This is a genomic window from Frankia sp. AiPa1 (assembly GCF_023243075.1).
Lineage (GTDB): Bacteria > Actinomycetota > Actinomycetes > Frankiales > Frankiaceae > Frankia.
In genome coordinates this window covers 1-57671 of sequence record NZ_JALKFZ020000003.1, presented here as the reverse complement: position 1 = coordinate 57671, position 57671 = coordinate 1, and the positions used below count along the sequence as shown (strand labels likewise).

General features: G+C 68.5%; 41 protein-coding genes and 1 pseudogene (1 of these 42 running past the window's edge). 17 read left to right on the top strand and 25 right to left on the bottom strand.

What is annotated here, in order from left to right:
* Positions 1 to 76, top strand: the end of a protein-coding gene (locus MXD95_RS02520) for a hypothetical protein (protein WP_250638864.1). The gene continues 698 nt to the left of window position 1, outside the view; only the last 76 of its 774 coding nucleotides appear in the window; the start codon falls outside the window, past its left edge; it ends in the stop codon at positions 74 to 76.
* Positions 77 to 117: 41 nt separating this feature from the next.
* Here the strand turns inward: MXD95_RS02520 and MXD95_RS02515 are convergent, their stop codons facing one another.
* Entirely contained in the window at positions 118 to 1224 is a 1107-nt protein-coding gene (locus MXD95_RS02515) for a nitrilase-related carbon-nitrogen hydrolase (RefSeq protein ID WP_250638863.1), read from the bottom strand.
* 82 nt (positions 1225 to 1306) lie between these two features.
* On the opposite strand from MXD95_RS02515, the gene MXD95_RS02510 reads away from it, so the two are divergent.
* The 6 genes from MXD95_RS02510 (at position 1307) to lysS (ending at position 9304) form a co-directional block, all read left to right on the top strand.
* A complete protein-coding gene (locus MXD95_RS02510) occupies positions 1307 to 2401 on the top strand; it encodes an agmatine deiminase family protein (protein ID WP_250638862.1) in 1095 nt (364 codons plus the stop codon).
* 282 nt (positions 2402 to 2683) lie between these two features.
* Positions 2684 to 3601 carry a metal ABC transporter solute-binding protein, Zn/Mn family gene (locus MXD95_RS02505; protein ID WP_250638861.1) on the top strand — a complete coding sequence of 306 codons (918 nt, stop codon included), beginning with the start codon at positions 2684 to 2686 and terminating at the stop codon, positions 3599 to 3601.
* 129 nt (positions 3602 to 3730) lie between these two features.
* Entirely contained in the window at positions 3731 to 5248 is a 1518-nt protein-coding gene (locus MXD95_RS02500) for an MATE family efflux transporter (protein WP_250638860.1), read from the top strand.
* Between the two features lie 260 nt (positions 5249 to 5508).
* Positions 5509 to 6054, top strand: coding sequence for an EF-hand domain-containing protein (locus MXD95_RS02495; RefSeq protein ID WP_250638859.1), 546 nt, complete (start codon positions 5509 to 5511; stop codon positions 6052 to 6054).
* Between the two features lie 395 nt (positions 6055 to 6449).
* Complete coding sequence (locus MXD95_RS02490; protein ID WP_250638858.1) at positions 6450 to 7145, top strand: NADPH-dependent F420 reductase; 696 nt, start codon at positions 6450 to 6452, stop codon at positions 7143 to 7145.
* A 266-nt stretch (positions 7146 to 7411) separates the two neighbouring features.
* Positions 7412 to 9304, top strand: a complete 1893-nt coding sequence (lysS, locus tag MXD95_RS02485) for a lysine--tRNA ligase (protein WP_250638857.1) — start codon at positions 7412 to 7414, stop codon at positions 9302 to 9304.
* 138 nt (positions 9305 to 9442) lie between these two features.
* On the opposite strand, the gene MXD95_RS02480 is transcribed toward lysS, so the two are convergent.
* Positions 9443 to 10054, bottom strand: coding sequence for an ISAs1 family transposase (locus tag MXD95_RS02480; protein WP_250638975.1), 612 nt, complete (start codon positions 10052 to 10054; stop codon positions 9443 to 9445).
* A 308-nt stretch (positions 10055 to 10362) separates the two neighbouring features.
* Complete coding sequence (locus MXD95_RS02475; protein ID WP_250638856.1) at positions 10363 to 10512, bottom strand: hypothetical protein; 150 nt, start codon at positions 10510 to 10512, stop codon at positions 10363 to 10365.
* 213 nt (positions 10513 to 10725) lie between these two features.
* Between MXD95_RS02475 and MXD95_RS02470 the strand changes: the two genes are divergently transcribed.
* Both MXD95_RS02470 and MXD95_RS02465 read left to right on the top strand, forming a co-directional pair.
* Complete coding sequence (locus MXD95_RS02470; RefSeq protein ID WP_250638855.1) at positions 10726 to 10968, top strand: hypothetical protein; 243 nt, start codon at positions 10726 to 10728, stop codon at positions 10966 to 10968.
* Positions 10965 to 11336 carry a hypothetical protein gene (locus MXD95_RS02465; RefSeq protein ID WP_250638854.1) on the top strand — a complete coding sequence of 124 codons (372 nt, stop codon included), beginning with the start codon at positions 10965 to 10967 and terminating at the stop codon, positions 11334 to 11336. The genes MXD95_RS02470 and MXD95_RS02465 overlap by 4 nt, the downstream gene beginning before the upstream one ends.
* Positions 11337 to 11394: 58 nt before the next feature.
* On the opposite strand, the gene MXD95_RS02460 is transcribed toward MXD95_RS02465, so the two are convergent.
* Entirely contained in the window at positions 11395 to 13662 is a 2268-nt protein-coding gene (locus MXD95_RS02460; protein ID WP_250638853.1) for a DUF6421 family protein, read from the bottom strand.
* Here MXD95_RS02460 and MXD95_RS02455 point away from each other — a divergent pair.
* Positions 13630 to 14808 (top strand): annotated as a pseudogene (locus MXD95_RS02455) (ISAzo13 family transposase). The gene MXD95_RS02460 and the pseudogene MXD95_RS02455 sit on opposite strands and share 33 nt — an antisense overlap.
* 363 nt (positions 14809 to 15171) lie before the next feature.
* On the opposite strand, the gene MXD95_RS02450 reads toward MXD95_RS02455, so the two are convergent.
* The 16 genes from MXD95_RS02450 to MXD95_RS02375 all read right to left on the bottom strand — a co-directional run bounded on the left by MXD95_RS02450 (position 15172) and on the right by MXD95_RS02375 (position 43957).
* Positions 15172 to 17046, bottom strand: a complete 1875-nt coding sequence (locus MXD95_RS02450) for an AfsR/SARP family transcriptional regulator (RefSeq protein ID WP_250638852.1) — start codon at positions 17044 to 17046, stop codon at positions 15172 to 15174.
* 447 nt (positions 17047 to 17493) lie between these two features.
* Positions 17494 to 20016 carry an FtsX-like permease family protein gene (locus MXD95_RS02445; RefSeq protein ID WP_250638851.1) on the bottom strand — a complete coding sequence of 841 codons (2523 nt, stop codon included), beginning with the start codon at positions 20014 to 20016 and terminating at the stop codon, positions 17494 to 17496.
* Complete coding sequence (locus MXD95_RS02440; RefSeq protein ID WP_250638850.1) at positions 20013 to 20747, bottom strand: ABC transporter ATP-binding protein; 735 nt, start codon at positions 20745 to 20747, stop codon at positions 20013 to 20015. Before MXD95_RS02440 ends, MXD95_RS02445 begins: the two co-directional genes overlap by 4 nt.
* A gap of 13 nt (positions 20748 to 20760) precedes the next feature.
* Complete coding sequence (locus MXD95_RS02435) at positions 20761 to 21864, bottom strand: isocitrate/isopropylmalate dehydrogenase family protein (protein WP_250638849.1); 1104 nt, start codon at positions 21862 to 21864, stop codon at positions 20761 to 20763.
* A gap of 82 nt (positions 21865 to 21946) precedes the next feature.
* Positions 21947 to 23110 carry a pyridoxal phosphate-dependent aminotransferase gene (locus MXD95_RS02430; RefSeq protein WP_250638848.1) on the bottom strand — a complete coding sequence of 388 codons (1164 nt, stop codon included), beginning with the start codon at positions 23108 to 23110 and terminating at the stop codon, positions 21947 to 21949.
* Between the two features lie 5 nt (positions 23111 to 23115).
* Positions 23116 to 23742 (bottom strand): 3-isopropylmalate dehydratase small subunit, encoded by a 627-nt coding sequence (leuD, locus tag MXD95_RS02425; RefSeq protein WP_250638847.1) that lies wholly within the window; start codon positions 23740 to 23742, stop codon positions 23116 to 23118.
* A gap of 9 nt (positions 23743 to 23751) precedes the next feature.
* Entirely contained in the window at positions 23752 to 25155 is a 1404-nt protein-coding gene (gene leuC, locus MXD95_RS02420) for a 3-isopropylmalate dehydratase large subunit (RefSeq protein ID WP_250638846.1), read from the bottom strand.
* Positions 25152 to 26351, bottom strand: a complete 1200-nt coding sequence (locus tag MXD95_RS02415) for a LeuA family protein (RefSeq protein ID WP_250638845.1) — start codon at positions 26349 to 26351, stop codon at positions 25152 to 25154. Before MXD95_RS02415 ends, leuC begins: the two co-directional genes overlap by 4 nt.
* Positions 26352 to 26363: 12 nt before the next feature.
* Complete coding sequence (locus MXD95_RS02410; RefSeq protein WP_250638844.1) at positions 26364 to 27623, bottom strand: MFS transporter; 1260 nt, start codon at positions 27621 to 27623, stop codon at positions 26364 to 26366.
* Between the two features lie 2 nt (positions 27624 to 27625).
* Entirely contained in the window at positions 27626 to 28579 is a 954-nt protein-coding gene (locus MXD95_RS02405; RefSeq protein ID WP_250638843.1) for an ornithine carbamoyltransferase, read from the bottom strand.
* Complete coding sequence (locus MXD95_RS02400) at positions 28576 to 35853, bottom strand: non-ribosomal peptide synthetase (RefSeq protein ID WP_250638842.1); 7278 nt, start codon at positions 35851 to 35853, stop codon at positions 28576 to 28578. The genes MXD95_RS02405 and MXD95_RS02400 overlap by 4 nt, the downstream gene beginning before the upstream one ends.
* A complete protein-coding gene (locus MXD95_RS02395; RefSeq protein ID WP_250638841.1) occupies positions 35850 to 40994 on the bottom strand; it encodes a non-ribosomal peptide synthetase in 5145 nt (1714 codons plus the stop codon). The genes MXD95_RS02400 and MXD95_RS02395 overlap by 4 nt, the downstream gene beginning before the upstream one ends.
* Positions 40991 to 41224 carry an MbtH family protein gene (locus MXD95_RS02390; RefSeq protein WP_250638840.1) on the bottom strand — a complete coding sequence of 78 codons (234 nt, stop codon included), beginning with the start codon at positions 41222 to 41224 and terminating at the stop codon, positions 40991 to 40993. Before MXD95_RS02390 ends, MXD95_RS02395 begins: the two co-directional genes overlap by 4 nt.
* Positions 41225 to 41251: 27 nt before the next feature.
* Complete coding sequence (gene sbnB / locus MXD95_RS02385) at positions 41252 to 42280, bottom strand: 2,3-diaminopropionate biosynthesis protein SbnB (protein WP_250638839.1); 1029 nt, start codon at positions 42278 to 42280, stop codon at positions 41252 to 41254.
* A complete protein-coding gene (gene sbnA, locus MXD95_RS02380) occupies positions 42210 to 43211 on the bottom strand; it encodes a 2,3-diaminopropionate biosynthesis protein SbnA (protein ID WP_250638838.1) in 1002 nt (333 codons plus the stop codon). Before sbnA ends, sbnB begins: the two co-directional genes overlap by 71 nt.
* 380 nt (positions 43212 to 43591) lie before the next feature.
* Positions 43592 to 43957 carry a transposase gene (locus tag MXD95_RS02375; RefSeq protein ID WP_250638837.1) on the bottom strand — a complete coding sequence of 122 codons (366 nt, stop codon included), beginning with the start codon at positions 43955 to 43957 and terminating at the stop codon, positions 43592 to 43594.
* Between MXD95_RS02375 and MXD95_RS02370 the strand changes: the two genes are divergently transcribed.
* Positions 43900 to 44298 carry a hypothetical protein gene (locus tag MXD95_RS02370; RefSeq protein ID WP_250638980.1) on the top strand — a complete coding sequence of 133 codons (399 nt, stop codon included), beginning with the start codon at positions 43900 to 43902 and terminating at the stop codon, positions 44296 to 44298. The two genes, MXD95_RS02375 and MXD95_RS02370, sit on opposite strands and share 58 nt — an antisense overlap.
* Before the next feature lie 72 nt (positions 44299 to 44370).
* On the opposite strand, the gene MXD95_RS02365 is transcribed toward MXD95_RS02370, so the two are convergent.
* The gene (locus MXD95_RS02365; RefSeq protein ID WP_250638836.1) at positions 44371 to 45393 is read right to left on the bottom strand and encodes a hypothetical protein; all 1023 of its coding nucleotides are present in this window, start codon (positions 45391 to 45393) and stop codon (positions 44371 to 44373) included.
* Positions 45394 to 45585: 192 nt separating this feature from the next.
* Between MXD95_RS02365 and MXD95_RS02360 the strand changes: the two genes are divergently transcribed.
* Positions 45586 to 46602: an acyl-CoA thioesterase domain-containing protein gene (locus MXD95_RS02360; RefSeq protein ID WP_250638835.1), complete on the top strand. Its 1017-nt coding sequence runs from the start codon at positions 45586 to 45588 to the stop codon at positions 46600 to 46602.
* A gap of 119 nt (positions 46603 to 46721) precedes the next feature.
* Here the strand turns inward: MXD95_RS02360 and MXD95_RS02355 are convergent, their stop codons facing one another.
* From MXD95_RS02355 to MXD95_RS02340, 4 genes are read right to left on the bottom strand one after another with little or no spacing between them, the layout of a single operon-like run.
* Positions 46722 to 47576: an SDR family oxidoreductase gene (locus MXD95_RS02355; protein ID WP_250638834.1), complete on the bottom strand. Its 855-nt coding sequence runs from the start codon at positions 47574 to 47576 to the stop codon at positions 46722 to 46724.
* Positions 47573 to 48730 (bottom strand): phosphotransferase family protein, encoded by a 1158-nt coding sequence (locus MXD95_RS02350; protein ID WP_250638833.1) that lies wholly within the window; start codon positions 48728 to 48730, stop codon positions 47573 to 47575. The genes MXD95_RS02355 and MXD95_RS02350 overlap by 4 nt, the downstream gene beginning before the upstream one ends.
* 40 nt (positions 48731 to 48770) lie before the next feature.
* Positions 48771 to 49997: a cytochrome P450 gene (locus MXD95_RS02345; protein ID WP_250638832.1), complete on the bottom strand. Its 1227-nt coding sequence runs from the start codon at positions 49995 to 49997 to the stop codon at positions 48771 to 48773.
* Positions 49997 to 51181, bottom strand: a complete 1185-nt coding sequence (locus MXD95_RS02340; RefSeq protein WP_250638831.1) for an Rv3169 family protein — start codon at positions 51179 to 51181, stop codon at positions 49997 to 49999. The genes MXD95_RS02345 and MXD95_RS02340 overlap by 1 nt, the downstream gene beginning before the upstream one ends.
* A gap of 239 nt (positions 51182 to 51420) precedes the next feature.
* Between MXD95_RS02340 and MXD95_RS02335 the strand changes: the two genes are divergently transcribed.
* From MXD95_RS02335 to groL, 5 genes are all read left to right on the top strand, one after another.
* Positions 51421 to 51975 carry a hypothetical protein gene (locus tag MXD95_RS02335; RefSeq protein ID WP_250638830.1) on the top strand — a complete coding sequence of 185 codons (555 nt, stop codon included), beginning with the start codon at positions 51421 to 51423 and terminating at the stop codon, positions 51973 to 51975.
* 156 nt (positions 51976 to 52131) lie between these two features.
* Positions 52132 to 52902: an SDR family NAD(P)-dependent oxidoreductase gene (locus MXD95_RS02330; RefSeq protein ID WP_250638829.1), complete on the top strand. Its 771-nt coding sequence runs from the start codon at positions 52132 to 52134 to the stop codon at positions 52900 to 52902.
* Positions 52903 to 53049: 147 nt separating this feature from the next.
* A complete protein-coding gene (locus tag MXD95_RS02325; RefSeq protein ID WP_250638828.1) occupies positions 53050 to 54636 on the top strand; it encodes an AMP-binding protein in 1587 nt (528 codons plus the stop codon).
* Positions 54637 to 54881: 245 nt separating this feature from the next.
* Positions 54882 to 56075, top strand: coding sequence for a cytochrome P450 (locus tag MXD95_RS02320; RefSeq protein WP_250638827.1), 1194 nt, complete (start codon positions 54882 to 54884; stop codon positions 56073 to 56075).
* A 421-nt stretch (positions 56076 to 56496) separates the two neighbouring features.
* A partial coding sequence (gene groL / locus MXD95_RS02315) for a chaperonin GroEL (RefSeq protein WP_250638826.1) occupies positions 56497 to 57671 on the top strand: 1175 nt, incomplete at its 3' end.

The following is a 57671-nucleotide window of genomic DNA, read 5'->3' as shown; positions in this document are numbered from 1 at the left end:
CCATCCCGCGCCGTACTGCGCCGCGCGCTACGCCAAGGCCCTCGCCGACCTCGCCCACCACCCCGACGACAGGTGATCGGGCAGAGGCGTGGATGGTCCGCGCAACCCTTCCGGGTGCTATCCGGCGGATTCGGTCAGGGGCGCGTAGGCGTCGGGGCGACGGGTGGCGAGGAAGGGGAACAGGGCGAGCCAGTCTCGGCGCTGGTCCAGGTCAAGGTCGGCGACCAGGACGGCGGGCGTGTCCCGCGGGGCGCGCACGAGAATGCGGCCGTACGGGTCGCTGATGAACGAGCTGCCGTAGAACGTCAGGGTGCCCTCGCAGCCGATCCGGTTGACGGCGACCATGAACGTCCCATTGGCGATGCCGTTGCCGACGATGACGGTGCGCCACAGCGGCTCGGTGTCGAAGTCCGGATGGTCCGGCTCCGACCCGATCGCGGTCGGGTAGACGAGGACCTCCGCGCCGGCCAGGCCGTAGGCGCGGGCAAGCTCGGGGAACCACTGGTCCCAGCAGGTGGGGAAGCCCAACCGGGCCACGTCCCGGGCCGCTGTGTCCCGGGGGGCCGCTGTGTCCCGGGCCGTTGTGCTCCGCGCCGCGTCCCGGCCCTGGTCCATCGTGGTGACGGGAAACGTGATCACGGGGAAGCTGCCGGCATCGGCAACCGGACCGGGGCGAAAGTAGCGGTCCTCGTGGTAGCCGGCAGTCACGGGGATGTGCATCTTGCGGGTGCGGGCGAGCAGCGACCCGTCCGGCCCGACGACGATGGCGGTGTTGAATCCCAGCCCGTCACCCTGACCACTGGGTGCATGAGCACCGCCGGGTGCGTGAACACCCCCGGATGCATGGCCGTCAGGTGCGTCGCCGTCGGCCCGTTCGTACAGCGACATGTGCACCGCGATGCCCAGCTCCGTGGCGAGCCGGGTGGCGAAGGTGCGGGTGGGACCGTCATCGATGCTTTCCGCGAGCACCGCGGGGCCGCTGTCGCCCGGTCCGCGTGGTGGCGGTGAGTCGGCGAAGTAGCGGGACAGCGTCAGCTCCTGGAAGCAGACGAGCCGGGCGCCGAGTCCGGCGGCGATGACGGCACCGGCTCGCAGCGCCGCGGCGTGCTCGGCCGGGTCCGGATGCCAGCGGTGCTGCACGGCCGCGATCCGCAGCGGCTCCCGCCGCGATGGTGTCACCCGAGCGGGCGAGTCGGGCACGCCGATGCTGGTGATCGTCAGCATCGGCGTATCGTCCCACGCCCGGTGATCGATCCGGTGCCATCGGCCCCTGCCGGGATGGCGCGGCCCTGCGAGGATACGGAGCGTGACCGCGATTCCCGGCTCCGCCGACGGTGGCACGGGGGCCAGCCGAGCTGCCTCGCCGGTATCCCGCCGGATGCCGGCGGAGTGGGAGCCGCATCGGCGGACCTGGATGGCGTTTCCGCCGCCGAACGCCACATTCGGCCCGCCGGACTCCCCCGGCCTGAGCGCGGCCCGAGCGGTCTGGGCCCAGGTGGCGACGATCATCAGCCACCACGAGCCGGTCACCCTCGTCGCCGCGCCGGGCGGGGACGCGGACGAGGCGCGACGGCTGGTGCCCAGCGGGGTGACGGTGGTCGAACGTCCGCTCGACGACGCCTGGATCCGCGACACCGGCCCCACGTTCACCGTCGATGCCGAGGCGCAGAACGGCCACCGGCTCGGCGCGGTCGACTGGACGTTCAACGGCTGGGGCGCGCAGCAATGGGCCTGCTGGGACGCGGATCGCCAGCTCGCCAGCATGATCGCCGAGCTTGCCGGCGCGGCGGCGCGCCCCTCGCCGCTGACCAACGAGGGCGGGGGCATCGCCGTGGACGGTGCGGGCACCGTGCTGCTCACCGAGACGGTGCAGCGCGACCCGCAGCGCAATCCCGGCTGGCAGCGGGCCCAGGTGGAGGCGGAGCTACACGCCCAGCTCGGCACATCCCACGCGATCTGGCTGCCCCGCGGCCTCGCCCGCGACTACGACCGGCTCGGCACCCGAGGGCATGTGGACATGATGGCCGCCTTCGTCCGCCCGGGGCTCGTCGCCGTGCACCACCAGCCGGACCCCGCGCATCCGGACCATGCGACCAGCCGGGAACTCGCCACGCTGCTACGCGCCAGCCGGGACGCCCGCGGCCGCTCCCTCGACGTCGTCGAGATCACGGCCCCGGACGTGCTGGAGGTCGACGGCGGGCCAGCCGGCTACTCGTACCTGAACTACTACGTCGCCAACGGGGTGGTGGTGGCCGGCGTCTTCGCCGACCCTCGAGACGCGGCGGCCCTCGACCTGCTCGCTCGGCTCTACCCGTCCCGGCGCGTCGAACCGGTGGACGCCCGGGTGATCTTCGCGAACGGCGGCGGGGTGCACTGCATCACCCAGCAGCAGCCCTCCTGATCATCCGGCGGCGGGCCCGATCACCCGCCCATCCTGTTGACACCCGTATCGGAAATCGTTTTCATTAGTATCGCCCGATACGGCCGATACGGCCGCCGCGACCGATCGACCTGCACTGACGAGGATGCCGTGCCCGACTCCCCTGACCATGCGATCACTCATCATCGCCCGCCGGCAGCCAGAGCCGGCATGACACCCGAAACCGGCAGGACGCGTGGAACCGGCAGCGCGCGTGAAAGGGGCGCGGCGTCCGGCCGGGGCATGGCAGTCCGAGCAGGCACGATGCTGGTCGCGCTGGTGCCGTTGGCCGCCGCGCTGGCCAGCTGCGGTTCGTCCGGCGCCGACGGGGGTGCGTCCGCACACGCCGACGGACGGGTGCCGGTGGTCGCGACGACGAGCCAGGTCGCAGATTTCACCCGAGTGGTCGGCGGCGACCGCGTCACGGTCACCCAGATCCTGCGACCGGGAGTCGATCCGCATGACTACGAACCGACCCCGGCCGACATCGCCGCGATCGCGGACGCCAAGGTCCTCGTCGAGAACGGAGTAGGGCTGGAGAGCTGGCTGGACGACACGATCGACGCGTCGGGATTCGACGGCGTAAAGGTCGACACGAGCAAAGGCGTGACGATCCGCGCCGGCCAGGGGGACGAGGAGAAGGACGGCGACCCGCACATCTGGCACGACCCGCTCAACGCCAAGATCATGGTGGCGGACATCGAGCGTGGACTCGCCCAGGCGGAGCCATCCGCGGCCGCACAGTTCCATGCGAACCGGGTCGCCTACGACACCAAGCTGGATGCCCTGGACGCCGACACCCGCCGCCAGATCGCCACAATCCCCGCACCCGACCGCAAGCTGGTCACCAACCACGACGCTTTCGGCTATTACATCGCCCGCTACGGGCTGACCTTCGTCGGCTCGATCATCCCGAGCTTTGACACCTCCGCGGAACTGTCCGGCAGCAACATCCGAAAACTGGTCGCGGCGATCCGGCAGACCGGGACGAAGGCGGTCTTCTCCGAGTCATCGCTGCCGCCGCGCACCGCGCGGACGATCGCGGCCGAGGCCGGGGTGCGGGTGGAGGCCGGCGAGGACTCGCTGTACGGCGACTCCCTGGGCCCGGCCGGCTCCGAAGGTGACACCTACCTGCACATGGAGGAGCACAACACGCGCACGATAGTCAAGGCACTACGCTGAGCGACGACACACCCGGAGCGGATCCGAATTGACCCTTACGTCACTGTAGTGTTGGGGGCGGAATGGGCGGGGGCGCGCAGGACCGCGACACCCGCCGAGCAGGCCCGACACCGGCTCGAGGTAGTTGACGTGGATGACGACGCGAGGCCCGATGCGCGGCTCGACACCAACTCGGCGTGGCGCGAACCCAGCACCACGCCCCTTTCGATCCTTCCCCGGGAACTACCGCATTTGCGGCCGCCGCCCACCGGACCGGACGACGGCCGATCCTCCACCGCGAAGCCGGCGGGCAGCGCACCGCGTCCTCGCGACAGCCCCGCGGACACGCTGGCGGACGCGCGTGCGGACGTCCTGGTGGACGTGCGGGAGGTGCCGACCGAACCAGTCGTTCAGGCGGAACCATCCCGGGGACGGAGCGCAGGCCGCGCGGGCGCGCTGTGGACCGTGTTCGACCAGGTGGTGTCCAGCGGGACCAATGCGGCGATCAACTTCGTCATCGCCCGACGGGTGGACTCGACCGAGTTCGGCGCGTTCGCGATCGCCTACACGATCTTCGCCATGGTGGTCGGCCTCTCCCGGGCCGCGGCGACGGCGCCGCTGGGGATCAGCTACGCGGACGTCCCGTTGCGGGCGTTCCGCTCGGCGGTGCGGCAGGCAGCGGGCACGGCGGTCACCCTCGGGACTGTCGTCGGGGTGATCCTGGTGCTGGTCGGCGCGGGCATGGCCGACACGATCGGGCTGAACCTCGCCGCCATGGGACTGATCATGCCGGCGTTGCTGCTGCAGGACGCGTGGCGCTACGCCTCCTTCGCCCAGGGACGTCCGCTGCTCGCGGTGGCGAACGACCTGGTCTGGGCGGGAGTGCTCGGCGTCGGCCTGTGGATGCTGGCGACATTCGCGTCGGGAGGCTCCGGCGGCGCGGCGGCGATGGTGCTGATCTGGGGCCTGGCCGCGACGGTCGCGGCGCTCGTCGGCGTCGTCCAGCACCGGGCGTGGCCGCAGCCGCGTCGTGCCCGCGCCTGGTTCACCGGCAACCGGGAGACAACCGGGTTCATGACCGCCGAGTTCCTCTCCCTGCAGGGCGCGCAGCAGACGTCCACCCTGGTCATCGGCGCTGTGGGTTCGACCGCCCTGGTCGGTGCCCTGCGCGGGCTGCAGACGTTGCTTGCCCCCACCACGAACCTGGCCGTGGCCCTGCTGAGCTTCGCGATCCCCGAGTTCTCCCGGCGCAGGCACATGCCCGCCCGCTCTGTGCTGCGCGGCGCCTACCTGGTCAGCGGGTTGGTGGTCGTCTCGAGCACGCTGTGGGGCCTCGCCTTCCTCGTCCTTCCGTCCGACTTCGGCTCCGCCCTGCTCGGTGACACCTGGGAGCAGACCCACGATCTGCTGTTGCTCGCCGTCATCGCCCAGGCCGGGCCGGGGCTCGCGGTGGGTCCCGCGGCCGTGCTGTACGCGTTCGGCCGGACTCGGCTCACCTTCTGGATCAACGTGGTCTTCGTGCCGTTCCTGCTCGCCTGCCCGGTCACCGGGCTGCTCGTCGGCGGTGCACGGGGCGTGGTCATCGGCAACATCATCGTGTACTGGGCGACGATCCCGCCGTGGCTGTACCACCTGCACCGCCAGGCCCGCCGCTCCAGCCGACAGTGACCTCGCAGTGGCCCCCAGACCTCGCAGTGGCCCCCGGCAGCGGACATGCCCGCCGCGGGCAGGCGACATATCCGGTCGTGTTCTCACCCGCCGCGGAGGTTTAACACCGAATACTCGACGGGCGGCCTGATGACCGTAACCGTCGACTTGCGACGGCCATGGGTGTGGCTAGACTGCTATTACGGAGCCGCCGGAGGACCGTTCACAAGACGTGATCCGCGGTTTCGAGAAGCCCATTTTCCATGCGAAAGGGGTATCCCATGGCTAGCACCCAGACCAAGCCACAGGACGTCCGACTCGAGAAGCTTTTCCAGGCGGTCGACGCCAACAACGACGGGGTCATCGACTGGAGCGACTACGAACGCATCCTCGACCGGTACTTTTCCGGCTTCGAGCTCGACAAGAACTCCTATGAGGCCCGAGCCCTGTGGGCAGCCCACCAGCACTACTGGTACGAGCTCCTCCGGCACTCGGACAGCCGCGATCGGCTGAACAAGGACGACTTCATTCAGGCCATCCGGCTCCTGACCCTGGACACCAGCCGCTTCAACCTGGTCGAGGGACTGCCGCACGCCGTCTTCGACATCATCGACCGCAACGGCGACGGCGCCATCAGCAAGGATGAGTTCGGCCGCTATCTCGAGGTCTGGGAGATCGATCCGAAGAACGGCCTCGAGGTCTTCGACCGGATCGACAGCGACGGCGACGGCACCATCAGCCGGCACGAGTTCCTGCGCTCCTGGCGCGAGTTCTACTACACCCCTGACTGGGAGGCGCCGGGCGCCCGCTACTTCGGCGTGGAGTAATACCGGCAAATCCAGTAAGACTGGTAAGTCCGGTACATCCGTCAGGCCGGCAAGGCCGGTTCCGCCCACCGTAAGAACCCCGCCGGCGCCGGGAGGCCCTGCCGCCATCGGGGAGCTTCCCCCCGCAGGGCGGTACGGCCCGGCCTGACTCCGGCCGCTTCGGTGCTGGTCAGCCTGCTGGTCGGCCTCGGCCGGGCCGTGAGTGGGGTGTGCCCGCCCTGCACCCGCGGGCCACGCACACCCACTGCCCTGGCCCCACTGCCCTGGCCCCACTGCCCTGGCCCCACTGCCCTGGCCCCACTGCCGCAGGCGCATCGCTCACAGCGTAACGACGTGGTCGGCGAAACCGGACCGGCAATGGAATGTCAAACGGCGCACGGAAGGCTGTCGCGAGCATGACGACACTCGGTCTCATCGGTAGTGGAAACATCGGCGGAACCCTGGCGCGACTCGCCGTACAAGCCGGTTACGACGTGGTTCTTTCCAACTCGCGTGGGCCGGAGACCCTCGCGGGCCTGGTCGCGGAGCTCGGCCCACACGCCCGCGCCGCCACGTCCGCCGAGGCCGCCGAGGCCGGTGATCTCGTGGTCGTGACCGTGCCCCTGCACGCATACCAGGCCGTCCCGGTGGAACCGCTCGCCGGCAAGGTGGTCATCGACACCAACAACTACTACCCGGACCGCGACGGGAAGATCGCCGAGCTCGAGGACGAGTCGACGACGACCAGCGAACTGCTCGCCGCGCACCTGCCCACCTCGCATGTGGTCAAGGCGTTCAACAACATCTACTTCACGCACCTGCTGAAGCTCGCTCGCCCCACCGGCGCACCGGACCGCACCACCCTGCTGATCGCCGGCGACGACCCGGGTGCCAAGGCCACCGTCACCGCGTTCCTCGACGCCATCGGCTACGACACCCTCGACGCCGGCCCGCTGGCCGAAGGTTGGCGCTTCCAGCGCGACACCGCCGCCTACACGGGCCTCTACATCGGCCCGGACGGTCTCGCGGGCCCGCCGCGCACCGGCGTCGGCCCGGACGAGATCCGCCCACAGCTCGCCGCCGCCCGCCGCTACGCCGACACCAGGCCATAGCTCACGGACCTCAGATGAGCGGTGTGTTCTGGGCCAGCCACGGCGCGCGTGGCCCCTGTCCATCTGCCCAAGCGACGCCCGCCCCTTTCCTCAAGCCGAGCGCCGACACGCCGCCAGGCCGCTGACGGCGCCTGCCCACGGCGGGCACCCGGTGGGCGCCGGATTCGATCAAGTTCGCGGTTGCCCCTGAGCTATCATCAGGACGCCGGGGCCGGTGTCGCTCGGGCCACAGGACTTACCGGGAAACTGAAGGAGCGCTGGGCTACATGCTGTGGAATGACCGGCTGGTTCAGGACCTGACGGGTCGCCAGGTGGTCAATGACTCCAAGACCCCATCCGGTCCTGTTCACGTCGGTGCCCTGCGCGGTGCATTGATCCATGACGCGGTGTACCGCAGCCTCACCCAACGCGGTCTCCCGGCTCGCTACCTCTTCGGCGTCGACGACTATGATCCTCTGGATGAGCTCCCGGCCGCCGGTGGAGAGCATTTTCGTCAGTATCTCGGAATGCCGTTGTGCAATGTTCCCGCTCCGCCGGGATCCGATGCGGACAGCATCGCCGCCTACTACATCCGTGATTTCTTTGAGGTCTTCCGCCAGCTGCACATCGATGCGGAAACCTACCGCATGCGCGACATCTATCGCTCCGGCGAGTTCGACAGCGAGATCGACATCATACTACGGCACGCCGACACCGTCCGCCGCGTGGACCGCGAAGTGGCTCATGCTCGCCGTCCCGATGACTGGTACCCGTTCCAGGTCATCTGCGAAGCTTGTGGGAAGATCGGGACCACTCGCGTCAGCCACTACGACGGACAGCTGGTCACCTACAGCTGCGAGCCGTCACTGGTGAAGTGGGCAGAAGGCTGCGGAAACAGAAATCAAATCTCTCCCTTCGGCGGAAACGGAAAGCTGTCCTGGAAGCTTGAATGGGTGGCCAAATGGCACCATTTCCCAGTGACCATAGAAGGGGCAGGGAAGGACCACAACGCCCCAGGCGGTTCGAGAAACGTCGCCGTGCGCTGCCTCCAGGAGATCTTCGGCGACACGCCGCCTCGCAATATTCCCTATGAATTCTTCCTTGTGGGTGGAGCCAAGATGAGCTCCTCCCGGGGAGTCGGCGTCACGGTGCGAGACATGGCTCGTCTCCTACCACCGGAGATGCTGCGTTTCCTGATGCTGAGAACCCAGCCGAACAAGACAGTTGACTTCCAGCCCGACGTGGCTCGTCTCACCCGGCTCTACAGCGACTTCGACCGCGTCAGGGCGCAGACCGCGACCGGAGCGATGGGCGGCGGGCTGTACCAGCTCGCAGCCCTCGATGACGAGCCTGCCTACTATGCACCGCCCTTCGACCTGGTCGCCAGCCTGATCCAGCTCCCGCATCTTGACATCGAGCAGGAGATCGCCCGGCTCAAGGGCGACCCCCTGACCGCACGGGAAGCGCGGAAGACGGCGGATAGGATCGCCGGAGCTCGGTACTGGCTGAAGCGTTTCGCGACACCCGAGGAACGCCTTGAGCTCAAGAGCGAGCTTCCACTTCAAGCCGCCGGGCTCAGCACCGTCCAGATTGCATTTCTTCACCATGCCGCCAAGGCGCTTCAGGCCACGCTCTGGGAGGCGGACCTGATCCAGGCAGAACTTTTCAACGCGGCACGGCTGACTCCCCTGGCGCAACGTGACGCATTCGAAGCGATCTACGTCGTTCTCTTTGGCGCCCTGTCGGGGCCCCGCGCCGGAAATCTGTTGGCGTTCCTTGACAGACGCTTCGTGCTCGGCAGGCTCACCGAGGCACCTTTCGACGAGGACGCCTTCTGGCGTGAGGCAAGTCTTGACGATGCCTCTGCGGCCCGCTGGCTGGAGGGCCTCGCACCGCAGGCTCGCGACGTTTCGGCAAATCTTGTCTTTCTTACTTCGGACAGTCATGCACCCGTATCCAGTTCGCCAGGTTCACCCGTTGCCGGAGGCGTGGAGCTCACCGTCGTCCACGAGGACGGCAAGGCCTACCGCCAGCGCGTGGATTTCGCCGCAATCGAGGTATCACAGGCGAACCCCACTGCATACGATCGTGGCCAATACGCACGGCACGCCCTCGCCTATATCGCCGCGTTGGAAGACCGCATTGGCCGTGAGATCACGAAGACCGGCGCTCCGATGTAAACATTCACCTGGTTTAACGATCTTGCTGTAGGTGACGGTTCGCGGGCATGGTTGTGGGCCGCGCCGGGCGGGGTGGTAGGGGCGGGGTGGGAGCGGCCGTCAGGTGGGGACGACACAGGGCCTCGGCAAAGTTGTCGGTCAGCAAGCAAACTTCATGATCGTCTCTAGTGGGCGTTCGGGGCGGCGGGCGTGGTGACGGATTCCCGCGGCGATGTTCGTGACACCGGCCAGGCGTAGGACCGCGATCGCGAAGTTGCGCAGGCTGGCCATGACCTGGGGCGCGTTACCGGTCCGTACCTGGCTGAGGTCCTCACCGAAAGTGGTGTCGCGGACCCAGTGCAGCCGGTTCTCGACCAGCCAGCGCTCGCGGACGAACGCGGCGAGCCGGGTCGGGCTGGCCTGATGTGTCGGCAGGCTGGTGACCAGGTTGGCGACCTCGGTCTCGGCTGGCCCGTCGGCGAGCGGCTGACGTGGGCGGGTGATCTGTACCGCCTGCACGGCGTGCGGGAAGAGCAGTCTGGCGCGGACCTCGGTGGCTTTCACGGTGCGCCGCTCGCGGCGGCCGTGGCCACGCTCGACGGTGCGCGCGGTGGTCGTCACCTGGCGCCAGGGCAGGGCTGCGAGCTGGGCATACAGGCTGGGCTGGTTCGCTTTGACCGTCAGCATGTAGTGCGCCCCGCGGCTGATCAGCCAGCGAGCGGTCTCGATCTGAGTATGCGGAGCGTCCGCCATGATGATCACGCCGGTCAGGTCGAGGTCGGCGAGCAGGACGGGTAGCGCGGGGATCTCGTTCGATTTCGCGCTACACCGCCGGCCGCGCCCGGCGCCAGTACCAGCTCGCCGAACCGGAAAACCGGCTGGTCACCCGCCAGCTGGAAACCGACTGGGAAAGGGCACTGGCCGACCTCGACCGGCTCGAAACCGACTACCAGCGGTTCATCGAGACCCGCCCGGCCGCGCTCACCACCGACGAACGGGCGGCCATCACCGCTCTCGCCCACGACCTGCCCGCACTCTGGAACGCCCCGACCACCAGCCAGACCGACCGCAAACAGCTCCTACGCACGCTGATCGACGAGATCACCATCGCGGTCGTCGACACCAGCGAGCTCGTCGACGCCACGATCACCTGGGCCGGCGGGCACCAGACCCACGGCCGCACCACCCGCCCGGTCGCCCGCCTCGACCAGCTCTCCTACTACCCCCACCTCGTCAAACGGATCACCGAACTCGCCGACGCAGGCCGCTCCAGCCGGCAGATCGCCGACCAGCTCAACGCCGAGGGACTACGCCCGCCGAAACGCACCACCCGGTTCGGCCCCGGACAGATCCTCACCCTCACCCGCCGCCTCGGCATCGGGATCCACCACCCCCGCGACACCCGCACCGCCCTGGCCAACCCCGGGCCCGGCCGATGGTCGGTGGCCGGCCTCGCCGTCGCCCTGGGCATGCCGACCGCCACCCTCTACAACTGGATCTACCGGGGATGGATCACTGCCCAGCGCCACCCGGACGGCAGATCCTGGATCATCCTCGCCGACGACGCCGAGATCAGGCGGCTCCGCGAACGCCGGGATCGCCCACCCGGCTACTACACCCGAGCCCGCTGGACCCACCCCCGCCCGGCACCGCCAGACCACAGCACGAACGGAACCCAGACATGAAAAACGATCACAGCTTCAGGAGCATCAACAGTGGCTCACTGAGGACGACTTCCAGTCGAACAAGGAACTCGCCGCCCTCGACAAACAACCAGGTCCGCCTGTGGATCTCCTGGCACCGCTGCACCCTGCTCGCGATGCTCACCTACGCGTTCCACCACCACCGCCACGGCGCACCAGACCGAACCAGCCCCCGGGCTGATCCCGCTGACCACCACCAGGTCCGCCACCTGTTCGTCGAGATCGCCCTACCGCGGCCCGCCCTGCCTGACACCTTCAAGCCGGCCTGGTCCTGGTGGCGACGGCGACGGCAGTTCCTCGCCCAAGAGTGTCACTACCACCGACAGGCCCAGAAAGCACAGATCACTTGATCGAAAAATGTCGGGTTGGAGTACTAGCCGGCAAGACTCAGGCTCCGTCCGGGGTAGTTCAGGCCCTCAGCCCCTCATCCAATGATCTCGGTCTGGATGATGTCTCCCATTCGGCGAGCCTGTGAAGCACCCTGGTGTAGAGGACGTTGAGGGGAAACTCATCGTCCAGAACTGCGCCGATCAGGGAGTCCTGACTGCCGTCGTCCAGCTCGAACCTCTCGGATGACCATTTGGATTCGAGCGCGGGAGGAACATATCTTGCGACGAACTTGTGGGCGCGATGCCAGAACTCAGGCGTATTGGCAGCGAGACCTGACCGGTACAGCTCGTCGATCTCCGCCAGAAGATTATCGAACGCCGATGCCACGGCAGGCCAGTCGATTCTCATGGCTCCGTCCTGATAAGCGAACGGCGGAGAGTCCGAGATGAGGCATCGTCCCATGAGAATCTGACCAGCGAGAGAATCATAGTTGCGTACCCGGAGGCCAACGACGGGGAACCGCAGCGTGCGATCGAAGAGAATCGCATACTGCATCATCCGAGCATACTGCAGCTGGGCGGACACGAGGAGTTTCTGGGCGAGTTGAAACGAGACCAGATCGACTCGGAGCTCTTCGATCGCACCCATCCAGAAGGGCTGGCGTACGCCCTCCGTAAATGGCACAAGGGGCATATGACCGATGAAATGGCTCTTGTCGTGTACGAGATCCCAGAGCGCGAAGATGACCGTGACGATGTCTGGTTGAAACAACATCCAGGCCAGGTCCGGAGGCACGTCCATATCGAGCAGGGCGCACGCTCTCAGCACATAGTCAACGAACCTCTTCGCCTCGCGGGAGCACAATATTATCCCGAAATGAGAGAACTCCTGGCTGTGGGCCTGAGTTGGCACGGAGGACGGAAATAGAACGGCGCATTCAGAATCATAGCCCCCGGTGTGCGAGATCAGCTCGCAGGGTACGAACGTTTCGTTCTTTACCCAGTGCGAGTTGACCTCGGCCAGCCAGTCCGGCCATATGCACCGCAGGTGGAGGGCCTCAAATCGTGTACCAGGCGAGCCGTTCGGAGTGGAGAGAGGGAGGATCGCGACGTGCTCCATGCCGTCGCTCCTCCACTTCTGCGGAGTGTAGGCCCGCAAGGCCTCGTCGAACGTCAGCCGGCCAAATCCGTCACCAGCCCACGTCTCCAGGCATCGCCGCACCGCATCGAGGTACTCGGCCTGGTACGGCATCAATGCCGCGAGCTGCTGACACTGGCCGGCGATCAGGCGAATACTGTCCCACGCGGACGCATGATGAAGTCGGCCTATGGCTCCATCCGCGTCCTGAAGCCGGCGGACCCCTTCGACTGACTCCCTGAGAGCCTCGTAGACATCAACCGCTGGTTGCGGGCGCTGCATTCTGACTGGAAGCTGCCGCGGCATCACCGCCCAAACGAGGTTCAGTGCGAGATCCGCGTAGTCAGCACGCAAACTATTCCTCTCGAATACACACGGGTCGGCCACGACCGCGACTCGGCCGGCCCCGTGGCCGGCGAGCGTGACCGGATGATGCGCCTCATGTTCGAGAGGATGGTCGACGGTGTCTCGTCGGATGGTTCCACCGATCCCCGCGGAGACTCCGGCGCACGGCGGACGGGTCAGGCAGTGAGCGAAGAGATCGAGCTGTAGCGGCATTCCGGGCTCGCCTGGTTTGTCCATGTCGCGATGGAAGAATTCAGCGGCGGGCACAGTCAGAAGATCTAGTAGTTCAGGAGGGAGGCCAAGGTGCGCAGCACCCGGCGGCGCGGTGGGGAGGAAGAGAACCAAGCCGCCGCCGTCTTCTACGTGCCGGAGCAGACATCTCGCGTGCCGGCGGTCGATGAGTGTGGCCGGACCGTTACCTGCAGGCTCGCGGTCATCGTGCTGAGATACCGAGACGATAAGTATGTCCGCAGCTCGTGGCCGGCCCGTTTCCAGCTCGGCCAGGTCGAGCGGAGAGCACTCAAACCCACCCTGTCGAAGTTTTGCAACGAGCCCGTCGTGATCTAGCCGCGAGCTCACACCGGCGACCAGGTCATCACTTTCTATGGCAGCTGAGGACGGTCGGTCAAATTGATCATGAATGAGTACGCGCCCGAATGATTTTACCGATTTGACTTGTGCCATGTCTCTTCCGTATACATTATTGCGTTCCCTTTTCGGCAGCAGAGCGGCGAGGCTGATGGCGTGGCAGACTCGAGAGGCCCCAGTCTTAAGCTCGGACCCATGCGGGTCCGGAAATCTCCTCGGCGAACGTCCGTCAACTGCGACTAGATTTACCGCGCCGAGCCGGAACAAGTCCGTCATCTACCGCCGATGGGGGCGGAGGCTGTCGCGTGGGGGCATGGTGGTATTGCGGCGGTGAAGTTGGTGACGGGTGCGGCGCGGAAGACGATCCGTCGTGGGATGGATGAACTGGACGACCCGATGGTCGTCAGGGGTGGGCGGGTGCGGGTGCCGGGGGGTGGCCGTAAGAAGGTCGAGACCGCCCAGCCGGGGGTCGTTGAGGCGCTCGACGGGCTGATCGAGCCGGAGAGTCGCGGTGACCCGGAGTCGCCGTTGGGGTGGACGACGAAATCGACGCGCGGGCTTGCCGACGAGGTGGCGTCGCTGGGTTTTTCGGTCAGCCATACGGTGGTTTCCAAGGTGCTGCGGGGGATGGGTTTCAGTCTGCGGTGCACGCGTAGGACGAGGGAGGGTGGTAGCCGTCCCCGACCGGGACGCCCAGTTCCGCCACATCCACGACCTGGCGGCGGTCTTCCTCGCGGCCGGGGACCCGGTGGTCAGCGTTGACACGAAAAAGAAGGAGCTGGTCGGGGCCTTCGAGCGGGACGGCCGCGAGTGGCACCCGAAGGGCCAGCCGGTCGAGGTGAACGCCTACGCCTTCCCGCATCTGGCCGACGGGAAGGCGATTCCTTACGGCGTCTACGATCTTGCCGGCAACTCTGCCTGGGTGTCGGTCGGGATCGATCACGACACGTCGCAGTTCGCTGTCGCATCGATCGGCCGGTGGTGGGACGAGATGGGTCGGGAGAAATATCCGAAAGCCCGCCGGCTGATGATTACCGCGGACTGCGGAGGGTCGAACGGAAACCGGCCGTGGCTGTGGAAACTCGAGTTGGCGGCGTTCGCCGTCAGGACGGGCCTGGAGATCGTTGTCTGCCACCTCCCGCCTGGTACCAGTAAATGGAACAAGATCGAGCACCGGTTGTTCTCCCAGATCAGCGTCAACTGGCGCGGCCGACCGCTGACGACCTACGCCACCATCGTCAGCCTCATCGCGAACACGACCACCACCACCGGCCTCGTCGTGCGCTGCGAACTCGATCCCGCGGACTACCCCACGAAGATCCAGTTGACCAGGGCCCAACGCGAATCAGTCCCGATAGAGCGCGAAGCGTTCCATGGCGAGTGGAACTACAGATCCTTCCGGTGAAGGAGGAGACTATTTAATTACCGCTTCTAGAGCCAGTCGTTCGCGGCACAGTTGTCGGGAGGGTATCTCATTGCATCGAGCGCGATTCATCAAAGCATACTCCTGAAGACAGTGACGGAGGGACCAAGGCTGGCGCTTTCACGACTTACGGCCCGACTGTCCGCGCAGAACAAGGAGCGCCCCGAACTGCTGGCGGTGAGGGTGAACCCAGGTGCGCCCTCAAGCTTTTCGTGGAGCAGATCCCATGCCTGCTCCACGACATCGGTGAAATCGTTCTCCGGATTCGGGACCCGGATCGATCCACATCAATAAGATGATTCGGTCTGGCCGTCACGGAATTTTGTGGGATAAATTTCTCCGGCGATCGCATCCGGCCTGAGTTAACCCGTACTTGCGGAAAGATCGATTTCGAACATCTCGACTGTGGAGATCGTGAGTAGCGAGTCGTCCGCGTGGCTTTTAGCATACACCCGCAGCAGGCTCGAGATCCGATAATATGATTCGTCATATTCTGGGCTGCTTACTGCGTACAGCAGGTGCACGTCGACCAGCTGTTCGAGGAGCTCCTCCGCAGCGAAGAGATCAAGCCCCATAAAGGCCGCCGCAGTCGCGACACTGAACTCGCCCTGGTCGAATTTCGCAACTTGCCTGAAAGCGGACGCAGCAGATCTGCTGAGTCGATTGTACGTCCCTGTAAAGCTTTCGTCCAGCTGCCGGTCGAGTTGTGAGATACCGTTGATGCGGCGCTCGTCCTCCACTCGTTTGGCGAGATGCGAAGCTGTCCAGTGTGGTCTGGCAAGGAGTTGTGCGGTGGCTGATTGTAGAGCCAACGGAAGACCCTCACACAGTGCTACAAGCCTCGAGATACCAGCCGGGTCTTCGGCGGTCCGACTTGTTCCGATGATTGTTTCCATCATGGCTGTCGACGCCTCGTTGGACAGCTCTCCCAGCCTTAGATGCAGGGTTTCGTTGCCAGTTGCTGCTTCGCAGTAACTACTGCGGCTGGTGACGAGCACGCCACAGGTTCCACTGCCGGGTAGTAACGGCGCGAGCTGCGCGCGATCTGCCACGTTGTCGAGGAGAATGAGCACCCGGCGTCCATAGAGTACGCTTCGGTAAAGTGCGGTACGCGCACTTCTACTAGGCGGAAGCTGGTCGGCGGCAAACCCCAGCGCACTCAGGAAGACCTCGAGAATCTGATCTGTTCTGTCGATGTACTCTTCCCCGTGGCAACCGGAGAGATTTGCAAAGAGAAGGCCGTCCGGAAAATGGCTCGCAACCGAATGGGCCCAATGTGTTGCGAGGGTTGTTTTCCCCGAACCTGGGCCTCCAGTGATGAGCCCGAATGCAGGAGAATTGACCTCCTTGGAGGTTTCTAACAGGGTATCCAACAGCGCCATCTCCTGTTCTCGGCCAACGAAGTATGGCGGCGCCGGAGGGATCTGTGCCGGCGTCGGCAGAGCAACTATCTGCGATGAAGGTGTGCAGTCCACAGCGGATGGAATTTCATCACGAAGTATCGCGTCGTGGATTTTCTGGAGATCGGGGCCTGGCTCAATGCCGAGCTCCTTGACTAAGTGGCTCCGTCCCTCACGGAACACTGCAAGCGCCTCCGCTCGCCGGCCCGACAGATAATGCGCCCGCATAAGATCACCGCGGGCTCGCTCGCGGAGCGGGTTCTCACGTACGAAGGGGGTTAGCTCCGCGGCTGCCGCAAGATGCCGGCCCAGCAGCAGCTGTGTCGATGACCGCGTCTCATAGGCGAGTAGACGTTGCTCTTCCAAGTCGGCGGATTCTGCCTCGACCAGTTGGCTGATTATTCCCGCGAAGGCTCTTCCTCGCCAGAGAGCGAGACCCTCATTGAGGAGATCGACGGCTTTGTGAGCATTACCGTCACGGAGCACCTGTTGCGACTCCCTGACCAGATTCGAAAACTCCGCGGAGTCGAGGCTCACGCCGTCTGCGACAAGTTGGTACCCTGGAGAGGCAGTCACGATGAGATCGGACTCCCACCCGGCCGACCTAATGATTTTCCGAAGTCCGGCGACGCCGATCGAGACCTGAGTGCGAGATGTCACCGGCGGCCTGTGGCCCCAGATCGCCTCGGCCAGGAAGTCCACGGACACAACCCTGCCCTCCGCCAGTATCAAGATTGCCAGAATAATATTCTGGCGTGGACCTCCTGGTTTGATTTTTTGTCCGTGCACTCGCATTTCGAGCGGCCCGAGGACCCGGAAGCTAAGTGTGTTCGCCACGCGCCCGATCTCCTGAGAGGATGATCTTCCCTGGCTAGTTCCACCTTCAATCACGTAAACAAGACAAACGTATAATAATTCCTGGCCTGCGTTTTGCTGTCTGGATGAGGAGCGGAGGTCCGCACTGAGATCTGGCGACCCCAACGGGCTGGCCCGGTGAATCTAACGAGTCTCGAGTTCAGTGCTGAGGATTCTCCTGGAAAGCAGGAGAAGGTGGCCCAGAATTTTCCCTGCGAGAAGGCTTTGGCCAGCAGTGGCGAGCGGCCGTGCTCAGCAGTTTCGACAGACAGTCCGCTTACGTTCGCTGACAGCGCGCTATGCCCTTTTCCTCGAAGTAGGCCAGATCCAGGAAAATTCCTCCGACCAGATTCGCCGAGTTGCCATGGATGGCCGGCGCGGAGGCGCACGACGGCGGAGGGTGGCCCCAGAAGAGCCTCCCTGTGCCGCTTACGCTCCAGCTCCAGCGGCGTTGACGACTGGGATCCGCAGCACTACGCGAGCGGGCAATATGCTGCCGGCAAGGGCGAGGAACAGACCGGATCCGAACAGGGCGAACGCCCACTGGGGCGCGATGTAGGGCGTGCCGGTCCCGCTCATGCCCTGGCTGAACGGGAACAGGGTGGCGGCGGTTATGGCTGTGCCGACGACGAGGGCTATACCGGTGATGAGGATGGCCTCCCAGCTCACCATCCGCATGACCTGCCGGCGGGTGGCGCCGGTAAGCCGCAGGGTGGCGAATTCCCGACCACGGGCCATGGTCGCCATGGCCAGCGTGTTGACGACGGCGATCGCCGCGAAGGCGATGAGCAGGCCGACCAGCAGATAGTTGGTCCAGGCGCCGAGGTCCTCCTGCTGCTGTTCGGCATTGGCGACACTGGCGCGGTCGTTGACCTTCAGCCCGGGGTGAGCGACGGCCAGGGCCTGCCATTCGATGTGGGCCCCAGGTGCCGTGTCCACGAGGATGCTATCGATCAGCGGGCTGGTGGTGTGGTCGGCGACAATCGTGGATGGCAGCAGATAGTCGCCAAAGCCGATGCTGCGCCGGTAGATGGCGACCAGCCGCAACTCCTCGCGGGTGCCATCGCCTAGCCACAGGCGGACGGTGTCACCAACATGTTTGCCGCGGGACTCGGCGGTACTCATTGCGACGGCCTCGCCGTGCAGTCCGCTTAGGGAACCGGCGGCGAGGTCGAGGTCGAGCAGGCTGGAGGTATCGCCGGGAGTGATGGCCTGGGCGGCATAGGCATCCTCTCCGCCGGTGACGACGGTGGTCGGGGTGATGCCGGCCGCCGCAGTGACACCAGGGGTGGCACGGACGGTGTCGACAAGGCTGGCAGGCAGCCCCTGGCGGGTGGTCAGTGCGAGGTCGGCCAGGATGCGGTCGCGGCCCTGGACCTCGCTGGCGTGCGAACGGCTGGTCTGGAGGAACAGCAGTGTTCCGCCCAGGGCGGTACACAGCACGAGGGGGACGAAAACCGAGGTGACTCGGCGCGTGTGAGCTCTGCTGTTGGCGACCGCCAGGAAGCCGGTGGTGTGGGACAGTCCGCGGATGAACGGGCCGAGCAGTACAAGGGCCAGCCGGGCGACCAACGGGCCGAGCAGGCCGGCGGCAAACAGGTGGAGCAGGACGGCGCCAGCGGCGATCGCGGTCAGCACTCCGCCGGTGAGGAAGCGGGTCGTGGCGACCACGACGATCCCGCCCGTGGCGCACAGCACGCCCAGCAGGAACCGGCCGAGTCCAAGACGGGGCGGCGGTGCGGAAGCCTCGTAGAGGGCCTGCGCCGGGCGCAGGCGGCCGGCGCGCAGTCCGGTCACCAGGACCGCGAGTTGCGCGGTGAGCGTGGTGGCGCCCACGCCCACCAACAGCGGGATCCATCCCACGTCCAGGTGCATCGCCTGAGGTGCGACGTGGTGGGCGACCAGAATGGCACGCACGACCCATGCCAGCATGGTGCCCAGCACGAGGCCGGGCGCATTGGCGAGCACGCAGAGCACCAGGGCCTCCCCGAGGACCAGGGCGCGGATCTGGCGCCCAGTCGCTCCGATGGCCCTGAGAAGCGCCAGCTCGCGTCGGCGTTGCTGCACCGACAGCGCGAGCGTTCCGGCGAGTACGAACAGCGCGACAGCCATGGAGATACCACCGAAGGTCGCGCTGAGGGCGACGACGTTCTCCAGGGCGTTGTTCACGTCGAGGAACTCCGCGGTACCGCGGCCGTCTCCGGTGTGCACCTTCAGCGGCAGGCCACGCACCACCTGGCGAACCGCCTTCGCCACGGCGGTGGGCTTGGCGCCGGGATCCGTGTACACGCCGAACACATCCACCTTGCCTGAGGTGAGACGGCCTGCCTCGGTGTCTGAAACGAAGACCGCGGTACCCGGATCGGCGTGGTGGGGAGCGGCGAGACCGACGACGGTGTAGGTGCCCGGCACCGGCTGGGTGGCGGACACGGTCACCCGGCTTCCGACGGCGAGGTGGGCCGAGCGAGCGAGGTGGCTGTCGACAACGACCTCCTCGGCACCGGTCGGCTGGCGTCCCGCAGTCAGCCGGTAGGGGGTCAGCCGGGCGCTGTCCCAGCCGTGCAGGACCGCGATGTCAGCGGAGGAGATCTCTCGGCCGTCCACAGCCAATCCGACGGGCAGCGAGACGTCCGCGACCACGTCGGCCACGCCGGGGACCGCACGTAGCCGGCCGGCGAGGTCGGCTGCCGGGCGAACCCGCTCTGGCAGGCCCACATGTTCGGTGTTCTTCCCGTCCCCCGAGCCATAGGTGAAGGCCATCGACTGTTTGCCGGCGACCACCACCGGGACGTCCCGGTATCGCTCGGTGGGCGGGTGAGAGGTGAGCGCGGACTGGAACAACAGTCCGCAGGCGGTAATCAGCGTGCAGGTACACACCAGAGCCACGAGTGAGCCGAGGAAGGCGGACCTGCGCATCTGCAGGGTCCGCAACGCCAATGAGAACAACGTCACCCTCCAAGCCTGAGCATGCGCTGGGACACCGCCTCCGCCGACGGCTGGACGATGGTGTCCACGACACGTCCGTCGGAGAGGAACACCACCTCGTCCGCGTATTCGGCGGCAGCGGCATCGTGGGTGACCATCACCACGCTCTGTCCGTAATGGTCGACTGCCTCCCGCAGCAGTCTCAGTACTCCCCGCCCGGACTCCTGGTCCAGCGCCCCGGTGGGCTCGTCGGCGAACACGATCGCCGGACGGGTGACCAACGCCCGGGCGATGGCCACGCGTTGTTGCTGCCCACCAGACAACGCTGCTGGGCGGTGTCGAACACGGTCCTGCAGACCGGTACGCGCTACGATCTCTCGTACCCATTGCCGGTCAGGACGTGTCCCTGACAGCCGGAACGGCAGCGTGATGTTCTCCTGCGCTGTCAGCGATTCGACCAGGTTGAATGCCTGGAACACGAAACCCATCTCCCGCCGCCGCAGCTCGGTCAGCTCCGGCTCCGGTACCCGCCCCAAATCGTGCCCCGACAGCCACACCGACCCTGAAGTGGGCCGATCCAAACCGGCGGCACAGTGCAGCAGCGTGCTCTTGCCAGATCCGGACGGGCCCATGACCGCTGTGAAGGCGCCGCGCCTGAACTCAAGGCTGACACCATCCAGGGCCTTCACCCCGGCCAGACCATCTCCGTACGACTTGACAACCTGTTCAAGCCCGACAACGTAAGTGTCACCGTGCACGAAACATGTCCTCCTATCCCCACAGCAACCGCGCTCGCACTCCCTCGGCGACCTCTCGAGTACTGCACGTACCACCGAGGTCGGGGGTGCAGATTCCGTCCCCCACCACGCTTCTTACCGCCTGGGCCAGCGCCCGAGCCGCTCCGCCACGGTGCAGCCGCTCCAACATGAGTCCGGCACTGAGTAGCGCGCCTATCGGGTTGGCCACGCCTTTGCCCGCGATGTCGGGCGCACTTCCGTGTACTGGTTCGTACAGGCTGAAACCCGTCTCGGGATTGAGGTTGGCCGACCCTGCCGCGCCCAGGCCACCGGCCAGTTGCGCAGTGAGGTCGCTCAGAATGTCGCCATACGAGTTGTTTGTGACGATCACCTCAAAATAAGTCGGATCCGCGACCAGTTTCATGGCAGCAGCGTCCACGTACTCGTGCGAGACGGTAATGTGCGGATATCGGGCCTGGGCCTCGTGCCAGAGCCGCTGCCACAGCGCCCCGCCAAAGGGCACCGCGTTGGCCTTGTCAACCAGACAGACCCGGCGCCGAGCCGACGAGAAGGCGAAGTCGAGGACACGCCGGACGCCGTATGCCGTGGTGATTTCCGTGTCCACGGCAACCTCCTGGGACGTGCGTGCCCGTAGCCCGCCGCCCACCCCCGCATAGAGGCCCTCGGTGTTCTCCCGGACCACAGCCAGGTCGATGCTCCGATGCCTCGGATCCCGTAGCGGGCTCAGCCGGTCGTGCAGCAGTCTGACCGGCCGGTAGTTGACGTACAGGTCAAATTCTGCACGCAGCCGCAGGAGCACCCCTCGGGCATAGTCGGGGTTGCGAACTACCGGATCGCCGACCGCGCCCAGCAGAACCGCGGAGCAGGCGCGGATGCGGTCGATTTCTGCGTCGGTGATGGCCTCCCCAGTGCGCAGGTACCGGTGTGCACTGACCTGGTCGAGCACATCGAAGTCCAGGCCGAGCTCCATTTCCCGCAGCGTCTCGAGGGTGTGCTCGATCACCTCGGGTCCGATGCCGTCGCCCGGAAGTACCGCCACTGCTGCCGACAGGGTTCCCTGGATGTTCTCGGAGCGTGTCGGCATGCTCCGGATGGTGGTGTGTCCGGCTCCAGTCATCGGACCCTCATTCTCACTTTGCGGACTCCGTCGATACTATAGGTGGCCAGATGCCGGGACTGCACGAACCGCATCAACTCTCTCACCATCCGGAGTGGCCCAGGGCGAGTGCGGCCGAGCGGACGACTTCCCATGATCGATTGAACGCGATCCGCACGAACGCGGCCTCCTCGCCCCGCCGCACGAAGGCGGTGCCAGGCACCACCAGGACACCGCGTTCGCGGAGCAGCCCGTACACGTAGGCGTCCACGTCCGCCCGGTCCTTCCCGGTCAGGCGAGCGGTCAGGTAACACCCCCCTTGCGGGGGTATCGGCTCAAGCCCGATTCCCCGCACAGCGTCAGCCAGCAGGTCGCAGCGGGAGCGCAGGTCGGCCGACAGCCCACCGGCCTCCGGCTGTTCCAGCCCGGCCTCGGCCGCGCCGGCCTGCAGCGGCACCGCGGCCCCGTTGGTGGTCAGTTCGTGGACCCGCCGTAACACGGCGGTGCGCGCCGGGTCGGCGCGCAGGAAGCCCAGCCGCCAGCCGCTGACGGCATGGCTCTTGGACAGGGAGCCGATGACCACGTGGCGATCCTCCAGGCCCGTGACCGCGGCCGCCGAGATATGGGGCGGCCCGTCGAAGACCATCGCGGAGTAGACCTCGTCGGAGACGGCCACGGCGTCCCAGTGCTGGCAAAGGTCGGAGATCTGGAACCACTCGGCGGCGGTGAAGACCTTGCCTGTGGGGTTCGCCGGCGAGTTGATCAGGATGGCCCGGGTACGCGGACCGAACGCCGCGCGCAGTTCGCCCGGGTCGAAGGCCCAACGAGGACCGGTGCACCGAACGAACCGGGGGGTCGCGCCGGCGAGGGCGATCGCGCCGACGAAACCCTCGTAGTAGGGCTCGAACACCACCACCTCGTCACCGGGGTCGACCGTGGCCAGCAGCGTGACGCACAGGGCCTCGGTGCCTCCGACAGTGATGGTCAACTCGGTCACCGGATCGGCGGACGGTGTCAGCAGCCGGGCGATCTGCTGGCGCAGGGGCAGGCTGCCCACTGGATCCCCGTACTGGTTGTGACCAGTATTGATCATGACGCAAGCCCCGTCGATCAGGTGCCGATCGGTCGCCGGAAATCCCGGCGTGCCGACGGCGAGGTCGATGGCGCCGGTGTCCCGGGCCAGCCGAAGCAGGTTGGAGAGGGTGCCCCCCGGCAGTCCTTCGGCCCGTTGGGAGCAGACCCGGCGGATTCCCGTCGGCCGCGCCATGCCGTTCACTCACGCCCCCCCACGGGCACGTCGGCGGAGGCGGCCGGCCGCACGGTGGGCATCCAGGGGGCGCGGCCCCGTTCGTACGCCTCGATCGCCTTCCCCCGGTCGAGCGTGTTGTCGATCTCGTCAAGGCCGGCCATGAGCAGCCGACGGGCCCGCTGGTCGATGTCGAAGGAATGCGTGAGTGATCCCGCCCGCACCTCGCGCCGCCGCAGGTCGGTCCGGATCTCCAGGGCCGCGTCCCGCTCGGCGAGATCGGACAGACGCCCGACGACGTCCTCCGGCAGGGCGACGGCCAGCAACCCGTTCTTCAGGGCGTTGCGCCGGAAGATGTCGCCGAAACTCGTCGCGAGGACCACGGCGAATCCCCAGTCCCGCAGTGCCCACACGGCGTGTTCCCGCGAGCTGCCCGTGCCGAAGTCGGGCCCGGTGATCAGAACCGTCGCGCCCGCCCTCCGCTGGTCGTTCAGCTCGAAGTCCGGATCCCTGCGCCAGGTGTGGAACAGGACGTCGTCATAACCGGTCTTGGTGAGGCGCTTGCAGAACTCGGCGGGCACGATCTGATCCGTGTCCACGCCGCTGCGCCGCAGCACGGCCGCGCGGCCGACGTGCTCGATGATGGGTTTCATCGGTGCTCCTCAGGACAGATCCGCAGGGGAGGCAAGGCGCCCCAGCACCGCGGTGGCTGCGGCCACCGCGGGCGACACCAGATGGGTTCGGGCGCGAGGGCCCTGCCTGCCCTCGTAGTTGCGGTTGGACGTGGACGCGCATCGCTCGGCGCCCTCCAGACGGTCCTCGTTCATGCCCATGCACATGGAGCATCCGGGCAGTCGCCACTGCGCACCCGCCTCCTGGAACACCCTGTCCAGACCCTCCTCCTCGGCGGCGCGCCGAATCTGGCCAGAGCCGGGGACGACGAGCATGCGCACACCGTCGGCGACCCGCCGGCCACGCAGTACCTGCGCAGCCGCACGCAGATCTGCCAGCCGACCGTTGGTGCACGAACCGATGAAGATCACGTCAATGTCGATGTCGGTCATCAAGGTTCCTGGTCGCAGGCCCATATAGGCCAGCGCCCGACGGGCGGACGCCCGTTCCACCGAGTCGGAGATCAGCTCCGGGTCAGGCACCGCACCGCTGAGCGGCACCGCCTGACCCGGGTTGGTGCCCCAGGTGACGTGGGGAGTCAGCCGGGACACGTCCAGGGTGACGGTCCGGTTGAAGACCGCCTCGTCGTCGCTGCGCAGGGTGCGCCAGTACTCCAGCGCGGTGTCCCACTGCACGTCCCCGGGGACGTGCGGTCGGCTGGCGAGGTAGTCGAAGGTGGTCTCGTCGGGAGCGATGAGCCCAGCGCGGGCACCCACCTCGACGCTCATGTTGCACAAGGTCATCCGCTCCTCCATCGACAGTGCGCCGATGGGCGAGCCTCGGTACTCGATGACATGTCCGTGCGCACCGTTCGCACCGACCTCGGCGAGGAGGGCGAGAATCATGTCCTTGGCCGTGGCGCCTTCCGGGAGGCGGCCGGTGAATTCGACCGCCATCGCCTCGGGCCGGGCCAGTGGCAGTGTCTGGGTCGCCAGAATGTGCTCGACGTCGCTGCTGCCGACCCCGAACGCCAGGGCGCCGAAGGCACCCAGGGTGGAGGTGTGGCTGTCGCCGCACACGATGGTCATGCCGGGTCGGACGTACCCCTGTTCCGGGGCGACCACATGGACGATGCCCTGTCGCGGGTCACCGAGGCGAAACAGCTCGACCTTGTGTACGGCGCAGTTGCGGCGCAGCGCCTCGACCTGCAGGCGGCTGAGCGGGTCGGCCAGCCGGAGAGACGCCGTGGGGACGTTGTGGTCTTCCACTCCCAGGGTGAGATCCGGGCGACGCAGACGCCGTCCCGATGCCGTCAGACCGTCGAAGGCCTGCGGCGAGCTGGCCTCATGGACGAGGTGCAGGTCGATGTAGAGCAGGTCGTCACCGGTGGCGGCATGCTCGACGATGTGCGCGTCCCACACCCTCTCCAGCAGAGTGCGTGCGGCGCTGGTCATGCCCGGACCTCCTTGGCCGAGGCCAGGACCCGGCCAAGGCGCGCTCGGACGACCGCACTCATCGCGGTGAGGTCCAGGCAGTCCTCGCCCCGATCTTCGATGTGGTCCGCGTAGAGACGCTCGATCTGCTGGCTGTCCGCCGGCAGGCCCAGTTCGGCGAACAGGTGACGGAGGATGTTCCGGCCCGAGTGTCGGCCCACCAGCAGCCGCCGCTCTCGCCCGAACAGGGCCGGCTCCACGTACTCGTAGGTCCTGGGGTCACGAAGGATGCCATCCTGGTGAATCCCTGCCTGCGTGGAGAACGCGTTGGATCCGAAGATCGCCTTGTTCCGGGGGGCCGGCAGCGCGATGGTAGCGCTCAGCAGTTCGAACGCCTGGTACAACAGACGGGTGTCCAGGCTGGTCCGAACGCCCAGGGCCGCTCCCTTGTAATGGAGGACCGCGGCCACCTCCTCCAGGGCCGTGTTGCCCGCCCGCTCGCCGATCCCGGCAAGGGCCACCTGTACCTCGTCCGCACCGGCCTCGATCGCCGCGAGTGTGTTGGCCACCGCCAGCCCGAGGTCGTTGTGGCAGTGTGTGGACAGCACCACGGACGGCGGAATCACCTCCCGGACGGCCCGGACAAGGGCACCGAACTCGGCGGGAGTGGCGCATCCGGTGGTGTCCGCCAGGACGATGGTGGTCGCCCCGGACTCGATGGAGGCCGCCACGAGGGAGCAAATCAAGCCGTGGTCGCCCCGGCTGGCGTCCTCGATACCGACGGCGACATCGACCACTCCAAGCGAGCGGGCATAGCGCACCGCGGAGGTGGTCTCCCGTTCGCCCTGGGCACGGGTGATCCCCCGTTTGTGTTCCAGGTGCAGGTCGCTGCCGGTGGCGAGGATCTCGACCTGGTGGCGTTCCAGCCCACCGGCCTCGACCGCCATGTCGATGTCTCGGGGTACGGCGCGGGACAGGGTCGAGAACCGTGCCGAGGTCAACTCCGCGGAGATCAGTCGGGTCGCCTGCTGGTCCGCGGCGGAGGAGCTGGGGAACCCGGTCTCGATGACGTCGATGCCGAGCTGCTCCATGCGCAGGGCGAGCGCGAGCTTCTGGTCCGGGTTCATCGTGTTGCCCGGTGCCTGCTCCCCGTCCCGCAGGGTGGTGTCGTAGAAGGTGATCCGTCTAGGCGACGAATCGGTCGGCATGTCGGACATGCTTCTTCCTTCCTAGGGGGTTTCCACGTGGCGCCGGACCGCGGGGCTGAGCGTCGCGACGAGCGCGGTGAGCGCCATGCCCGCAGCCAGAGCCAGGACGGCCTGGCGTCCGGTCAGGGCGTCGGCCAGCAGTCCGCCGCCGAGCGCACCGAGCGGGATCGTGCCGCTCTCGATAAGTGCCGCCGCCGCGCTGACCCGACCCTGTAGCTCGTCCGGCGTCAGCGCGAGCCGGTGCACGTCCACGCCGATGTTCCACAGCGGTCCGACGAACACGATCAGGGCGAGCAGAAGACCGAGGACGACGAGCTGGTCGCAGATCGCGACAAGTGGAATGAGTAGCGCCCAGGCCCAGTTGGCCGCCGGCACGAGGACGCGCAGGGGCATATGGCGTAGCAGCCGGGGCGCGGCCAGCGCGCCGAGGGTTCCCCCGACTCCCGCGGCGGCCATGACGTAGCCGATGTCGGCGGCGCTGACCTCGGCCGCGGTGAGCTTGGCGATGACGACCAGACTCAGCGCCTGGAACAGCAGGTTGCTCGCTCCTACCAGTAGCACGGCGGTCCGGATGAACGGCTGACGGTTGATCCAGCGCACGCCCTGCGCGAGATGTGCCATCGACTCCCGAACGCCTTCGGGCTGGGGGGCGGTCTCGTCCACGCGGAACGGCACTCGGATGAACAGCAGGCTGATGGCGGAGACGAGGTAGCTGGCCGCGTCGAGCAGGAACGGCATCCAGCGCGACACGGCGAACAGCGTTCCGCCCAGCGGCGCCCCGAGCATCAGCGCCGCGCGGTCGCGTGTTTCGTTCTGAGCGTATGCCGTGTGCAGATGCCGGTCGGGAACGACGTTTCGCACGGCGGCCTGGGAGCACAGCCGATGCGGTACGGACAGTGCCCCCTCGACCAGTGCGGCGGCCGCCACGTGTGCGAACCAGAAATGGCCGGACAGCACGGTCGCGGCGATACTGCCGAGCACGGCGGCCCGACCGAGGTCGCAGACGAGCATGAGCGACCGGCGGTTCAGCCGGTCCACGAGCGCCCCTGCCGGCAGCTGCAGGATGATGCTCGGCAGGGTGGCGAGGAACGCGACCAGACCGGCCCGCAGCGGCGAACCCGTCAGTGACAGCACGAGCAGCGGGTAGGCGAACGTGGAGACGCTGGTGCCCAGCGCGGACACCGCTGAACCGCTCCACAGCAGCAGGAACGGGACGTTGCGGCGCAGCGGTTCGAGGTCGGTCTTCTCGGCTGTCTCGTTCGCCGCGTTGACGGTGGCCATTGTCATCCCCGCAGGCACCATTCGAGGACGGCCATGGCGCTGTACAACTTGTTCTCCGCCTGGCGAAAGGCGAGGGAACGAGGGCCGTCCAGGACCTCCGCCGTGACCTCCTCGCCCCGGTGCGCGGGCAGGTCGTGCATGAACTCCGCCTGGGGGTTCGCCTCGAGCACGGCGCGATCCACGCGGAATGGGGCGAACACTGTGCGCCAGTCGGGATCCGGCTTGCTGGTTCCGGTGGTCTGCCAGCGCGTCGTGTACACGACGTCCATCGACTCCGGCAGGTCGTACGGATCGTGGCTCTCCTCCACGATGGAGCCGGTGGACTGAGCGTGGAGTCGAGCCTGTTTCAGCACGTCCTCGTCCAGGCCGTACCCAGGTGGGGTGCGCAGGTACAGAGTGGTGCGCGCGAACCGCGCCAGCGCCAGCGCCAGCGCCACCGCCGTGTTGTTGCCCTCACCGATGTAGAGCACCCGCAGTCCGTCAATGCCGCCGAAGTGCGCGAACATGGTGGACAGGTCGCTCAGCGCCTGGGTGGGGTGTTCCTGCGCGGACATCGCATTGATCACCGACATCCGGTTCTGGGCGGCGTAGGCGCGCAGTTCGCCGGTGTCGTCCGCGGTGCGGGCGACGAGGCCGTCCAGCATGGAGGACAGCACCCGCCCGGTGTCCTCGATGCTTTCGCCGGTCTCCAGCTGCAGGTCGTTGGGGCCGTAGGCGATGACGCGGGCGCCGAGGCGCAGAGCCGCCGTCGTGAAGGCGGTCCGGGTGCGGGTGGAGGTGCGCCGGAAGTACACGCCGAGGACGGTTCCGGCCAAGGGCTCGCCGTGGTCCGGCCACGCCGCGTACCGGACGCCACGGAGCACCAGCTGATTCAGGTCCTCCGCGTCGAGGTCGTTCAGGGAGAGGAGATGTCGGCGTACCGTGCAGCCGTCCCGGGACATGGGTGAGAAGGTCATCGTCCGATCCCGTCAGAGGTCCAGATCTCAGCCAGCCGGTCGGCGAGCTGCCCGACACGGGGTGGTGTCAGTACCCCGAAGTGATCTCCGGCGAGCCGGTGCCGTGCCAGCCGGGGTGTGAGTCGCTGCCAGCGCGCCGTGTACTCGTCGAGAGCGAGACCGTCGGTGGCCTCGTGTGCGCCGCCCACGAGCTCGTCGCTGAGCAGAAGGTGGACGTCGGTGTCCCCGGCCGGCGGATACTGGTAGGCCACGGATGCCTCGTGCAGCCTGAGCCAGGTTCGGACCCGCTCACGCCAGTGGGGTCCGACCGTCTCCGCGGTGACCTCGATGCCACCGTCATCATCGATCGCGTCCCGCAGCAGCGGGAAGGCGGCCTCGCGCAGTCGTGCGGCCTCGCGGTCGTCAGGGGCTGCCGCCAGGTCGTCCAGCAGAGTGACCAGACGGCGCAGGGGGCGCAGCGCGGCGGGTTCGCGCTCGCCGTCGGACACGGTGGCCGGATCCAGGAGCGCGAGGCGGACATGATCGCCGCGTGCCCGCAGCAGTCTGGCAAGTTCCCAGGTCACCGGGGAACCTCCGCACCAGCCGAGGAGCCGGTACGGGCCGGCCGGCCCGATCGCGTCGACGTCGCGCAGGTAGCGTGCGGCCAAGGCGCCGATGTCGAGTCCGGCCTGCTCGGGATCGGTCACTGCCGGGTGCTGCAACGCCGCGACCGGGTGGTCCGCGGGCAGCAGGTCGGCGAGGGCGCGGTACCAGTGGACGCCCCCTCCGCCAGGATGGACGAGCAGGATGGGAGACGCGGTCCCGCCGCGCCGGAACCAGACCAGGCAGGTGTCCGTGTTCTGGCCGGACCCGGTGTCGGAGCCGTCGAGCCAGGCCGCGGTGGCCGCCACGCTCGGCCGGGCCAGGACGTCTCGGACGGTGACCGGGGTGCCGGTGAGGCGCTCGAGGGCGGCAGCCGCGCGGATGGCGAGCAGGGAGTGGCCACCGAGGGCGAAGAAGTCGTCGTACGCGCCGACGCCCCGCACCCGCAGGAGCTCCTCCCAGACGCCGGCCACCAGATGCTCGGTGGCGTTGCGCGGCACGACCCGCCTGGCCGTGAGGCCGGCTGTGGCCTCCACCGGCGGCAGCGCCCGGCGGTCCACCTTGCCCGTCGCCGAGGTCGGCAGTACCGGCATCGCCACCAGCGCGGTCGGCACCATGTAGCGCGGGAGTTCACGTCCGAGAAAGCCGGCGAGAGTCTGCGGGGTCAGGTCATGGCCGGTGCGAACTGAGAAGTAGCCGGCCAGTCCGGTGTCGCCGTCCGGACCCTGGTATGGGGTCACCGCCGCCTGGGCGACGGTCGGATGACGGTGCATCGCCGCCTCGATCTCGCCCGGTTCGATCCGGTGACCTCGGATCTTGATCTGGTCGTCGACGCGGCCCAGGAAGCCGATCCGGCCATCCAGCAGGCGGTACGCCCGGTCGCCGGTCCGGTACAGGCGGGTGCCGGGAGCGGTCGAGAAGGGGTCGGGCAGAAACTGTTCGGCGGTACGCGCAGGCTGGCCGAGATAGCCGCGGGCGACACCCGGGCCGGACAGGTAGAGCTCCCCGGGGACACCGACCGGGCGCGGCTCCATGTCGGGGCCGAGCACGTGGGCCCGCGCCCCCTCGATCGGTCGGCCGATGGTCAGCTGCTCCTGGCCGTGGGACCGCTCGACGGTCGCCCAGACCGTCGTCTCGGTGGGACCGTAACCGTTGATCAGGACTCCGCCGCGGGACCACCGGGCGGCCAGCGCGGGCGGGCACTCCTCCCCGCCGACGATCACCACCCGCGGACGGCGGTCGGTGGGCATGAGCGCGAGCGCCGAAGGCACCATGACCAGGTGCGTCACCCGCTGCTCGCGAACCAGCCCGGCCAGCTCCTCCCCCGGGACGAGGCGGTCAGGCGGGGCCGTGACGAGGGTGGCTCCGTGCGCGAGGGCCAGTAGGGTCTCGAAGACCGAGATGTCGAAGATCGGGGCCGCGTTCTGCAGCACCCGGCTTCCCGGGCTGATGTCCAGATGCCTGGCCTGCGCGGCGACCAGGGTGGCCAGCCCGCGGTGTTCGACGACGACCCCCTTCGGGCGGCCGGTCGAACCGGAGGTGTAAATCACGTAGGCGCTGTCCCCCGGTAGCACCTCCGGGAGTTCGGGAGCGGGCAGGTACCGCGCGCCCCCGCCTCGCACCGGGGCCGGGCGGTAGGCGTGCGGGCTGACCGACAGGACACTGCCCGTGAATCCCGCGGTCGTCTCGGGTCCCGGCTCTCGCGTGATCAGATGGGAGGCCTGGGCGTCGGCGAGCAGGTACGCTCGGCGTTCGGCGGGCTGGTCCGGGCTGATCGGAAGGTACGCTCCCCCTGCCCGCAGCACCGCGAGCTGGGCGATGACCAGGTCGGGCCCCTGCGGGAGCAGCACGCCGGCGACGGTGCCTCTTCCCACTCCGGACGCCCGCAGCCTCCCGGCAAGCGCGTCGACCTGGCACATCAGCTCCGCGTAGGTCAGCCGCGTTTCCTCGTGACACACGGCGTCAGCGTCGGGGCTGCGGTGCGCCCAGTCGGCCACCAGCTCGTGGAACGTGCGCGGGGTGGCGGCGTCGGCGTCGCCCGCCAGCCGCACCAGGGCCTCGCGGTCCGGGGCCGGAAGGGCCGAGCCGGCGGCCGACGCCGAGGGCTCCTCGGCCATGGCGGACAGCACGGTGCCGTACAGGCGGGCCAGCATGAGCCCGTGCGGGCGGGTGATCATCTGGGCGTTGGCGACCAGGACCAGCCGGCCCCATTCGGTGGACACCGCCCAGTCGAACTCGTTGGGGCTGACGTCCACGGTCGCGGACACGTCGACCCGGTCCCGGTCGAGGATGTGGAAGTCGAGGAAGTTGAAGGCCGCCCGCGGCGCGGGGACACCGAGCTCACGGCAGAGCCTCGCCATCGGGTAGCGCCGGTGCTTCCAGATCTCCGTCTCCTGGTCGAAGACCTCCCGGACCGCGTCGCGCCAGGTTCCGGTGAACCGCGGGCAGACGACCGGCACGACGTTGAGGTGCATGCCGAGCGTGCGGTCGGCTTCCAGTTCCTCCAGCCGTCCGTTCGTGACCAGCCCGGTGTGGAACCCCTGCTGGTCGGTCAGCATGCTCAGCACTTTGAGGTGCGCGGTGAGGAGCACGCTCTTGAAGGACACGTCGGCTGCCCTTGCCAACGCCCGCAGCGCCGGCTCCAGATGGCTGAACGGCACGTGGACGTCGTAGGTCGTTCCCTCGCCGGTGCCATCACCCGCGCGGTCCTCCTCCGCTCCCGTGCCCGCCTGCCACGCAGCGGGCAGCACCAACGGCTCGACGCCGTCGAGGCGCCTCCGCCAGAACTCCAGGTGGTCGGGCGAGGACTCCGTCCGCTCCAGGGCCACGAAGTCGGCGAAGCGGACGGACGGCACGTCCAGAGCGGCCAATGAGCCGGAGCGCAGCGCGCGGTACGCCTCGATCAGTTCGGTGATCAGGCTGTGGTGGCTCCAGCCATCGAGGATGGCGTGAAACTCGACGAAGGCAAGGCGCCAGCGGTCGTCCTGCTCCTGGTAGACGGCCAACCGCCACAGGCCCGGGGTGTTCAGATCGAACAGCTCGCGGCGCTCCGCGGCCAGCAGATCGGCGATGACCTCCTCCCGCTTCGCCAGTTCGGTCGTGCGCAGGTCGACGTGGCGCAGGGTGATGTCGGCGCGGGCGTGCACCAACTGGAGCGGTTCGGCGAAGGTGGCCAGATCGATGGAGGTGCGCAGAACCTCGTGTCTCGTGGTCACCTGCCGGACCGCGGCGCGCAGCGCGTCCAGATCGAGGGCGGCGTCGTCGCGCACCAAGTAACAGGTGGCGTTGTGATAAGGATGGGTCGGGTCGGCGAACACCTCGTACACCATTCCGGCCTGTCCCTCGGTGAGGGGATAGGCGTCCTGGACCCCGTCCACGAGCGCCGCCCGCGTGGTGTCGTCGATCAGCGAGAACGGACGGGTGGCCTGGTGGTCACCAAGGGGATCCACGGTGTCGGGCAGGACCGCGGCGAGCGCACGCGGTGTCTGGAACCGCAGCAGTTCCGCGACCCCCAGCTCGTAACCACCGGCCCGGAGCCGGCCCACGACCTGGACCGCCCGGATCGAGTCACCGCCCAGGTGGAAGAAGTTGTCCTCCACGCCTGGCTCCGGAATCCCCAGCACCTCGGCCCAGGCCCGGGTGACCGCCCGTTCCCGGGGTGTGCGCGCCGGGCGGGACCCGCGGCCGGCCGCGTGCTGGTCGGGTTCGGGAGCCGGCAGGGCCGCCCTGTCGGCCTTGCCGTTTGTCGTCAGTGGCAGGGCCAGCAGTGCGACGAACGCTGACGGGAGCATGTAGGCGGGTAGCTGCCGGGCAAGGTGCGCGCGCAGGTCGTGGGGATCGACGTCGTGGCCGGGCGCGGGAACGACCCACGCGGCCAGGCGGTCGCCGTGGACCGCCACCACACACGCGGCGATCGCGCGATGGGTGGCCAGCGCACTCTCGACTTCGCCGGTCTCGATCCTGAACCCTCGGACCTTGACCTGGCCGTCGATTCGCCGCAGGTACTCGACGCCCCGGCCCGGTGTGACGCGGGCCTGGTCGCCGGTGCGGTACAGCCGGTCACCGGGCCGCCCGGAATACGGGTCCGGTACGAACCGTTCGCCGGTGAGCGCGGGTTGGCCCAGGTAACCGCGGGCGAGTCCCCTGCCGCCGACGTACAGCTCGCCGGGGATTCCGGGCGGGACCGGCTGCATCTGCGTGTCCAGGACGTAGAGTTCCAGATCCGCCAGTGCGGCGCCGATCGGGCTGCGGCCTGCTGTTGGCGCCCCGGCGGCGTCGCTCGCGGTCACCTCGTGGCGGGTGACATGCACCGTTGTCTCGGTGATCCCGTACATGTTGACCACGCGTGCCTGTCCGCCATAGCGGTCGAACCAGGGGCGGAGCACCTTGCTGTCCAGGCTCTCGCCACCGAACACGACGACCCGCACGTCGAGGTCCGGCGCGTTCCCGCCGGCGAAGGCGGCCACCAGGTTTCCGAAGGCCGACGGGGTCTGGTTGACCACGGTGACGTGTTCGCCGGCCAGTAGAGCCACGAACCGCAAGGGGTCACGGGAGACCTCGAACGGCACGATCACCAAGCGTCCGCCGTGGCATAGGGCACCCCAGATCTCCCACACCGAGAAGTCGAAGGCATAGGAGTGGAACAGGGTCCACACGTCGTTCGGGCCGAACCCGAATTCGGCCGCGGTCGTGGTGAACAGCCGCGTCGCATTGGCATGGGTGACCATGACGCCCTTGGGGCGCCCCGTCGAGCCGGAGGTGTAGATGACGTACGCGAGCTGGTCGGGATGGGCCTGCCACGCCGGGGCGTCCTCGGACTGCTCGGCAAGCGCGGCGGTCAGGTCGGCGGAGCCGAGCACCACGATGTGCTCAGCGGCAATCCGCTCCAGAGCGTCCGCGTCGTCAGTGACCACCACACGGGCGGCCGAGTCCGCGACAATGTCGGCCAGCCGGCTGGGGGGCTGGTCCGGGTCCAGCGGCAGATAGGCCCCGCCCGCCTTGAGCACCGCGAGCAACGTGACGACGAGCGCCGTGCCGCGACGCAGGTGGACGCCGACGGGCTGGTCCGCCACCACGCCCAGAGAGCGCAGGTGGTGAGCCAGTCGGTTGGCCTGCCGGTCAAGCTCGGCGTAGGTGAGGTCGGCACCCTCAGCGGTGAGTGCCGGCATCTGCGGGGTCGTCCGCGCCCAGTGCTCCACCAGTAAGTGGATCAGGGTCGGGTTCGGTCGGGTGGACGGGTGGACCGGGAGCGGCGCGGGCTCTCCCAGCGGAAGGGCGCCGATCGGCGTTTCCGGGGCCCGGCACACGGCCTGGAGCAGGGTTGTGAACTGTCTCGCCATCCGCTCGACGGTCTCCGCGTCGAACAGCGCGGTCGGGTACTCGATGTGGCCCAGGTAGGTCCCCGTGGTGGTCCGCCGGACTAGGAAGGCCAGGTCGAACTTGGCGGGGGTCCACTCCACGCGTTCCTCGACCATCGTCGCTCCGGGCAGCCCGCGGGTGCCCGGCGGCTCCGGTTCGAAGGTCAGGCTCGCCTGGAACACCGGGTTGCGGGACAGGTCACGGGTCGTCCTGAGGTCCGATACCAACCGCTCGAAGGGCACCGCAGCGTTCGCGTACGCATCCAGGGCGACATCGCGAACCTGCTCCAGGAAACGGTGGAAGGGCAGTTCCGCGTCCGCCGACGCGCGCAGGGCGAGAGTGTTGGCGAAATAGCCGATCAGCTTCGCGTTCGTGCCGTCGTCCCGCCCGGCGATCGGCGAGCCGACGACGACGTCCGGCTGACCGGTCACGCGGGCCAGAAACGCCTGCACCGCAGCCAGGAGCACCATGTACATGGTGCAGCCGCGGCTACGTCCCAGTTCGGCCAGTCCGCTGATGGTCTGGGCGGCTACCGTGAAGGGTGCTGTCGATCCCGCGGACTCCCAGCGGATCCCGCGGGATCGGTCCGTGAGCAGCGGCAGCGGCCTGACGCCAGCCAACTGCCCGCGCCAGTAGGTCAGCTCCCGCTCGGCCTCGGCCGTGGCTGCGTAGGCCCGCTGCTCCTGGGCGAAATCCGCGTACTGGCGCGACAGAGGTGGCAGCGGGTCGACGCCGCCCTCGTGGAACGCGGTGTAGAAGGCGGCCAGCTCGTCCTGGAGGAGTTCGGCTGACCAGCCGTCGACGGCGATGTGGTGGATGGCCAGTAGCAGCAGTGCCTCGGTGTCGGACAGACGGATCAGAACCGCCCGCATCGGCTGCTCGGCCTGGAGGTTGAATGGCCGAGTGCCCTCGCTGGTGATGATCTCGGTCGTCCGCGCGGCGCGCTCGGGCTCCGCCAGCGCACGCAGATCAATCTCCTGCGGTTCGTAAGCGCCCTGGGGGTCGATACATTGCAGCGGGGTGTCGTCCACGACGATGTATCGAGTCCGAAGCACCTCGTGGCGGTCAACGACCGCGTGCAACGCTCGCCACAGCGTCTCGCTTTCGAGCTTCCCCGCGAGGCGCAGCGCGAGCGGCACCAGGTACTCGGTACTTCCTGGGCGCAGCTGCTCCAGCAGCCACAGCCTCTCCTGCGCGAAGGAAACGGGCAGGGGCAGGCCTCGCTCGACGGGAGGCGCGACCGCGGGGCGCCGCGACCGATCCACGCCATGGAGTGCGGGCTCCAGAAGGGGCCGGGCCGCCGTACGGGTGACGGCCTGGTCGGCGGATGTCATCGTCCCTCCTGCGGTTGCGGCGCGGGCACGTTCGGAATCCGCTCTCCGAGAGACGGCACTGGGGCGGCACCGTTCTCCCGCCGCACCAGGTCTGCCAGGCCCGCCACCGTGGGACTGCCGAAGAACTGCCGCAGTGAGATGGCGACTGGAAACGTCTCCCGCAGCCGCAGACAGACCTGGGTGGCGAGCAGGGAATGGCCCCCCAGGACGAAGAAGCTGTCGTGCGCCCCGACCTGCTCCAGGCCCAGGACTTCCCGCCAGATCACGGCAATCCGCTCCTGGATCTGATCCTCGATGTCCGTCGGGACGCCCGGGTCCACCGGGGCCGGTGCGGGGAGCGCGTTGCGGTCGACCTTGCCGTTGCGGGTCAGCGGAAGCGCGTCGAGAACGATGAGGCGGGCGGGCACCATGTGGGACGGCAGGGTCCTGGTCAGGTGCTCGCGCAGCTCGGACAGGTAGGTCGATGGATCGCCACCCGGTTTCGGTACCGCGTAGCCCACGAGGCCCGGATCGCCGGGCCGCAGTTCGTGGACGACGACGGCGGCCGCCAGAGTCCCCGCGTGGGCGGCGAGAGCCGCCTCGACCTCCGCCGGTTCGATGCGGAAGCCGCGAATCTTGACCTGTCGGTCGATACGGCCGATGAAGTGGTACACCGAGTCGGCGTCGCAGCGGACGCGGTCGCCGGTGCGATACATGCGGCTGCCGGGGTGGGCGGAGAACGGGTCGGGCAGGAACCGCTCGGCGGTCTGGCGCGGATCGTCCAGATAACCGCGCGCGACCCGATTGCCGCCGATGTAGAGCTCGCCCTCACTGCCGGCCGGGACGGGGTGCCCGTGAGGGTCCAGTGTGTACAGGGTGGTTTCCGCGAGCGCCGTTCCGAGCGGCGCCAGCTCCGTACCGGCGTGGTCCCGCGCCTCGTCGTGCCGCACCGGATGGAATGTGCAGGCGATCGTCGCCTCGGTCGGGCCGTACGTGCAGGCGAAACGTCCCGGGAGCCCGGTGGCCAGCCAGTCCTGCGCGTCTCGGTAGCTGATCGCGTCTCCGCCGACACCCATGAGCTCAAGCCGGGCGAGGCGGGTGTCACCGGGGCGCAGGCAGGCCACCAGGGCACGGAAGTAGGGCGGGGTGACATCGATGAGGGTTACGCGGAGCTCGTCGAGCAGGCTGATGAGGTCCCCGGGGAGTGTGATGCGCGGGTCGAGGACGACCACGGCCGCGCCGACCAGCAGCGGTGCGGCGATCTGGTCCATCGCTCCGTCGAAGGTGACGGCCGCCAGGAAGGCGACCCGGCTGCCCGGGCGCAGGGCGTACGCGTCCGCCATATGGCGGCAGTGATCGAGGTACGAGAGGTGTTCGATCATCACCCCCTTGGGACGTCCGGTTGATCCAGAGGTGTGGATGATGTACGCGAGGTCGCGGGGATGCGGCTCGATCCGGGGCGCGCTGGACGGACGGGCGGCGATCGCGCTGGCCTCCCTGTCCAGCTCCACGACTCGTGCGCCGGTCGGCGCGAGGCGCCGGGCGTACGCGCTCAGGGTGAGCACGGTGCCGGCGTGCGCCCGCCCGACGAGCTCGGCGAGTCGTTCGTCGGGATCGTGCGGGTTCAGGGGGAGGTAGACCGCCCCTGTGCGCAGCACCGCGAGCCAGGCCACCACCAGATCGGGATCGCGTCCGGTGAGTACGCCCACGACGTCGCCATGGCGGACGTCGGCCGCCAGCAGGTGGTGGGCGAGCCGGTTCGCCTGCTCATCCAGCTCCCGGTAGCTCAGGGTGGCGGTCGTCGAGATCACTGCGGGAGCATCGGGGGTGGCGGCGGCCTGCCTGCCGATGCGGCCGGGCAGGTGCACCGCCGCGGGATCGTCTGTTACTCCACCGCCCTCGACGCTGTTTCCGCCCGCCGTCAGGGCTCGTGCCCCACCTGGCAGCGGAAGGTCAGCCACCGGGAGATCCGGCCGCGCCGCAGCCTCGGTGAGCAAGAGGGCGAAGCACTCGGCTAGGCGGCGCATGGTGGTCTCGTCGAACAGTGCGGTGGCGTACTCCAGGTCGCAGGACCACAAGCCGTCCGGACGCCGCTCCATGGCAAGGGCGAGATCGGTGATCGCGCTCGGCTCTCCCAGCCGGAACGGTTCCACCTCAAGGTTCGCGAGCGTGAACGGTGCGCGCTCGTCGTCGTGGACCTGGAAATAGACGCTGAACAGCGGGCTGCGGGACAGCGACCGCTCCGACGTGAGGTCGGCAATCAGTCGGTCGACCGGATACTGCTGATGGGCCAAGCCGGCCTCCACGGCGGTCCGCACCCGGTCCACCACGTCCACGAAGGAGGGGGGGCGTTCGGATGGGCCTTGGCCAAGACTCGTGCGCAACACCAAGGTGTTGACGAAGAAGCCGATCAGGTCGTCCAGTTCCATCCGGCCGCGGCCTACGACGGGTGCCCCGACCGCCACATCGTCCTGATCGCACCAGCGGCCGAGCAGGACGGCGAACGCCGCCAGAAGGGTCATGAAGGGCGTTGCCCCTCGGGAGACACCCACCGCCAGCAGTGGCGAGGCGGTGTCCGCCGGCAGGGTGAAGGTGTGCACCGCTCCCCGGATGTCGCGGATGGCCGGCCGGCTCCGGTCGGTCGGCATATCCAGGGCCGGCAGTCCGGCAAGCGCGCCGTGCCAGTAGTCGCGGTCGGCGTCCGGAGCCAGACCGGCAAGCTGCTCTCGATGCCAGGCCGCATAGTCGGCGTACTGGATGGAAAGTGGATCGAGTCGGGCCTCCGTTCGGTCGGCCGCGGCCTGGTATAGCGCCGCGAGGTCCCGGGCCAGGGGATCCATGGACCAGCCGTCGGCGGCGATGTGGTGGAAGACCAAAACGAGCAGGTATTCCGCCGGTCCGGCCTGGGCCACGGCCGCGCGGAACGGGTGTTCCTGCGCAAGATCGAATCCACGGTCCAGCTCGGGGCGCAGGGCGACGACGGCCTCTTCAAGGCTCGCGGTGTGATGCGTACGCAGTGTCGGGGCGGTCGGAGGGTCGACCACCTGCACCGGGCCGCCCGAGTCCGCCTGGTAGCGGGTGCGCAGGATTTCGTGTCGGCGGACCAGGGCCCCCAGCGCGGCACGCAGCGCCTTCAGGTCAAGCGGTCCGCGGATCCGCAGTGTCACCGGGAGCAGATACTCGGGGCTGCCGGGGTCGAACTGCTCCTGCACCCAGAGCCGTTCCTGTGCCGCGGACAGGGGAATGGGCGCGCCGCGGGCGGTGCGCACCAGGTGCCCGGCTGCCGGCGGTGCTGTTCGCAGCAACTCCGCCAGCCGCGCCGGTGTACGCGCTTCGAACATGCTCACGAGCGGCAGTTCCACGCCTCGAGCAGCGCGCAGTCGGGCCACGACCCGGGCCGCGCTGAGCGAGTGCCCGCCGAGCGCGAAGAAGTCGTCATCCACGCCGAGGGCGCCGGCCGGCAGTCCCAGGATCTCCGACCACGCTCTGACGACAAGCCTTTCCTCGGCGTCCTCCGGTGACCGCCCGCGGGGGGTCCTTCCGGCTTCCTCGGGCAGGGGCATCTCGGTGAGTGCAGTCCTGTCGATCTTTCCGTTTCCTGTACTGGGGAAACGGTCGAGGGGGACATACCGCGCCGGGACCGCGGCGGCGGGCAGGTGTGCGCCGAGATAGGCGCGGATCTTGTCGGATCCGGGGCCGTCGTTGCCGCGTACCAGCAGGAAGGCGGTCAGTATCGGCTCGCCTGCCGGGCTCTGACGGTTCACGACGGCCGCGTCGGTCACGCCGGATAGCTCACGCAGCCGCGCCTCGATCTCTCCCGGCTCGATGCGGATGCCGCGCACCTTGAGCTGCCCGTCCCGGCGCCCCAGGTACACCAGGAATCCGTCGGCGTCGCGCCGGACGACGTCACCTGTGCGGTAAAGCCTTGCCCCGGGCTCCGCGGTGAAGGCATCGGGCACGAACCGGTCGGCGGTCAGCCCGGGCCGGCCGAGATAGCCGCGGGCGAGACCGACACCACCGAGGTGGAGCTCGCCCTTCTCGCCGTCCGCCGCGATCCTGCCCGTGTCGGTCAGGACCAGCGCCTTCATGTTGGGCAGCGGGGTGCCGATCGGCACCTGGGCGCCCACGGGAGCCCCGGTGTACTGGTACGCGGTCGCGTCGATCGAACATTCCGTGGGCCCGTAGGTGTTGTACAGCTCGGCGCCTGTCCGACCCACCAGCCGGTTGGCGATCGCCGTCGGCAGCGGTTCTCCGGCGGCGAGCACCAGCCGCAGTGCGGAGCACTCCTCGAGGCCCGGCTCCTCGACGATCTGGGCCAGCAGAGACGGCACGAACTGCAGAACCGTCACCCCGTGTTCGGCTGCTGTGCGCAGGAGCTCGGCGGGATCTCCCTGCGCTCCGGGAGGTGCCATGACCACTGCGCCGCCGGCCACCAACGGCGCGAAGACCTCCCACATGGCCGCATCGAAGGAGATCGTGGTCCTTTGCAGCACCCGGTCCTGTGGGCCCAGGCCGTGCTCCTCGACCGCCCACAGCACCCGATTGCGGAGCCCCTCATGCGTGATCTCCACGCCCTTAGGGTGTCCGGTGGAGCCCGAGGTGTAGGCGATGTAGGCGAGGTCGCTGGGGTGGTGCGCGACGCTCGGTGAGGAGGATGGGTATGCCATGGTGCCGTCCGCGGGGTCGACCAGGCGGACACCGGTCAACGCCGCTGCCATCGGGCGCAGTGTCTCCGTGGTGATCACAGCCGCCGGGGTGGCATCAGCGAGGATCACCGCCAGCCGCTTGCGCGGATGCTCAGGAGCCAGGGGTAGGGCGGCGGCCCCGGCCCTGCCCACGGCCAGCAGCGCGATCACAAGGTCGATGCCGCGAGGCAGGAGAACACCCACCGCCGTTCCCGGCTGCGCGCCGAGGTCACGCAGCCGGTGAGCGAGCCGGTTCGCCCGCTCGTCAAGCTCCCGGTAGGTTAGATGGTGGTCGCCGGCGACGGCCGCCACCGCCTCGGGGTCCAGACCAGCCTGCTCCGCCACCAGCTCCGGGATACAGGCGGCAGGCCGGCTCCGGTGCTCGCCGGCGCCGCAGCCGAGGATCCGGGCACCCTCGGCTGCGGCGCTGATGTTCTGCGACGGGGCAGTAATCTGGGGGCCGACGATTCTGGTCATCGTCGGGACGTGTTCGGTCCGGCACCGCCGGAGACCGCCGTCCCCGCTGACACGGCGAACTGGCGCAGGCTCAGCGGGCGCATGTCCGTCCACACCTGCTCGATCCGTGCCAGGCACGTCTCGCGGTCGCCGACCGTCCCCTCCGCCCGCCAGCCGGCCGGCACCGGCCGGTCGGCAGCCCAGATCGAGTACTGCTCCTCCTGGTTGACCACTACGCGGAACTCGTCCACCAGATGTCCCTTCTGCCATTGGCAATGTCAGAACAAAAAGTCGTCGATCTGTACGCCACGCGGGATGTCGCCCGCGTGCTCGCGGACGTAGGCCGCGAGCACGATGTCCAGCACGCCGAGACCGAAGGGGGAAACGACCGTCACGGTGTCGGGGGCGGAACTGACGTCCCCGCGGAGCACTGCTGACCCGATGTCGTCATGGATGAAGCCGCGATGGCCGCAGTGCTGCTCGGCCAGATGCAGGGAGGTCTGCTCGCGGCACACATGGTCGGCGTCGTCGACCACGTTGCGGCTGGCCAGGATGGTCTCAACGGGGAGATCCCGCAGGGAGAGGTGCAACACCGTCGTCCCGGGGCTGAAGTCGGTGGTCAGGTACGGGCTGCCGGCCGTGGTGGCGAGAGAGATCAGTGGATACTCGCGGCACGCCCCCGCGAGATCGGGCTCAGTCCGGTAGCGAAGACGAGGCCACAGCTGTCGGGCCTTCTCCTTGAACAGCTCGCCGCGATGCTGTTCCCGGTCGTGGAGCGCGATTTCGGTAAGATCGGGAAATACCTCCTGGCAGAAGCGCAGCACCTCGAGATTGATGGCCCCACAGCCGACCAGAAGGAGCCGATCGGTCTGCGTAGGCGGGAAGACGGAGGCGGCGACCGCAGCTCCGGCCCCGGTGCGGCGAGCCGAAATCGTGGCGGCGGAAAGAAAAGCCTCCGGCCGGCCCGTGTCCAGCGAGTTCAGGACGACGACGGCCGAGGCTCGCGGAATTTCCCGGTCGATGTTCGCGGGGAACGACGCGATCCACTTGAAGCCGACCACGGGACGGTCTCCCCGTGACGCCGCAGGAAGACCTATGACGCGCTTCGCGGGGTCGTCCGGGAACCGGAGGAAGACTGAGTGGGGAATTATGGAGAGCCCCTTCGCGTGCTCTGCATACACGACGCGGACAAGATCCAGAACAGCGCTTTCGGCGCCGTCGAGGACTTTAGTCACGTCACTCTCCCGTAAAACCAGCACCGTATTCCTCCGTCCGGCTGTCAGAAAGTAGCAGGGCGGCGTCGACACCGAAATTCTCGACCACCCACTCGTCGTCGTAGATGGTGTCCAGGTAACGATCACCGCGGTCCGCCAGGATGAGGACGCAGCGTGCACCGTCCGCGATGTGCGGCGCCTTGCGCAGGAGTGCCGCCACGATGGCGCCCGAGGAGCCACCAGCGAGAATCGACTCATCACGGACGAGCCGTCGACAGCCATGCACGCACTCGAGATCGGAGACGTGCACGATCTCATCGGCGAGGCCATCCGCAAACAGAGCTGGACGGATCGAGGCGCCGTGGCCCGGGATCAGCCTGCGGGCGCGGGCCTGACCGAAGATCGCGCTTCCCAGAGCATCGACGGCGACGATGGTCGTACTGAGGCCGCGTTCGCGCACGTAACGAGCGCAGCCGTGCAGGGTTCCGCAGGAGCTCGTCGCACAGAACAGATAGTCGAGATCGTGGTCGAGGGCACTGACTATCTCATCCATGGTCGTTTCGTGTGCCTGGGCGTTGAGCGGGTTGGCGTACTGGTTCGGCCAGTACGCGTCAGGCACCTGCGCGCACAGCTCCTGGACCCGGTCCAGCCGGGTTGGCAGATACGACTGTGTCTTCGGGTCCAACGTCGTCACCAGATCGACCTCCGCGCCGAAAGCCCGTAGCACGGCCAGGTTCTGCATGGTGGTGAGCGCGTCCACCACGCAGATGAATCGGAGCCCGAAGTACCGGCAGACAAGCGCCAGCCCGATCCCCAGGTTCCCGGAGCTTGATTCGACGACAACTGAGTGGCCAGGAACCAGCCGGCCACTGTCGATCAGAGGGGCCAGCATGCTGTATGCGACGCGGTCCTTGATGCTCCCTCCTGGGTTGAACGACTCCAGCTTGGCGAAGATCTGGAAGCCGACCCCGGGGACAAGCCTTTGCAGTTCCACAAGTGGCGTGGCTCCCACTGCGGCCAGCACACCTGTGGGGTGCGTCCTTTCCCGGGCAAACAATTCGACCTCTCTCCTTGCCGACTCAAGGCGCCTTCATCAAGACCCGGGGTATGCTTGGCGTCAAATAATCCATCTCTCCCGGGCGGGCAAGACGAGAGTCCCACCCGCCAGTATTCACCGGATATCGACACGCTATCTGTCGGCTCATCCGCAGCCATACTTCGAGCTCACGCGGTCAGACCTAGATCCGCCAGTAGTGCCGTTGGAGATCGTGGACGGGCTTCTGGATTGATCGACATCGGGTCTGGGAGGGTTCTGGTCGTTTCCGCGCGTGCGGGGAGCCCGGATGCGCTCCGGGTATGCGGGTTCCTGTGTTTTCGGGCTGGTGAGAGCGGTGGTGGTGTCGGTCAGGTCGTGACTGGGCTGGCTGCGTGTAGCGCGGCGAGGGCGTCGGTGAGTCGGTGGCCGCGGCCGGGTGACAGTCGCAGAAGGAGCTGGCCGGCGTGGCGGACGAGCCGGCCGGGAACCTGGAGCAGGTCGTGGCGGAGGCGGGCGGCGTGTGCGCGGCCGGCGTGCCGGTCGTAGCCGGAGATCGCCTGGAGGAGCGCGGAGAGCCAGCCGGCGAGGATCGCGGCCCACATCCAGACCCGGTTGACCTGTGGGTCGGCGGACGGGAGGTGGCGCAGCCCCGCGCCGAGCTTGTGTTCCTTGATCCGTGTCTCGACCTGGCATTCTGCGCTGGATCTACGTCCGGCGCCGGCCCAAGCTGGCAATCACCGTCGACTTCGGCGCCGAGGTGCTCCGGATCTACGACGAGTGGGACGCGCTGTGTCGCCGGGTCGACGGGGGCACGGCTGATCCCGCCGAGGTGCACATCGTCGAGCGGGCCCGACGCACCGTCGACCACGGCGCGGTAGCCCGGCCGGCGAAGACGTTTCCGTTTCGGCTGCTGTCGTCGATCTGCGACATCACCGCCGACGACGAGGCTCAGATGCTGCGCATCGTGCGTCAGGTGCAGGGCGGGCGGGACGGGCAGGATGAGATCACTTTCGACGACCTGCAGCCCAGGGCCGACTCGGCCCGCACCTGGACCCGCGAGGCTCGCCATCGGTGAGCCCCGTATTCGCACCCTGCCCTGCTTACCGCCGACTGAGCCCGCCTGGGCCTCCGCAGCCCTCGTCCGTGACTATCGGAGGACATAGTGGGCGAAGAAGACATCCGCGACCGTGCCCCACTTGTCAAGGGTGAGTTCTGCCTTGCTCGGCATGGAGGCGTCGTCCACGAAGGCCCGGATCTCGTAGACGGCCAGGGGATCGTCGGCGGTGGCGCCGACGTCCATCGGGAACGCGCCCATGCCGTAGAAGTCGGCCTTGTTCTCCACCGTCGGGTCGGGGAAGTCCGCGAGGTACCGCCGGTCGCGGCCACGGTGGCCGGGCGGCCGGGAGGCCGCGTCCTTGACGACGTTCTGCCGCGTCTCGTCGCCGGCCAGCACCGACGTCCACCACTGCCGGATGGTGGGGCCGTGGCTGATCAGGCTCCACCGGGCCGGGCGGTCAGCGATCAGCCCGCGCGGCACCCATTCGTTCTTCTCCACCGGCGGCGCACCGATACGGACGGTCACATCACGCACCAGCGGGTCCGCGCGGTAGGGCAGCGGGAAGATATTGCGGTGGTCGGAGCCGCCGTACTGCTCGGGCCAGATCGCCGCGCTGATGTCGAGCGCGGCGATCATATCGCGGTCGAAGCGCGGCAGTGACCGGTACATCGCGTGGAAGTCGGTACGGTGCAGGGCCAGGAACGCGGACCTCGGCGAGTCCGCGTTGACCGAGACGAGGGTCTGGGCCGGCAGCTGCGGGGACGGCAGGTTCAGCGTCACCGCGTGGACGTCCTGGGTGAACGGGTCGTCGGTGAAGTCGAAGATCTTGTTGGTGACGTCGGGCCTGGCCGGGTCCACCGGGTCGACGAACCGTGAGCGCGGCACCGCGGTCGCCGCGAACACATCTGAGCGGCCATCAGGAAACCGGCCGCCCGCGAAGGCGGTGCCCTGGTCGAAGGTCAGGTCACGCTTGCCACCCTCGGCGAGCTTCACGGCGATCTGGGCGGCGACGGTGAGCGCGGTGCGCGCCGCCGCCGAGTCCACGAACGGCTTCGTCACGATCTCGAGCTCCGAGGCGGCGCCGAGCTGGTGGGTCTCGTCTCCCGCCGGCATTTCCGCAGATGGTGGGGCCTATGACCTGTTTGCGTGAACTTCTGGTCAATTTGCCGGAAATATTCCTCGCCAGGAACCGTCGCACCCGTGACGGTGCGGGCAACCGGTCGGAGGAATCCGGCCCGGATCCTCGGTAACGTCACGTCCACCCGCCGTTCCGCGGGCTCACCAGCGGCTCCGTGGAGGATGCTCATGCCCGCCGAGGCCCCCGTCACCGCCAAGGCCGCCCCCGGAACCGGGGCCGCCGACCGGACCGGCTCAGCGTCGGCGACCGCCGCGGAGCCGGTCCGGCACAGCTTCCTCTCGGACATGGCGTTCACCGAACTGCTCGTCTCCGACCAGCGGTGCCTGACCATCGCGCCGCTGACCGGGGCGGTCCGCTCCCGGGCGGGATTCGCCTCGGCGGCGGCGATCATAAGCCTGTTCGACGTGAGCGCGTCCCATCCCACGTTGATCGCGACCCGGCCGGACTGGACCGCCACCCAGGACATCTCCGTGCTTGGCGCGAGCCGGATCATGGATGGTCCGATCGTCGTGGACAGCCAGCTCGTCCGGGTCGGCAAGAAGACCGTCATCGCCTCGGCCGAGATCTACGACGCGCACGGCGTGGACGACCCGCACGAGCTGCGACGCAGGCTCGTCGACACCGCCCCCGCGACCGGGACCGGGACCACCAGCGGCTCGGCGAGCGGGCCGGGAAGCGGCCCCCAGCAGGACGTCGCCGGCCTGACCAGAGCGGGACGCGCGCTGGTGACCTTCGCCCGCATCCCACGGATCGCCGCCCCCGGCATGGACGACTACGACCCCGGCCAGTGGATCGGCGAGATCCGCCCGCCCGCCGACGTCGTCGGACCGCCGCCGGACCACCTGCACGACGCGCTGGGCCTGCGGCTCCTCGACGCCGCCACCGGGCAGCTGGAGCTGGACCGCGGGCCGTCCGTCCTCAACAGCATCGGCACGATTCTTGGCGGGGCACTGGCCGCGCTGGTCGAGGCCGCCGCCGAGGCGATGTGCCCCGACGCCATCACCATCGATCTGCAGCTGCACTACCTGGCCCAGGTCCGCTCCGGCCCGGCCCGGACGGCCGGGCGGGTCGTGCGCGACACGGGCGAGCACTGCGTGGTGACGATGACGGTGGTCGACGCCGGTGCCGAGGACCGGATTCTCGCCCTCGCCACCGTCACCCTGCTTCGGGCGACGTCCGCCTGACCCACCGGCCCGGCCTGCCGGATGGCGCGGGGTCAGCCGGGTCGGACTGGCGGATGAGTATCAGCCCGCCGGCCAGTAGCCGCCGGATCAGGAGGCCGCCGGATCAGGAGGCCGCCGGATCAGGACAGGGCGGCGCCCTCGGGCAGGCCGAGGATGGCGGCACGGCCGCCGAAGCGAGGCTCGACGAAGCTTGAGTAGTCGGGGCCGCGGCGCAGGGACAGCCCGCCGTCGACGTTCACGATCTGACCGGTGATGCGGCTGGCCCGCGGGGACAGCAGGAAGCTGACCAGCTGGGCGACGTCGTCGGGGTCGGAGGCGCCGCCGAGCGGGGTGTTCGCGTCGTAGCTCTCGTACACCGGCGTCCCGGGGGTGACGAAGCTCAGGATCTCGGTGGAGGTCAGGCCCGGGCGGACCGCGTTGAACCGGATCCCGACCGGCCCGTACTCGTCTGCGGCATTGCGGATCAGCTCCTCGAGTGCCGCCTTGCCCGCCGGGTAGGCGCCGAAGTAGGGGTGCGTCACATGCCCGGCGATCGACGAGATGCCCACGAACGAGCCGGACCCGGCCGGGGCGAACACCGGCACCGAGTACTTGAGCAGCAACAGGGCGCTGACGACGTTGAGGTGCAGCACCCGGACGAACTCGTCGACGTCCTGCCGGTGCAGCGGGGCGAGCGGCCCGCCACCACCCGCGTTGGACACGACCCCGTCGAGTCGGCCGCCCTGCCACTGCGCGGTCGCCTCGACGATCCGCGCCACGTCCGCCTCGACCGTCACGTCACCGATGTGGTAACGCACCGCGGTCCGCCCAAGGTCGGCGTTGATCGCCTCGGAGGTGGCCAGGAGGGTCTTCTCCGTGCGGCCGCAGATGGTGACCGCCGTGCCCTCGGTGGCGAGCCGTCGCGCGATCGCCGCCCCGATACCCGTGCCGCCGCCGGTGACCAGCACCGATGGTGTCGCAGCCTGGTCCGTCATGCCTTGTCGTCTCTTCCTGTCGATGGCTGTCGCGCGGGTGCGGGCGAGCCCGCCAGCAGCGCCAGGCGTTCGGACCGCGCGTTCACCGGGCCGGGGTCGATGTCGCCCTCGACCCCGAGGCGGCTCAGTGCGCGCCGGGTGTAATAGGGGATGGCCATCGACATGGTGGCGAACCGTGGGTCATCGGTGTGGCCGGCGTCGAACAGCATGGTTCCGACCAGCAGGATAACGGCGGTCTTGTACGTCTGGAACGCGCTGTACCAGGGCAGGCCGCGCACCGGGATGCCGGCCAGCCGCTCGTAGTGGGCACACGCCTCGGCGAAGGTCAGCGCCGAGGGCCGGGCGGTGAAGAACGACGGTGTCCGCCAGAGCAGCTCCAGGTAGCCGAGGTCGGCCAGCGGATCACCGACGTCGGCCATCTCCCAGTCGAACACGCCGCTGACCTCGCCGTCGACAAAAGCGAAGTTCCCGGGCTTCGGGTCGCCGTGCACGAGGGTGACGGCCTCGGACGGCTCCGGCTGACGTGCCCGCAGCTCCGTTGCCAGCCGCTCCAGGCCCGGCAGCGGGCCGCGGGCGACCCGGCGCATCTCGGCCGTCCAGTGATCCAGCTGTTTGTCGAGGTAGGAGCGGCCGTCCCCGAGGGCCGTGAGCCCGGTCGCCCGCAGGTCCACCCGGTGGATGGCGGCGAGCTGCTCGACGAGGCTTTCGGTCATCCGCCGGATCGTCTCGGGGCGGGCATCGAGCTCGGCCGGGATCACCTGCTCGTAGACGCTCCCGGGCAGGCGTTCCATGATGTAGAAGGGCCGACCCAACAGCTCTCCGTGCTCGTCCGACCACAGCACGGCGGGACCGCGGACGTCGGACGTCTCCAGCGCTCGCAGGATCCGCACCTGCCGGGGCAGGTCGTACGGCTCCAGCAGGCCCGGTGACGGCGGCTCGAAGCGGAGCACGGCGTCGCGGCTGTGCTCCGTGCCGTCCGCGGTCCACGCCAGGCTCAGCATCACCATGTCGGCGGAGTGGCCGAGCGTGAGCCGGTCGTGGTTCACCAGGCGCAGTCCCGTCGCCGACGGCAGCTGGGACCGTAACCAGGTGACCAGGCGGTCAAGCTCGTGGTTGTCCGACCGGCCCTGATCCGACGCGCTCTGATCCGACATGCTCTGACCCGACATGCTCCGATCCGACACTGCGGACTCCTCAGGCAGGGGTTTGGCGGGTCGGTGTGTAGCGGATGCGGATGCGGTCGTACGCCCGGGCGAACGTCGCCGGCAGGATCTTCGGCTCCTCGGGATCCACCAGTTCCCAGTCCGGTATCCGTCGCAGCAACTCCTCGAACATCACCCGGATCTCGAGGCGGGCCAGGTTCGCTCCCAGGCAGACATGCGTCCCGAACCCGAAGGCCAGGTGACGGGTCGCCACCCGGCGCACATCCAGCACTTCGGGATCGTCGAACGCATGTGGATCCCGGTTCGCCGCCGGATACAGCAGCAGCACCTGGTCGCCCTCGTGCAACTCCTGACCGTGCAGCACGTGATCCTCGGTGACGGTCCGTCGCATGTTCAGCACGGGCGAGACCCAGCGGATGAACTCCTCGGTCGCTCTGGACGCCAGGAGTTCCGGCTCTTCGACCAGGATTCGCCGCTGTTCGGGGTGCAGCGCCAGGTCATGGATCATGGTCCCGAGGACCGTGCGGGTCGTTTCCGCGCCGCCGTCGAGCAGCAGGATCGTCTCGTCCAGCACCCGTTTCGTGCTCCAGCCCAGCTGATGCGCCCAGAGCGAGATCAGATCGTCCTTCGGCTCCTGCCGACGGGACTTGATCAGCATGATCGTCGACTCGGTGAACTCCCGCATGACCGGGATGATTCCCGGATGCGTGACATGCGGCGGCCCGCTCGGCGAGGTCTGCCCGGACAGCAGCATGATCTGCTCCGACCAGTGCCGCACGCGCTCCCAGTCCGACCGCGGATAGCCCAGCAGGTCACCGATCACGATGGCCGGCAGCCGCGAGGCGATCGCCTCGATCGCCTCGCACTCCCCCAGCGGCGTCACCGCATCGAGAATCTCGGTGACGATCTCACGGACATACGCCTCGTGGCCCCGCATCGCCCGCGGCGCGAAGCGCGGGGCCACGACCACTCGGGCCTCGTGATGTTCCGGGTCGTCCAGGTTGATCATGGACTCGTCGGTCCGCAGATCGATATGCGGACGGGATCCCGCGAACGAGGAATACCGTTCGGTGTTCTTCTCCGCCGCCATCACGTCGGCGAATCGCGACAGCACCCAGAGCCGCTGCACCGGGTCCCAGAACACCGGCGCGCGGTCCCGCAGCCAGCGGTACGACTCCCACGGATCCACGTAGAAATCCGGATCCAGCACGTTGATCCGCCGCTCGGCGGCGACCAGGCTCGTCACGTTCGTACTCATCACGCGTACGACACCTGGTGGTCGGACTCCGCGGTCAGGCCGAGTTCGGGCCACACGCCGCCGATGAGGCTCTCCATGATTCCGTAGCCGACCGCGTCGCCCTCGCGGACCCGGATCGGGGTGTCCCGCAGCTGTCCGAGCTCGGGAAGGCGCTCGTCGGCCCAGCAGTCCGCGATGTACTCGCCGTCCAGATGCAGGGGGCCCTGCCAGGAGCCGTGGATATGGCCACCCCAGGCGCCGTAGCCGGCTGGGCGCAGGAAGAAGCCGCTTTCGCCGAGCACCTCGACCTCGATTACCCGCTTGGCCCCGGCCTCGGTGATCAGGTGCAGCTCGCCGCCGCACACGAACCGGGTGCGGGTGTCGTAGGCGATGTGCACCTCGGCGTCGCGGATCCGCTCCTGCCGGCCGTCCGCCTCGTTGATGTACGCCGAGGTGTAGCCCCAGGCGCCCTCGGCGATGAACACGGCCATCTCGTAGAAGGTGCCGTCAGGGCGGCGCAGGAACGCCGGCGTCCACTTCATCCCGCCCCGGTGCGCCTCCGGCGTGCTCGCGGTGCGCTTGCTCCCGGACGACGTCCTCTTGATCAGATCCGGCGCCGGGACGCCGACGGACTGCCGCACGCCCCAGGAGTGATCACGGAACCCGTACCAGTCCTGCTCGCGGACCTCGTGGGTGACGCCGTCGACCGTCACGGTCCCACTCACCCAGCCGCCCTGGTGATAGCGGATGACGTTGACATCCACCCGCCCGGTGCGGCGGTTGCGGACCAGGTTGCGGTCCTCGAAGAACGGCGGGGTCACCCCCGAGAGCACCAGATCGAAGGAGATCGGCTGGACGTCGTTCGGGGCAAGGCGGTACCGCACCTGCTTCAGCGACTCGACGACCTCGTACTCGATCGGCCCGACCCCGGTCAGCTCAGGGCTGTCGCGCAGCTCGCGGCTACCGCGCACCGTCCACTGCTGGTGACCGCGGGAGACGCCGGCGAACCCGTCGATGATCCCGCGGTTGTGGTATTTGCCAAGGCCGAAGTCGACCTGCAGCGAGCCGTCGGTGCTCGCCAGCGACGCCCAGATCTTCTCCGTCCAGGCCAGGTCGGACTCGGCAACCGTGGCGAACGTGTCGGCGATCTGGTGGTTGAGCTGCTCATCCGCGCCGCGCAGCGCCCCGATGTCCTTCGGGCCCATGTGCAGTCCGTCCCCTCGTCATCGCGGGGAGGCGGCCACCGGGCGTCCGGCCGCCTCGTCGGGGCGCCGCCCTGAGGGAGATCCACGGACGCCACGGTCGCGCCCGGCACCGACAAAACAGCAGCCCTGTCTTACAGCAGAACAATATGGCATGTTTGTCTCGACACGTTCAAGATGAGCAGCCACCAGTGACTCCGTGTAGCACCCTCGCGATGCGCGCGCCCGCCGAAAGGGGCCCGATGACCAGCATCGAACCCGCGGAAAGCGACCTTGTCCAGGCATTTCGGCGGATCGACGAGCAGCGGGCCCGTGATCCGGAGGCGGTGAATCTCGTCGCGTTCCGCGAGCGGCTGCTCGGTGAACTCGTCGGGGACGCCGACCGGGTCGCCGCAGCGCTCGCACCGGGGTTCACCCTCGTCACCCACGCTGGCGGGAAGACCCAGACAAGCAGCGGCGACCAGGTGGTCAGTGGGGTCCGTAGGCTCGGGGCGGTCCCCGGCGGGGCACTGATGTGGCTGCGCCTGGACGATCTGGTGGCTGACCGCACCACTATTGCCGGTCACGGCTCACTCGTCACGCTTGCCGCCGCGCCCACCGGCGGCCTGCACCGCACCGTCGCGCCGCTCGCCTTCTTCATCGTCAGCGAGACCACCGACGCGGGCTCGGTCATGACCTCGGAGTCGCTCTACCTCAATCCCGGGGCGCAGGAGACGGCGGTGCTGGCGGACGCCGCGCTGCTCGACCGGCAACGCTGCCTCGACCTCGTCGGCAACCTGAGCCGGCCGGCGAGCTGACCGGCGAAACTTGACCGGCGGGGCCGCGACCTGGACGGCCGGTTCCACCTCAGCGGTCGTCCGGTCACCGAGCGGCCAACCGCCCCCGACCCAGGCCGCCACGGCCCTGGAGCTCTCCCAGCGCCATCACCTCTCACGGATCAGGGACGACGAAGCGTGGAACTCACTGGAGCATCGGCGATCGTGACCGGCGGCGCCGGCGGCCTGGGCGGCGCCACCGCCGCGCACCTGGTCAGGATCGGCTGTGCGGTCGTCATCGTCGACCGGGACGCCGAGCGGGCGAAGACGAAGGCGGCCGAACTGGGCCCGGCCGTGAGCGCCGTCGCCGGCGACGTCACCGACGACGGCGACGTGCGGGCGGCCATCGACGCCGCGCAGGCGGTCGGCACGTTGTCGATCGTGGCCAACGTGGCCGGCGGCGGCACCCGTCCCACCCGGACGGTCGGCCGGGACGGAACACCACACGACCTCGCGTCCTTCCAGCATGTGCTGGCGATCAACACCGTCGGCACCTTCAACGTCACCCGGCTGGCCGCCGCGGCGATGGCCCGCAACACCCCGGACGAGGACGGCCAGCGCGGAGTGGTGATCAACACCGGCTCGCTCGCCGGCCTGGAAGGGCAGGCCGGGCAGGTCGGCTACGCCGCGGCGAAGGCGGCCATCCTCGGCATGACGCTGCCGCTCGCCCGGGACCTCGCGCCGGTGGGCATCCGGGTCTGCGCCATCGCGCCCGGCACGATCGGGACGGAGCTGATGCTGAGCGCCCGTCAGGAACTGCGGGACAAGCTGACCAGCACCATCATCTTCCCGCATCGGATGGGCCGTCCCGAGGAGTTCGCACTGCTCGTGGAGATGATCGTGCGCAATCCGTACCTCAACGGCGAGAACATCCGCCTCGACGCCGCCCAGCGCTTCCCACCGAGGTAACCGCGGCGGCCACGGGCAACCGGCCTTCGGCAGGGCCACCGCAGGCCGCATCCTCGCGTCACCGCAGCCCCGCGACGCGACAGTCACGCCACGCGCGCCACCCCCCACACACGCCGCGCCGCGCCACAGTGAGCAGGAGGCTCCCCGGTGACGGGTCATCCGAATTCCGCGCCCGCCGACCTGTACCGCGGGTCATACTTCCCCGACCTCCTGCTCGCCGCGTTGACTCGCGACCCCGCCCGCCCGGCGATCTACCTCGACGACCAGGTACTCACCCTGGGCCAGCTCGCCGAACGGACAAGCCAGTACGCCCAGGCCTACGCCGCTCGCGGGGTGACCGTGGGCAGTGGCGTGGCGGTGCTGTCCAGCAACCGGCCCGAGGTGCTCTACGCGATGGGTGCCTACCTCATGAGCGGCGCCCGCAACACCCCGCTGCACCCGCTCGGTTCGCTCGATGACCACGCCTATGTCCTGCGGGACGCCGAGATCGAGACGCTGGTGTTCGACCCGAGTTTCGCCCCGCGCGCCGCCGCGCTGCGCGAGCGGCTGCCCGGTCTCACCCGGCTGCTCTCGTTCGGCCCGAGCGAGGTCGGCGAGGACCTGCTGGCCCTGGCCGCGACGTTCGAGCCCGGCCCGCTGGTCGCACCCGCCGTCGACCCCGAGTCGATCTCGGCCCTCGCCTACACCGGCGGTACCACCGGCACGCCCAAGGGGGTGATGGCGACCTACCGCGGCAGCGCGGCGATGGCCCACATCCTCATCTCCGAATGGCAGTGGCCGGCGGACCTACGCCATCTCGTGTGCACTCCGCTGAGCCACGCCGGTTCCAGCTTCATCATCCCGGTGCTGCATCGCGGTGGCTCCGTCGTCGTCCTACCGAAGTTCGACGCTGGGGCGGTGTTGGCCGCGGTGGAGCGGTACCGCATCACCTCGCTGTTCCTCGTGCCATCGATGATCTACGCGATTCTCGACCACCCACGCTTCGCCGACACGGACCTGTCCAGTCTGGAAACCGTGTTCTACGGCGCCTCGGCCATCTCCCCAGCGCGGCTGCGCGAGGCGGTGGCGAAGCTGGGCCGGGTCTTCTTCCAGTTCTACGGCCAGACCGAGGCTCCGCAGACTCTGTTCGTGCTGCGCAAGGAGGAGCACGATCCGGACAACCCGGCCCGGCTGGCCAGCTGCGGACGACCGGTGCCCTGGGTGCATGTCGCTCTGCTCGACGACGCCGGCGAACCCGTCCCACCGGGCCAGCCGGGCGAGATCTGCGTTCGCGGCCCGCTGGTGATGAAGGGCTACTGGAAGAAGCCGGAAGCGACCGCCGAGGCGTTCGCCGGCGGCTGGCTGCATACCGGTGACGTGGCCCGTCAGGGCCCGGACGGTTTCTACACGATCGTCGACCGCCGCAAGGATATGATCGTCAGTGGTGGTTTCAATGTGTTTCCCCGCGAGATCGAGGACGTCCTTTCCGCCCATCCCGCTGTCGCCGCCGCCGCCGTGATCGGCGTGCCCGACCCGAAGTGGGGCGAGGCCGTGACCGCCGTTGTCATCCGCCGCCCCGGCGTCGAGGTCACCGCCGGGGAACTGCAGGCTCTGGTGAAGGACCGCAAGGGCCCGCACTACGCGCCGAAGCACGTGGAGTTCGCCGAGGCGGTACCGCTCACCCCGGTCGGTAAACCGGACAAGGTGGCGCTGCGCGCCCGGTACTGGCCTGCCGCCGACCGGCAGATAGGTTGACCGTCCCCGGGGTCACCATCCAAGCAGCAGGTTCATACATCCAACACGGATAGTGACCGTCCGGTAGTGAAAATTCGGTCGAAGGTCACCGGCAGCCTCAGAAATTTAACTACGTTAAGGTAATCTCGATGCGGCCGGTTCCGGGCAGCAGCGGGCGGCTTAGGCGCCGCGATCTGTGCAGCACCGATGCCCGGTTGAGCCCGCGCCGTCGTATCCAGTCCTGACGTGCATCCGGAGGCAGCCCCATGACCAGCACCGACGCCCCCTCCTGCCCGATGGATCCGACCCGGGACGACCGCAAGTCGGCGGTCCTCGCCGCGCAGCGGGTGCGCCCCGAACCCGGCGCCCAGGTCGTCAACGACTTCGCCTTCGGCCGCGCGGTGCTGCGCGCCGCGAACACCCGCCAGGCCGGGGCGGGCGCCGAGCAGCTGGGCGGGGCCGACATGCAGTACGGCTCGGTCTTCTTCCTCGACGGCGAGCCGCACAAGCGCCGGCGTCAGGCGATCCAGAAGTTCTTCACGCCGCGGGCGATCAGCACCCGGCACCGCGTGGTGATGGAAAAGACCACCGACAAACTGCTCGGCCAGCTGCGCGCGAATGGCGGGGGCCAGCTCGACGAGATGAGCTACCAGCTCGCCGTCGCCGTCGCCGCCGAGATCATCGGGTTGACGAACAGCGATCAGGTGGGGATGGCCAAGCGGATCGAGGCGACGCTGAGCGGTGCCGCGAGGCAGCCCGCGAACCCCGTCCTGCGGCGGATCAGCAAGCTGGTCACCGCCGGACACGGGATCAATTTCCTGCTGCGTGACGTGCGGCCAGCCATCCGCCAGCGCAAGGCCAGGCGGAGCGAGGACGTCATCTCCCACCTGCTCGACGAGAACTACCCCACCCAGTCGATCCTCATCGAGTGCATGACCTACGCGGTGGCCGGAATGGTCACCACCCGCGAGTTCATCGTCATGGCGGCCTGGCACATGTTCGGCAACGACTCCCTGCGGGAGCGGTTCCTCTCGAGCGACGAGGCCGACCAGATCACCCTGCTCGAGGAGATCCTCCGGCTCGAGCCGGTGGCGTCGATGCTGCACCGCGCGGCCCTCGAGGACATCGACGCGGAGACGGGCTCGGCGAAGAAGGGCGAGCTGATCGCGGTGCACCTCCGCGCCGGCAATGTCGACGAACAGATCGTCGGCGAGTGCCCGTTCACGATCGACCCCGACCGAGCCAAGCGGCAGCGTGGGGTCGGCTCGTATCTGAGCTTCGGCGACGGCAGCCACCGCTGCCCCGGCGCCCAGGTGGCGATGGCCGAGAGCCGGGTGTTCCTGGACCGCCTGCTGCGGGTGCCCGGCATCACGCTGGTGCGCGAGCCGGACATCACCTGGCGGGACGAAGTGATGTCCTACGAGCTGCGTGGCGCCATGGTGAGCTGCGACCAGAGCTGACCGCGCCCACGAGCGCGATCCCGTTGGGCGCGAAGAGCCGTACTGGCCGCCGTCGACCTCGAGTGAGGGTGGCTAGGCCAGTGACACCACCCCCAGTGACATCACCTCCAGACGCTATCGAGTGATATCACCGGTCGGCCACGACCATGCTTCCCGCGGGCCGCCGGCACGACTCGCGAAAGGCGACGCACGATGGTGCTGATCTGGTGGCCGGGGCGACGGGCGCCCCCTCGGAGGTGGCGATGACGCCGTTTCCGGGGAGACCACCGACATACAGTGGCTGGCACTCAGCGAGGTCGAGTGCCAATCCTCGGTGCGGCGGCTGCCTGCGCCACCGGGAGCACCCCCCTGCGGTCGCGGGCACCCCATCGACGACTGGTATCTCTCCGCGCAGGCCTGCCCCTGAGAGGACCCAGCACGCATGGCGAAGATGATCGCGTTCGACGAGCAGGCCCGGCGCGGCCTGGAGCGCGGCGTGAACCGGCTGGCTGACGCGGTGAAAGTCACGCTCGGCCCCAAGGGCCGCAACGTTGTTCTGGCAAACAAGTTCGGCGTCCCCACCGTGACCAACGACGGCGTGAGTATCGCCCGCGAGGTCGAGCTCGAGGACTCCTACGAGCGGATCGGCGCGGAGCTCGTCAAGGAGGTCGCGAAGAAGACCAACGACGTCGCGGGTGACGGCACCACCACCGCGACGATCCTGGCCCAGGCGCTGGTCCGTGAGGGTCTGCGCAACGTGGCCGCCGGCGCGAACCCGCTGGGCCTGAAGAAGGGCATCGAGATCGCGGTCGAGCGGGTCACCGGGGAGCTCCTGCGCATCGCCACGGAGGTGGAGACCAAGGCCCAGATCGCCTCGGCCGCCTCCATCTCGGCCGGCGACCGGGCCATCGGCAACATGATCGCCGAGGCGATGGACAAGGTCGGCAAGGAAGGCGTCATCACGGTCGAGGAGAGCAACACCTTCGGCCTGGAGCTCGAGCTCACCGAGGGCATGTGCTTCGACAAGGGCTACATCTCGCCGTACTTCGTCACCGACGCCGACCGCCAGGAAGCCGTCCTCGACGACCCCTACATCCTGATCGTCAACAGCAAGATCGCCGCGGTCAAGGACCTCCTCCCGCTGCTCGAGAAGGTCATGCAGACCTCCAGGCCGCTGGTCATCATCTCCGAGGACGTCGAGGGCGAGGCTCTGGCCACCCTCGTCGTCAACAAGATCCGCGGCACCTTCAGGAGCGTGGCGGTCAAGGCCCCCGGCTTCGGTGAGCGCCGCAAGGCCCAGCTGGAGGATGTCGCGATCCTCACCGGTGGCCAGGTCATCTCCGAGGACGTCGGCCTCACGCTGGAGAGCACCACGCTGGACCTGCTCGGCCAGGCCCGCAAGGTCGTCATCACGGCCGACGAGACCACGATCGTGGACGGGCTCGGCGACGCCGAACAGCTCGCCGCCCGCGTCAGCCAGCTTCGGAACGAAACCGAGTCCGCGGACACCGACTACGACCGGGAAAAGGCCCAGGAGCGGCTGGCGAAGCTCGCCGGCGGTGTCGCGGTCATCAAGGTCGGCGCGGCCACCGAGGTCGAGCTCAAGGAGAAGAAGCA

Excerpts from the sequence above, each read along its gene's own strand:
- MXD95_RS02515 (WP_250638863.1), bottom strand. The coding sequence starts at position 1,224 with ATGCTGACGATCACCAGCATCGGCGTGCCCGACTCGCCCGCTCGGGTG.
- MXD95_RS02505 (WP_250638861.1), top strand. The coding sequence starts at position 2,684 with ATGCTGGTCGCGCTGGTGCCGTTGGCCGCCGCGCTGGCCAGCTGCGGT.
- MXD95_RS02495 (WP_250638859.1), top strand. The coding sequence starts at position 5,509 with ATGGCTAGCACCCAGACCAAGCCACAGGACGTCCGACTCGAGAAGCTT.
- MXD95_RS02490 (WP_250638858.1), top strand. The coding sequence starts at position 6,450 with ATGACGACACTCGGTCTCATCGGTAGTGGAAACATCGGCGGAACCCTG.
- lysS (WP_250638857.1), top strand. The coding sequence starts at position 7,412 with ATGCTGTGGAATGACCGGCTGGTTCAGGACCTGACGGGTCGCCAGGTG.
- MXD95_RS02465 (WP_250638854.1), top strand. The coding sequence starts at position 10,965 with ATGAAAAACGATCACAGCTTCAGGAGCATCAACAGTGGCTCACTGAGG.
- MXD95_RS02460 (WP_250638853.1), bottom strand. The coding sequence starts at position 13,662 with ATGACGGACTTGTTCCGGCTCGGCGCGGTAAATCTAGTCGCAGTTGAC.
- MXD95_RS02435 (WP_250638849.1), bottom strand. The coding sequence starts at position 21,864 with ATGACTGGAGCCGGACACACCACCATCCGGAGCATGCCGACACGCTCC.
- MXD95_RS02430 (WP_250638848.1), bottom strand. The coding sequence starts at position 23,110 with ATGGCGCGGCCGACGGGAATCCGCCGGGTCTGCTCCCAACGGGCCGAA.
- leuD (WP_250638847.1), bottom strand. The coding sequence starts at position 23,742 with ATGAAACCCATCATCGAGCACGTCGGCCGCGCGGCCGTGCTGCGGCGC.
- leuC (WP_250638846.1), bottom strand. The coding sequence starts at position 25,155 with ATGACCAGCGCCGCACGCACTCTGCTGGAGAGGGTGTGGGACGCGCAC.
- MXD95_RS02415 (WP_250638845.1), bottom strand. The coding sequence starts at position 26,351 with ATGTCCGACATGCCGACCGATTCGTCGCCTAGACGGATCACCTTCTAC.
- MXD95_RS02410 (WP_250638844.1), bottom strand. The coding sequence starts at position 27,623 with ATGGCCACCGTCAACGCGGCGAACGAGACAGCCGAGAAGACCGACCTC.
- MXD95_RS02405 (WP_250638843.1), bottom strand. The coding sequence starts at position 28,579 with ATGACCTTCTCACCCATGTCCCGGGACGGCTGCACGGTACGCCGACAT.
- MXD95_RS02400 (WP_250638842.1), bottom strand. The coding sequence starts at position 35,853 with ATGACATCCGCCGACCAGGCCGTCACCCGTACGGCGGCCCGGCCCCTT.
- MXD95_RS02395 (WP_250638841.1), bottom strand. The coding sequence starts at position 40,994 with ATGACCAGAATCGTCGGCCCCCAGATTACTGCCCCGTCGCAGAACATC.
- MXD95_RS02365 (WP_250638836.1), bottom strand. The coding sequence starts at position 45,393 with ATGCCGGCGGGAGACGAGACCCACCAGCTCGGCGCCGCCTCGGAGCTC.
- MXD95_RS02360 (WP_250638835.1), top strand. The coding sequence starts at position 45,586 with ATGCCCGCCGAGGCCCCCGTCACCGCCAAGGCCGCCCCCGGAACCGGG.
- MXD95_RS02355 (WP_250638834.1), bottom strand. The coding sequence starts at position 47,576 with ATGACGGACCAGGCTGCGACACCATCGGTGCTGGTCACCGGCGGCGGC.
- MXD95_RS02350 (WP_250638833.1), bottom strand. The coding sequence starts at position 48,730 with ATGTCGGATCAGAGCGCGTCGGATCAGGGCCGGTCGGACAACCACGAG.
- MXD95_RS02345 (WP_250638832.1), bottom strand. The coding sequence starts at position 49,997 with ATGAGTACGAACGTGACGAGCCTGGTCGCCGCCGAGCGGCGGATCAAC.
- MXD95_RS02340 (WP_250638831.1), bottom strand. The coding sequence starts at position 51,181 with ATGGGCCCGAAGGACATCGGGGCGCTGCGCGGCGCGGATGAGCAGCTC.
- MXD95_RS02335 (WP_250638830.1), top strand. The coding sequence starts at position 51,421 with ATGACCAGCATCGAACCCGCGGAAAGCGACCTTGTCCAGGCATTTCGG.
- MXD95_RS02320 (WP_250638827.1), top strand. The coding sequence starts at position 54,882 with ATGACCAGCACCGACGCCCCCTCCTGCCCGATGGATCCGACCCGGGAC.